Raw genomic sequence first — 57,671 nt, forward strand, 5'->3', positions numbered from 1 at the left:
ATCGGTGATAAACAATAACTGGCCATTGCGAGTGATCGCGGCACTTACAATAATACGTGCATTTGGCTGGATGTCGGCTGGGTTAAACGGCAAAGCAAAACTAAACGGAGCCTGTTTGCCCTCAGTACGAATTGCTTTCTGGGCGATAACCCGTGATGGTGCATCAGCCAGTGAGGCATCCGACAGCGTAACCGTAACTACGGCATCAGGTGGTAATGCAATGCGCTCGCGGATGTTCACTGTCCCCTGTACAGCAGGCTGTGCAATAGGTGCGGCAGCAGTGGTTACACCTGCCGGCGCGGGAACCGGAACATCAGCCCCTCGATGAGCACACCCAGCCAAACTTACCACTAATGCTGCCCCACCCGCTATCTGCCAGAATTTCATTGATTGCCAAGGTTTCATAGGTCGCACTCCTTCTTATTATTAAGATGCAAGCTATCTACACAACAGCCGGCGTTTAATAAGTGGCTTCAACCACCTAGCAAGCCAATTATAGCACAATATTCTACTTCCCGCCGACGCTTACCCCATTGAGGCATTTATCAGACTATTCCTTATCCGATATTCCTCAGTTGAACAGGCCTTTCACAGCAATATATTGACGAGCGCCCAACGGATTCAGCACACTGTGTATAAACTCAACCATCAGGGGCCACAACATGAGTCAAGCATTAGAAAAACTACTCGATCTGCTCTTCCTTGAGAAAATTGAAGAAGGTATCTTTCGTGGCCAAAGTGAAGATCTGGGCTTGCGCCAGGTATTTGGTGGTCAGGTAGTGGGTCAGGCTATCTATGCAGCAAAACAAACCGTACCGGCAGAGCGGGCAGTACATTCTTTCCACAGCTATTTTCTGCGCCCAGGGGACAGCAGCAAGCCCATTATCTATGACGTCGAAACACTACGTGATGGCAACAGCTTCAGCGCCCGCCGGGTCAGTGCGATTCAGAATGGTAAACCCATCTTCTATATGACGGCATCGTTCCAGAGTCAAGAAGAGGGGTTCGAACACCAAAATACCATGCCGGACGTTCCCCCACCGGAAGGGTTGATGTCAGAAACAGACATTGCCCGCCAGTTCGCACATATGATCCCCGAAAAAGTACGGGAAAAGTTTATCGGCCATCAGCCAATTGAAATGCGCCCGGTGAAATTCCACAACCCATTGCAAGGCTCGGTAGAAGAACCGAATCGCTATGTCTGGTTCCGCGCCAACGGTGCCATGCCAGATGACCTGAGGGTTCATCAGTATTTACTGGGTTATGCCTCTGATTTTAATTTCCTGCCAACGGCCTTGCAGCCACATGGGATTGGTTTCCTGGAGCCAGGAGTGCAGATTGCCACGATAGATCATTCTATGTGGTTCCATCGGCCATTCCGCCTGGACGATTGGCTGCTGTATGCAGTAGAAAGCACTTCTGCTTCCGGCGCGCGGGGCTTTGTCCGTGGCCAGATTTACAGCCGGGAAGGGATATTAGTGGCTTCTACCGTGCAGGAAGGCGTCATTCGTTTGCATCGATGATACCTCGATAGCCTTTGCCAAAAATAGAACAGGGGCGATATCATATCGCCCCTGCTGCTATCATCATTATTATTTATTTTACTGCTACTTCTAGCTTATTGGTTGTATGCATTTTCGCCGTGGCTGTTAACATCCAGACCTTCGCGTTCTTGTTCTTCTGGTACCCGCAGGCCAACCAACAGGTCAGCAATTTTAAAGGCAACGAAGGCAACAACACCAGACCAGACCAAACACACACCGACGCTGAACAGTTGCACACCTACCTGATGGCCCATAGTGACGCCAGCGGCGTAACCTGTACCGCCCAGTGAAGCCGAGGTGAAGACACCGGTCAGGATACAACCGACAATCCCACACACGCCGTGGACACCGAATACGTCGCAGGTATCATCTACCCGCAGCCATTTCTTCAGCAGAACCACACCCCACAGACCGGCAACACCCCCGACCAGACCGATAATCAATGCACCGCCAACCCCGACTGTACCTGCCGCTGGCGTAATCGCAACCAAACCTGCGATACAACCGGAACATGCCCCCAGCAGCGACGGTTTGCCGCGTAAAATCCACTCAGCAAAGACCCAAGACAAGATAGCACCCGCTGTTGCAACTACCGTATTCAAGAAGGCAAGTGCAGCAATTTCATTCGCGGCACTGGCTGAACCGGCATTGAAGCCAAACCAACCGATATACAGAATCGCAGTACCGGTAAACACCATAGGTAAGTTATGAGGTTTGAACGCTTCTTTACCAAAACCAGCACGTTTACCCAGTAAGTAAGCGCCCACCAAACCAGCAATCGCGGCGTTGATATGCACAACAGTACCACCGGCAAAGTCCAGTGCGCCATCCATTGCCAGGAAACCACCACCCCATACCATATGTGCCATCGGCAAATATGAGAAGGTGAACCACAGTGCTGCAAAAATTAATACCGCAGAGAAACGAATACGTTCGGCGAATGATCCCACCACCAGTGCGACCGTGATACAGGCAAATGAAGCCTGGAACACCACATGGATATATTGATAGAAAGTGCCACTCAGGCTGGTCAAACCAATACCTTTTAGCATCGCCATATCGAAACTACCAAAGAATGCATTGCCGGTGCCGAAAGCCAGACTATAGCCATAGAGCACCCACAGCACACAGATCAGAGCAAAGCTCACCATGACCTGAGTCATCATCGATAATACGTTCTTGGAACGCAGCAGACCGCCGTAGAACAGGGCAATACCGGGCACAGTCATAAACAGCACCAGCGCGGTGCAAATCATCATAAAAGCATTATCAGCTTTGTCAGCTACAGCCGGTGCTGCGGCCATTGCCAAAGAAGGCAGCATCGCTACCGAACTCAGGCCCAACATGGATAAAAGTTTTTTCATCATCAACCCATCCCTATTCACTAAATTTGAGCCTGCAAATTACAGTGCTGCTTCGTCGGTTTCGCCGGTACGGATGCGAATAACACGTTGCAATTCAGCAACGAAAATTTTGCCATCACCAATTTTGCCGGTATAGGCCGCCTTACTGATCACGTCAATCACTTCATCCAATTGATCATCAGCAATTGCGATATCAATTTTCACTTTAGGTAAGAAATTGACACTGTATTCAGCTCCCCGATAGAGCTCTGCGTGTCCCTTCTGGCGACCAAATCCTTTTACTTCGGTTACGGTCAGCCCCTGAATACCCACAGAGGATAAGGCTTCACGCACATCCTCCAGCTTAAATGGTTTTATAACCACGGTAACCAGCTTCATATTTGCCCCTTCTCGAATTAAGTCGAATTCATGTCTGCCACAAATGAAGTAAAGCAAAGGCTATGCCATAAGTAATGATAGATATAATTTAATGCGGAAATGGCGAAGCTAGGGCGGTTGAGATACATGAGTCAGCCGTGTAGCGGCTGAATTCATCGTGTTGAATAATTTTCGCGCACCAAAATAGTGCGAAGCGCGTCACAGAAGTGCACGACAGCATCGACGACCTATTGCATTGCAAGATTATGGTGCACGAAAGCTGCAAAATGGGCATTAACGGGGATATGCATTAACGATTTGACTTAGGAAAACACAGAAAATAGTGCGGGGCCGCTTAGCCCCACAACTTATTAATTAACTTACCGCCGTTTCTACCTGATCAATGGCGGCTAAATCTTCGCTAACCAATTGCAATTGATACATTTGATAATAACGCCCATGGGCGGCCAGCAGCTCTTGATGCTTACCCTGCTCCACTGCCACACCACGGTGCAACACCAAGATGGTATCAGCATCAACAATGGTTGAAAGGCGGTGAGCAATCACTACCAGCGTGGTATTTTTTCGGATTAGCTGCAATGCCCGCTGAATGGCCTGCTCAGTACCAGAGTCAATATTGGCAGTCGCCTCATCTAAAATCAGGATTTGCGGAGCCTGTACCAATACTCGCGCCATCGCCAGCAACTGTTTTTGCCCAACTGACAAGGTATTCCCCTGCTCACCAAGCAGACTGTGCAATCCATCGGGTAGCGCATGGACTAAAGGGGCCAGTTGCACCGTTTCCAGAGCTTCCCACACTTGCTGTTCAGAGATATCACGGCCTAAAGTCACATTGGCAAAAAAGGAATCAGCCAACACCACTGGATCCTGTTGCACCATGGCCACCCCTTGGCGCAAGGTCTGATGCGATAACGCGGATAAAGGACGAGCATCTAGCAGAATCTCACCATGTTGCACCGGGTAGTAGCCCATCAACAGGTTAGCCAACGTACTCTTTCCGCTGCCGGTATGCCCGACCAGAGCAACAAACCCGTGCGAAGGTACATCAAGGGAGATATTTTGCAGCACCATTTTATCGCTACGATAAGCAAAGCTGACATTATCCACCTGGATACGGCCACTGGTCAGTGGGCGATCATCAGTACCGTATCCTTGCTGGGCGCGGTCCATCAGATCAAAAATACGTTCCCCAGCCACCACAGCTTGCTGCATGACTGACTGCTGTGATGTGAGTTCAATTAAGGGTTCATTTAAGCGGCCCAGATAGTTAATGAAAGCATACAGCACACCCACCCCCACTGAGCCATCAGGACTGAAACCGAACAACAGTAACAAACCACACAGTACCAAGGCAGAAAACAGGCTCAGCAGCGGGCGCAATAAAAACCCTTCCAAGCGTAAAGTTTGCATGCGTGCCATATAGTGCGCACGGCTGGCAGACTCCATACGTTCGCCAAAACGAGCTTGCTGGCGAAACTGCTGAATCACGCCCATGCCGTTAATAATTTCATTAAAACCGTCGTTAATATCAGCCAAATAAGCCCGGACTCGCCGCACTACGGGTGTGCTGTAATGTTGATAAATGGCCATCACTACCAGCACTGCTGGAAAGATACAGATAGAAATTAGCGCCATACGCCAATCCAGACTGAACATCGCCACCAGCATCGCGCCAATTAATGCCGCGCTTTTTAATACGGTGGAGACCACCATCACATATAAATCTTTAATGACTTCGGTGTCATTTGTGACACGGGAAATCAATTGCCCGACCGGCTGGGTATCAAACGCACTGAGAGGTTGACGCAAAGCGGCATCCATCACTTCAATACGTAGGCGCTGAACCACACCTACGGCAGCACGGTTAAAAAGCAATGCCTGAAAATAATGCAATGCTGCTGCCAACAGTTGCAGCAACAGATAAGCCAATGCCAACCCACTGACTAAACCGAGGGGCAAAGTGCCTTTTGCGACCACATGGTCAATAAAATAACTTATCAAAAGCGGGCCGCTGACCTCGGCGGCAGCCGCAATCCATAACATCAATACCGCCAACCCTAACGGTTTACGATAAGGGGAGCCATAGGAGAGCAGGCGCTTAAGTGTCGGCCAAAGTTGCTGAACTTTACTCATCGGTTTTGGCCTCCGACTCACCATCATCTAATGCTGCCTCCAGTTGTTGATAACGGTACATCTCCCGATACCAGCCGGATTGACTGACTAATACGTTATGTGTCCCACGCTGCATCACGCCACCATGTTGCATCACTAAAATTTCGCTGGCTTCGGTCAACGCTGAAAGACGGTGCGCACTGATAATCACGGTACGATGCTCACCCCATTCACGCAGATTTTTTAGGATTTCATATTCGGTCTGACCATCAACTGCGGATAGCGCATCATCGAGAATCAGGATCTCAGTATCCAGCAACAGTGCGCGGGCGATGGAAATCCGCTGTTTCTGCCCGCCAGATAGCATCACACCGCGCTCACCCACTTCAGTGTCATAACCCTGAGGAAGGCGTAAAATATCTTCATGCACACTGGCTAAACGAGCGGCCCGCTCAATTTGAGCCTGCGTGGCATCAGGTTTACCCAATGCAATGTTGCCAGCAACCGTATCAGAAAAGAGGAATGGGGTTTGGCTGACCACAGATAAACGGCCACGCCAGTCATGCAACCTAATATCAGACAGCGCATGCCCTTGATAACAAATAGCACCATCATCCACATCAAACTGCCGCTGAATCAATGCCAGTAAGGTACTCTTACCCGACCCTGTAGGTCCGCATAGCCCCAACATCTGCCCCGGTGCTAATTTCAGCGCCACATCATGTAACGCAGGCTGTTCACTACCTGGGTAATAGAAATGGCGAATATTCACCGCGAGTGTGCCACGCCCATCGCTCAGCTCAATATCACCATCTTTAACCACCGGCGCTTCTTCCAGCAAACTGCGAATACGGCTATAGGCGGCACTGCCTCGTTCAACGATATTGAACATCCACGCCAAGGCAAGCATGGGCCAGATCATCAGCCCCAGATACATGATGAAACTGGTAAGTTGACCCAAAGTAATACTGTGATTAACCACCATCCAACTGCCGCCGCCAATCGCCAATAAATTCGCGATCCCGATGGCGATATAGATAGTTGGATCAAAACGGGCATCGATACGTGCGACATACATATTCTTGGCACCGGCTTCTGCCGCGACCTGAGCAAACTGCTGTGATTGATGATCTTCCAGGCCAAAAGCTTTAATCATGCGAATACTGGTCAGGCTTTCTTGCGCCTGGTTATTCAGCGTAGAAAATGCCCCTTGGGCCGATTTGAAACGTTGATGCAGTTGGTCACCGTAATATTTGATCACCACCGCCATTACCGGCATAGGTAACAATGATAACAGTGTTAATTGCCAGCTAATTTGGGTGCTCATTACAATCAGCACCGCGCATCCCATCACCAACGAATCCACCAGCGTCAGCACCCCCTCACCGGCAGCAAAGACCACGCGATCAACATCATTCGTCGCACGAGCCATTAAATCGCCGGTACGGTGACGTAAATAGAAACCAGGGGCCTGGCGGCTAAGTTGGCGATAAAAGTTTGACCGCAACTCCACAGCCAATTGATAAGAGGCACCAAATAATAAAACACGCCAGACATAACGCAGTAGGTAGACCACAATAGCGGTTATCAGCATCACACCAATCCATACCAGTAACATATTGGTAGACATCTGTTTTGTGCTGATACCATCCACAATTACTCCGACCAGTTTAGGCGGCAACAGTTGTAGGATAGCGATAATAATTAACAACAACACCGCGCCTACATAGCGGCGCCATTCACGGCGAAAATACCAGCCTAGTTGTGCAAACAATCTCACTCAGTTTTATTCCTGGTCTGACACCGAATACATCGGTATTTTCTCGCTACGCGCGATGAAGGGGGTAGCATAGCATCGGTAAAAGGGCTTTTAATCCAAATATTCACTCAGGAACAGGCAACATAGTTGTATATTTGATTTTTTCCATCGCAAAACTTGATGTCACATCAATCAGCCCCGGAACACCATTAACCATGCGTTTGTAAAAATTGTCGTAACTTTTCATATCGGCAACTTCGACCTGCATCAGATAGTCATATTCTCCGGCCATACGATAGAACGCCAACACTTCTGGCATTTGCTTAGTAAATTCAACAAATTCCTGATACCAGCCACTATTATGCTGCTGAGTTTTAATCAGCACAAATGCCGTAAGCCCCAACCCCAATTTTTCGCTGTCCAGCAGTGCCACGCGCCCACGGATAAATCCTTCATCCTCAAGGCGTTTTAACCGTTTCCAGCAGGGTGTGGAGGTAAGATTGACGGCTTCGGCCAGTACTTGCAGTGATTGAGTGCAATCTTCTTGCAACATACAGAGGAGTTTACGGTCAGTTTTATCTAACATAACGAGTAACCATAGAATAAATTTCTACCATTTGGCGATAAAGAAGGAAAAATGGCAACGTTTTTTTCTTTAATAACCGTTAATCTAGTCATCATTAGTTTACTACCTACATCGCAGGCCATGAAATGACCAACACTTGGGTAAAAAATGCTATCAGTGAAATAGAAGCTGACTTCCAACGCTCCGCTGATACTCACCTGATCCGCCTAAACCTGCCGGCTTTCCCCGGTATTTATCTCTATTTAAAAGATGAGAGCACCCATCCAACCGGTAGCCTAAAGCACCGTTTAGCTCGTTCACTGTTTCTTTATGGCTTATGTAATGGCTGGATTACAGAAGGAACAACGATAATCGAGGCTTCCTCAGGAAGCACGGCAGTGTCTGAAGCCTACTTTGCCCGGCTGATTGGCCTGCCCTTTATTGCAGTTATGCCAAGTTGCACTGCGCGGCGCAAAGTCGAGCAGATCACCTTCTATGGTGGTCGCTGTCATTTTGTTGAAAGCGCTGGGCAAATTTATGCAGCATCTGAACAACTGGCTCGTGACCTGAATGGCCACTATATGGATCAGTTCACTTATGCAGAGCGCGCTACCGACTGGCGTGGCAATAACAACATTGCCGATAGCATCTTCCGCCAAATGGCGCGTGAACCTTTCCCGGTACCTGACTATATCGTCATGAGTGCTGGCACTGGCGGCACATCGGCGACCTTAGGCCGCTATATCCGCTACCAAGGGCATGACACCCAATTGATGGTAGTCGACCCAGAGAACTCAGTATTTTATGACTGTTTCTGTAACCGCGACCGCACGGTTACCGGTAGTTGCGGCAGCCGTATTGAAGGGATCGGCCGCCCACGGGCTGAGCCTTCGTTTATTCCAGAAGTGATCGACAGTATGTTGCGCGTACCCGATGCTGCCAGTGTTGCAACCATTCATTGGTTGGAAGGTATTTTGGGACGCAAAGTGGGGGCATCCACCGGCACTAACGTCTGGGGCGCATTACAATTAGCCAAACAGATGCGTGAGCGAGGCAAAACCGGCGCTATTGTGACGTTGCTCTGCGACAGTGGCGAACGCTATCTGGATACCTATTACAATACCGAATGGGTCAGTAATAACATTGGTGATCTGACCCCATTTAGTAATGAATTAAATAACCTGTAATTAACCGATAAAATTCGGTTTTCCCCTCTTGGATGACCGAGGAAAACCGAATTTTGGCAGAAAAAAACCGGATGATTATCCGGCTGGCTAATAGCTATCCTCAAGTCATCAAAAGGTGCAGTTAGGCAGCAAGCGAGTGATCCGCTGAGCTGACACCATCAGTGATTCGGGTGAGTAAGCCCGTTAACACTGCTACAACTCTAAGTACCAAGGAGATAAACCTCAGAATTCGGGGGAATAGGTGAGGTGTGGTGAACTTAGCCAATGTTGCAAATAGTGAGCGACGCCTTGTTGTTCACAGCGCCCAATAACCTGTAACTGAGGTAACTCTTGCTTCAATTGCGGTAATGCGTTTCCCATCACTAAGCCAAGACCTACCCGCGATAGCATCTCTTTATCATTCATCGCATCACCAAAGGCCATACAATCGGCCAGTGTTAAATTGAGATGATGGCTTAATCGCTCTAAAGCCGCCCCTTTGTTGCATCCACGAGGCAACACTTCAAGGCAATCAACCGCTGAAAAACAAAAATCGGCTTCGCCGCCCATCTGCTGCTCAAGCTGGGTTTTAAGCTCGGTCAATTCCTGATGTGAGGCAATAAAGCAAATCTTATGATTACCAGTTAGAGGCAATGCGCTCAGTGCCGTGAGCTGGAACTGGAAGCCACTGGTTTTATGTGCAGTCAGCAGCGCAGGGTCATTACAATCAGTAAACCAACCATCATCACGGAAAATATGGATACTGGCACGGGTCTGCCACGGAGTTCGTAACACAAACTCCACCAGTTCTGCGGGCAAATCCATACCGTATAATGCTTCACCCTCTACATCACAGACTCGGGTCCCATTGCCAGTGATCAAATAACCATTTATGCCTGAGTGAGATAAAATCCCTTTCATATCAATATAATGTCGACCGGTAGCAAAGGTTAGGATCATCCCGTTGTCCACCAACTGGTGTAACGCATTCAATGTAGCGCCGCCAATTTTATGGTCGCGCATCAGTAAGGTTCCATCCATATCAAAAGCGGCTAAACGGTACATTTAAAACCTCGATAACAGCAAAACTGGTGGTATGAATAAAATTATGACGTACTATTTACGGAACTAATAGTGAACAATTAAATTAAACTATTCCTGATTTATAAGCAGCCCGAATAGGCGTAATGGATACTATCAGTTTGAACACGCACAGCACTGAGAGTGCCAGATCACGTTGTAACTCATCGCCACATGAGAATGAACCGTGCAGTTCCCTAAGTCATTTAAAAATAAAGGCATTTGATGAGTTCGTCCAAGAGCTAAAATAGCCTTAATAGGATAACATCTTAATTATGCGCATTATTCACCGACTAACCCAATATCAGCGCTTGTACCAAAAGTTCGGCGATCAACCGGCGGCTACCACCGTCAGTGAACTGGCAGGCCTACTATTTTGCAGTGAGCGACATGCCCGCACTCTGATTCAACAGCTACAAGCAAATGACTGGCTCAGTTGGCATTCACAAGTTGGCCGAGGAAAACGAGCACAACTGCAATGCCTGAAAAAACCTGATGCACTGCGTGCAACCTACCTGCAATTGTTCCTTGAGCAAGGTGACCATCAAGCTGCTCTCGCACTCGCCCAACTGGAACCTGAACGCCTTCAAGCGTTACTAAACCCTCACATGGGGGGACAATGGCAAGCCGATAGCCCAATACTGCGAATCCCTTATTATCGGGAGCTTGAACCGTTAAATCCAATGACCGTCAGTGGCCGGGCAGAGCAGCATCTGATTTATACTTTACATGCTGGCCTGACCCGATTTAACACCGGAGACCCACTGCCAAAACCGGATCTGGCCCATCACTGGCAAGTCAGCGATGATGGTTTAACCTGGCAATTCTTCTTACGCAGTCAATTACGTTGGCATAATGGGGAACATATCCGCAGCGAGCAGTTGTTGCAAACGCTGGCACTGCTGCGGGCAAATCCACGCAGCCAACCGAGTTTTGCCAATATTGCAACGATTACCCTGCCCCATGCTTTATGCCTGAAATTTACGCTGCTGCATCCTGATTACTGGCTGGCACATCGGCTGGCAGATTTACCGTGTAAACTGTTTCATCCCGACGCCTCACTTCTGGGGGCTGGCCCATTTAAGTTAGCGACCTTTAACCCACATCTGGTCCGGTTGGAGCAGCACGAATTTTACCATTTGCAACATCCTTATCTGGAATTCATTGAATACTGGATAACTCCAAGCCTTGTCGTACAGTCAGCGGATGGGAGTTGCCAACACCCGGTACGTATAACCATTGGACAGGAGGAGGATTTCCCTTTAGCCCGCCCTGTTCAGCGCAGTATGAGCCTTGGATTTTGCTATCTGGCCATCAATCGGCACCTCAATAATATTACTCCCCAGCAAATAGCCAAATTGCTGATGCTAGTGCAAACTTCCGGCATCTTAGAAGAGTTATCCATTCGGCGTGGTGTGATAACGCCTAGTCATGAAATGCTACCCGGCTGGCCTATCCCCCGGTTTAGCGCCGATGAAAACCCGCCATTGCCTGCCCATCTGATACTGACCTATCAACCTCCAATGGAACTTGAGAGTGTTGCCGAACAACTAAAAGCGGTATTGGCAACCCATGGTTGCACATTAGAAATCCGCGCCAGTCGTGATAAGCAGTGGAAAGATACTCATCAAATTGAAGAGGCAGACTTATTATTAGCGGACCACTTAGTTGGTGAATCTCCTGAAGCGGCGATGGAAAGCTGGCTCCAACTTGATCCGCTGTGGCGCGGTATACTCTCCCCTGCTCAATTAGAACTACAGCAACAAACACTGATACAGATTCAGCAAACTGAACTTGCGGCTGAGCGTTTCCGCCAATTGCGTGAATATTATAATGGTCTGATGCTGGCAGGGCTGATTCTCCCACTATTCAATTATCAGTATCAGGTCAATGCTCCGCCACGGATTAACGGTGTTACCCTAACCGCATATGGTTGGTTTGATTTCAATCAGGCATGGCTCCCACCGGCGACTACCTGATTGCCAAATGCAGGTTGCTACCCTTTCGTCCGTGAACTGAGTAACATACCGCCAATTCTTTATTTTGCTGTGGGTTGGCTCTTTCGAGGCTCACAGCCGTACGAGGTCACAGTATGAAACGCGCTGTCGTTGTATTTAGTGGTGGGCAAGATTCCACTACCTGTTTAATTCAAGCATTACAGCAATATGATGAAGTCCACTGCATTACATTCGATTACGGACAGCGCCACCGCGCAGAAATTGATGTTGCTCGCGCGCTTGCCACGCAGCTTGGTGCTAAAGCACACAAAGTGCTAGATGTTGGCATGCTCAATGAGTTAGCGGTGAGCAGTCTGACCCGAGACAGTATCCCTATCCCCTCTTTTGATGAAGAGGATGCCGATACGGTTCCCAGTACGTTTGTCCCTGGTCGCAATATTCTATTCCTGACCTTAGCCGCAATTTATGCTTATCAAGTGCAAGCTCCGACGGTTATCACCGGGGTTTGTGAGACTGACTTCTCCGGCTACCCTGATTGCCGGGATGAGTTCGTGAAGGCTCTCAACCATGCAATCGATTTGGGTATTGGCCGAGATATCGCTTTCATTACCCCTTTAATGTGGCTGGATAAAGCAGAAACCTGGGCACTAGCTGATTATTATCAGCAACTCGAGCTGGTCCGCCACGAGACACTTACTTGCTACAATGGGATTCAAGGCGATGGTTGCGGCCAATGTGCTGCCTGCCATTTACGAGCCAAAGGGCTGGCGTTCTATCTTGCTAATAAGCCAAAAGTATTATTGAGCTTGAAACAAAAAACCGGGCTAGCTTGATTATTGTTCACTCAGATAGCCACTGTAATCGACCCATTGCCTTGTTCTAATCGTGACCTCGCTCATCAGAGCGAGGTATATCGCGGCCATTGCACATTTAACCAGATATTCAGGGAAAATATCCCTCCCCGGCAACAAAGCCGAGTTATCCTGTAATACCTCGATTGACAAACTCGTCCAGTTTTTCCCTTAGTTCTCCCTCAATGGGCAATGCTCTCTGACTACGCAGATCGATACAGACAAACGTTAGTTCTGCATCTGCCACCGGAATAGATTCAGGCTCTAGCGTGACAGTCTGTTTCATCACACCACTTTTACCGTTTAGCTTTAATAACTGGCTATCGATTCGTAGCAGATCCCCCAATACTGCAGGCCGACGGTAGTTGATATTGATATTAACCACGATAAAAGCGATTTGGTTTTCAGCCATCCATTGCGCTGCTGGCTCCCCATCAAGCCATTCCCAACGCGCTTCTTCGAGAAACTCTAAGTAGCGGGCATTATTAACATGTTGGAAAACATCAATATGAAAACCCCAGACTTTAATATGAGTATGCATGACAGCGAGCTTCTCCAGACAGTGAATAAAAATTATGTACCTTCGGCAGTAAAATAGAGTTGGCAAGAGAATACCCGCACAACTGGTACGACCTCACAGCAAGATTAGCAGAGGGAAATCACTTCATCGCATGCTTACGATATAATCTAGAGCGAAATCACAGTTTCCCTCTGCTACTGCGACTTACATTATGAAAAGATGGGGATTATTTGTGGTGAAAATAGTCACTGATATCTGTCTGACCACAGCACATCCCCATCACCAACTAAAGTTACATTTTAAGCTTGGTATTGTTTCTCTCTAAAAACGAGGGGCCGATACCTGGAACTTCGAGTAACTGCTCAACATCAGTAAAAGGGCCGAACTGCTCGCGATAATTAACGATAGCCTCTGCCTTCTTCCTGCCAATTCCGCTCAGGAACTGGGCCAACTGTTCCGCATTAGCACTATTAATATTGATTTGGCTATATGCACTGTCCGTTGAGCTGCCAGCTGTGGTTGTTGCCGTTGCATTGGTCTTATCCGCCACTTTGGCAGGCGAAGAGCCTGCTTTTAGCTGGCTATTTATTGGAGTATGGCTTTGCGAATTGAGGTCTTTATTCTGAGTCGTACTCGTAGGGCTGACGGGAGCGGCAAAAACTACCTGCTGGATATTCAGACCTGCGAACAATGCGGTTATAACAAATAATTTTCCTATGAATTTCATGCTGTATCCTCCTTGTGTTTGACAGCATGACTACCTTGCCGCAACCTCCGATTCATCACAAAGGGTAGATTTCAGATATGCGAAAGGTCGCCAAAGCGACCTTTCTTTATTACATCGAGTTGCAGATGTATGCGAGACTCATGGCAATTATGGTTTTATTGCGGCTGCTGTTGCTCCGCTGGCCCCATCTTAATGGTTGCCTGTTTGTGCAGATTTGCCATCAATGCATCAAAAGTCACACCGCTTGACCCTTCTAGCATTTTAGCGCTAAAGGTCTTCATCTCGCCTTCCGGCAATTTACCCGGCGTTACTGATAGCAGTTCGATCAGTACGATGTTGTCTTGACGATCCTGGGATAAGCCATAAACCGACTGATCTTTTTGCGGATGAGGCAAGGCAAAAATAGTCTGCACTAATTGATCATCGTCTGGTGCACGTGACAAGGTTTTCTTCTCGCCAAAGCTGATACCAGCAGCTTTCATCGCCTCTTCGCCTTTACCTTGTTTCAGAGCAGTCAGGAGTTTCTCACCATCAACACGTGCCAATTGTTCTGCTTTCTGACGTTTCACCAACTCAGCAACCTGATCACGTACTTGATCAAATGGTTGAATACCTTCAGGTTTATGAGCATCAATGCGGATAACAAAAGCACGGTCGCCGTCAACAGTGATTACATCTGAATTACTACCTGGCGCACCATTTTCACCGACCAGGCCACCGTCAAAGATTGCCTGTACAACCGGTTTGAAGTTAACCTCAGCAGGTACTGCGTCGCGAGTAAACCAGCCAGTTTGCTTAGCTTTAGCACCTGCTGCTTCTTCCGCTGAGGCTAGAGATTCGTTATCACTGGTAGCGGCTTCACTGACCTTTTGCTGTAACGCGTAGTAAGCGTCAACAGCTTTTTCCTGCTTAACTTGTTTTGCCAGTGCATCATGCACTTCTGACAAAGGTTTAACCAGGGCAGGTTTGATGTCATTTAAGCGAACAACCAGATAACCCACCGAAGATTTAACCACATCAGACAGTTGGCCCTTCTCGGTCAAATTCGCTTGTTTCAGTTCATCAGCCGTAGTTTCTGGTTCCAACCACCCCAGTTCACCCCCATTTTTGCGGGAAATGATATCGGTAGATTTCTCTTTTGCCATCGCAGCAAAATCAGCACCTTTTTTCAGCTCCTCTAACGCCGCTTTGGCTTCAGCTTCAGTTTTAAACTGAATCACACTGTAGTTGCGTTGTTCCGGCTGGGTATAGCTGCTTTTATGCAGTTCATAATACGCCGCGATATCTTCCTCGGTGAGCGTGATTTTGTCCTGCATCGCGGCAGCATCCATCGTAATGAAACTGACTTTCATCTGTTCCGGTGCAATGAAGCTATTCTTGTTCTGGTCGTAGTAGGCTTGCAGCTCTTCATCAGTGACTTTCTGCTGTGCCTGAAGGGCTTTGAGATCAACTGTCGCCAGACGAACTTCACGTTGCTGCAAAATCAGCTCTGACATCGCCTGTGCTTCGATAGGCAGAACAAAGCCAGTATCACCAAACGCTTGCAGCAATTGTTGATTAATGAGCTGCTGACGCTGTAATTGCGCGAATTGATCAGGGGTGTAGCCCATCCGATTAACCAGTTCGAGATATTTGTTGTTATCGAACTTATTATCGGTCTGGAAATAAGGTGCCTGGCGGATGGCATCTTTAACTTGTTCGTCGCTAGCAGTCAGGCCCAGTTTTTTGGCGTACTGGTCAAGCAACATGTTGTTGACCAACTGCCCCAATACCTGCTGGCGTAATTGCAGCATGTAGCCTTCATTGGCGGCCAGTGCGGAGAATTGTTCACCTAATTGCTGCTGCAAGCGGCCACGCTCACTCTGTACAGCTTGTTCTAACTGAGCACGACTAATCTCTTGGCCATTAACTTTGGCTGCGAAGTCGTTGGAACCGCCAATCAGATAGCTGCCAACCCCGGTCAGGATAAAGGACAACATGATCAAGGCCAGAATGATTTTGAGCACGACGTTATTAGCAGCCGCGCGTAAATTGTCCATCATAATGTGACAATACTCCGCTGTAATATGGATTAAAACTGTTGCGCAGGTCTAAATAAACCCAGCATTCCTTGCGACAGCCCTTCGTGCTGCTGCGCGTTAAACTGCTTACTCTATTTGTTACTGCCTATTTTTGCTCTAAACGGGTCGCTGATATTCTCTCGTCAGACTAACATTTTACCCCCGTTTAGCGCTCAGCCAGTTCAACTGCCTAAGCGAAAAAAAAGCGCATCATTAACGATGCGCCTTGTATCTTACCTTACCAGCTCAACTGCGTCAGGTTATTGTTTAACACAAACAATATATACCCTTGGTACTTGAAGTTGCACAGGTGCCCGCTACTTTCACTAACCCGAATCGCTGACCTGAGCAGACTCATCGGTATTCGTTCGCTTACAACCTGGCTGCTACTTCATTTCCTTTGGGTATACGCGCAGATGAGAATTGACGCGGCAATCAGTTTACTGCGTCTTTCAAGCCTTTACCGGCACGGAAGCCTGGTACTTTAGCAGCAGGAATACTGATTTCTTTGCCTGTCTGAGGGTTGCGGCCAGTACGTGCAGAACGCTCACGTACTGCAAAAGTACCAAAACCAACCAGAGCTACATCATCCCCTTCTTTCAAAGATTCAGTAACAGAAGCAATAATTGCATCTAACGCGCGCCCAGCGGCTGCTTTGGAAATATCTGCACCTGCGGCAATTTTGTCGATCAGTTGTGACTTATTCACTCTTTCATCCCCTTTAGAATTCTATCGTCGCGCCGAAAATCCCTACGGACAACACGACAGCGCAGCTGTTATATCAATCCTATCCAACCTTGGCAAGCAGCCCAAAGGCATAAACTTTTGTCGGACAGACGAACTAACTTAGCGGCACAAAAAATAGCTGGCAAGTAGCATTTCACTTACCAGCATCAGTTTTATCAATACTTCTTGCGATCCGTCACTATTTTGACGCTACCGGCTGTGCCCCGAAGGCTGGATTTTGCAACGCGATGGCTAAAACATCATCAATTAGTTTAACCGGATGAATCTCCAGATCAGCGATAACATTGTCTGGGATCTCTTCCAAATCACGTTTGTTATCCTCGGGAATCAGCACAATTTTGATCCCGCCACGGTGAGCTGCCAGCAATTTCTCTTTCAAACCGCCGATTGGCAATACTAAACCACGCAAGGTGATTTCACCGGTCATCGCCACATCCGCGCGCACTGGGTTACCGGTCAGACAAGAAACCAGCGCGGTACACATAGCAATACCTGCACTCGGGCCATCTTTCGGCGTCGCACCTTCAGGCACATGCACATGGATATCGCGTTTTTCGTAGAAATCAGGGTTAATACCTAATTTATCTGCGCGCGCACGTACCACTGTCAGTGCCGCCTGAATTGATTCTTGCATCACTTCACCCAGCGAGCCGGTGTAAGTCAGCTTGCCTTTGCCCGGAACGCATGCAGTCTCAATAGTCAGTAAGTCACCACCCACTTCCGTCCATGCCAGCCCAGTCACTTGACCTACGCGATTCTCAGTATCAGCTCGGCCATAATCGACCTTCTGCACACCTAAGAAGTCTTTCAGGTTGTCACCGTTGATTTCAATGTGCTTAACCGTTTTATCCATCAGCAGATTTTTTACTGCTTTACGGCACAGTTTGGAGATTTCACGCTCCAGACTACGCACCCCAGCTTCACGGGTGTAATAACGGATAATGCTCATAATGGCACTGTCATCGATGGTCAGTTCGCCTTTCTTAATGGCGTTGCGCTCAAACTGTTTCGGCAACAGATGCTGCTTGGCAATATTGAGTTTCTCATCTTCGGTATAACCGGACAGGCGAATAACTTCCATACGATCCAGCAACGGCGCTGGAATATTCATGGAGTTGGAGGTGGCAACGAACATGACATCCGACAGATCATAATCCACTTCCAGATAGTGATCGTTGAATGCAACGTTTTGTTCTGGGTCCAAAACCTCCAGCAGTGCTGACGCAGGATCACCGCGCATATCGGACGCCATCTTATCAATCTCATCCAACAGGAAGAGTGGGTTCTTCACCCCAACTTTCGCCATCTTCTGGATCAATTTACCCGGCATAGAGCCGATATAGGTGCGGCGATGACCACGGATTTCCGCTTCATCACGCACCCCTCCCAGCGCCATACGGACATACTGGCGGCCAGTAGCACGAGCAATAGATTGCCCCAGAGAGGTTTTCCCCACCCCAGGAGGCCCTACCAGGCACAGGATTGGCCCTTTAATCTTGCTAACACGGCTCTGTACTGCGAGGTATTCTAAAATACGATCTTTAACTCGTTCCAAACCGTAGTGATCGGTATCCAGAACTTCCTGCGCTTTTACCAAGTCTTTTTTAACTTTACTGCGGCTGTTCCAAGGCACCTGCAACATCCAATCAATATAACCACGTACTACGGTTGCTTCCGCAGACATCGGTGACATCATTTTCAGTTTTTGCAGCTCAGCTTCGGTTTTTTCACGTGCATCTTTCGGCATTTTGGCCGCTTCGATTTTACGCTTCAGCGCTTCGTGCTCATCAGGCGTATCGTCCATCTCGCCCAGTTCTTTCTGAATGGCCTTCATTTGCTCGTTCAGATAGTACTCGCGCTGGCTCTTTTCCATCTGTTTTTTGACGCGATTACGAATCCGTTTTTCAACCTGTAACAGATCGATTTCTGATTCCATCATCGCCATCAGGTACTCCAGACGTTCGGTGACATCGAACATCTCCAGAACAGCCTGTTTATCATTTAACTTCAACGGCATATGTGCCGCGATAGTATCCGCAAGACGTGCTGCATCATCAATGCTGTGCAGTGAAGCCAGCACTTCTGGTGGGATCTTTTTATTCAGTTTGATATAGCCTTCAAACTGATTAATCGCCGTGCGAACCAATACTTCTTGTTCACGATCGTCCATCACTGGCGATTCAAGATATTCTGCCTGAGCAGCAAAATGCTCACCGCTGTCGGAAAGCGTGGTAATACGCGCACGCTGTAGCCCTTCAACCAGCACTTTGACCGTGCCATCAGGTAACTTCAGCATTTGTAAAATCGAGGCTACAGTGCCTACTGAAAACAGATCGTTGATACCAGGCTCATCAGTCGAAGCTTCTTTCTGCGCAACCAGCATGATTTTTTTATCATGGTCCATTGCCGCTTCCAGGCACCGAATCGACTTTTCCCGGCCAACAAACAGTGGGATCACCATATGCGGATAAACCACCACATCGCGCAGAGGCAATACGGGGATTTCTATGCGTTCGGAACGCTCAGGGTTCATAGAGCTCTCTCTTAGTTTAGCTTCCGCCAGATTACTGGGAATCTCGTGAAACACGAGTCATCACGAGTTTCACTAAATAGGTAATTGAGTATATGGGGACGAATGTCTTACATTCAACGATTACAATGCGAGGAAAAAGAAATGGGGGATAAAATCCCCCATTGTCATACTAACCATCTGGATTATTTGGCTAATTATTCGCCAGAAGCTTGGGCTTCCGGTTGGCCATAAATCAGCATCGGCGCAGATTGGCCAGCAATAACTGACTCATCTACCACCACTTTCTCCACACTGTCCATTGACGGTAAATCGTACATGGTATCTAGCAATGCGCCCTCTACGATAGAACGCAGGCCACGAGCACCTGTTTTACGCGCCATCGCTTTCTTGGCGATTGCGGTCAACGCCTCATCGCGGAACTCAAGCTCCACACCTTCGAGATTGAACAACGCCTGATACTGTTTGGTCAGTGCGTTTTTCGGTTCTTTCAGGATCTGAATCAGCGCGTCTTCACTCAATTCACTCAGTGTTGCAACTACCGGTAAACGGCCAATAAATTCAGGGATCAAGCCGAATTTAATTAAATCTTCTGGCTCAGCCTGACTCAACAACTCGCCTTCGGTTGCTTTTTCTGACTTGCCTTTTACCGTAGCCCCGAAACCGATACCCGTTCCGGTGTTAATGCGCTGCCCGATAACTTTGTCTAGGCCGGCGAAAGCACCACCACAGATAAACAGAATTTTAGAGGTATCAACCTGCAAAAACTCCTGCTGCGGATGCTTACGGCCACCTTGTGGTGGTACGGCAGCAATCGTCCCTTCAATCAATTTCAACAGGGCCTGCTGCACACCTTCACCCGAGACGTCACGCGTGATAGACGGGTTATCAGACTTACGTGAAATTTTATCAATTTCATCGATATAGACGATACCACGTTGCGCTTTCTGCACGTCGTAATCACATTTCTGCAATAACTTCTGAATGATGTTTTCAACATCTTCGCCCACGTAACCTGCTTCAGTTAGCGTGGTCGCATCTGCCATGGTAAACGGCACATCCAGGAAACGAGCCAATGTCTCTGCCAACAGTGTTTTACCACTACCGGTTGGGCCAATCAGTAGAATATTACTTTTGCCCAGTTCGATGCCATTACTGGTATCACCATTGCGCAAACGCTTATAGTGGTTGTATACCGCAACTGCCAACACTTTTTTCGCCGGTTCCTGACCGATGACATAATCATCCAGGTGATGGCGGATTTCGTGCGGCGTAGGCAGCGAACTGCGCTCCCGATGCGGGGCAACTTCTTTGATCTCTTCGCGAATAATGTCGTTACACAAATCGACACATTCATCGCAGATATACACTGACGGCCCGGCAATTAGCTTACGCACTTCATGCTGGCTTTTGCCGCAGAAAGAGCAATACAGCAGCTTTCCAGAACCGTCTTTGCGCTTATCTGTCATCAGTAAACCTCTTCTTCAGTATCTGCCACACCCGAAACTATGGTGGCAGGGAGACTATTCTCGCTATTGCTGGACGCCACGCTAACCTTCAGCGGACAGCCGATATATCGGGTAGTTAGTGAACAATGTGCAATACAACTGTTCGATTACACGATTTGTTCTATTTACATACACTATAGTATATCGGCTCACAGAAATAAGTCGTTAGTCACGACGGGTGAACACGGAATCAACTAATCCGTATCCTACAGCCTCTTCAGCCGACAAGAAACGGTCACGTTCAGTGTCTCTCTCTATTTCTTCAAGAGATTTTCCCGTGTGAAGTGCCATCAGTTCATTCATGCGCGATTTCACTTTTAAAATCTCTCTGGCATGAATTTCAATATCTGTCGCCTGCCCCTGGAAACCGCCCAACGGTTGGTGAATCATTACCCGTGAATTCGGCAAGCAGAAACGTTTACCCTTAGCACCCGCAGTCAACAGGAACGCACCCATTGAACATGCCTGGCCCATACAGATAGTGCTGACATCAGGTTTAATGAATTGCATGGTGTCATAAATTGACATCCCAGCAGTGATCACCCCGCCTGGTGAGTTGATATACAAAAAGATGTCTTTTTCTGGATTTTCTGCTTCTAGAAACAGCATCTGTGCCGTAATCAGGTTGGCCATATGGTCTTCAACCTGACCGGTCAGGAAAATAATGCGCTCTTTTAACAGACGGGAGAAGATATCGTAAGAACGCTCCCCACGTGAAGTCTGCTCAACCACCATTGGCACCAGAGCCATGTTAGGTGCAAATTGATCTCGTTCGCCACTGTATGACATTACCGTCTCCTAATAGAATTTACTTTGGCGCCATTCATAACCGATTCTACTTGAGATAAGTAATGATGACTATGTTCATGCATCAAGGTCGCGTGCAAGCCGTCTGGTTACCCAGACACATTCGACGGTGGTAATCAGCCAGTGTTTCATCAACATCTTATATGAACGTCTGTTAGGTTAATTGGGGGATTAATCGTCTTTTTCAAGCCCCTGAGCACTTTTTTTTAACCAAGCGGACGCTCATTATCTTTGCTGTAATCCTGACGCTCTATTGATTGTTCATCTGTTAAGTATTGCATTTCACTTTTCAAATATAGCGCAGATTAGGGCGAAACATGCCAGATTAATCATACTATTGAGTGATTATTGTTACAAAAAGAAAAGCCCGTAGCCAAAGGCTACGGGCTTAATCAATCAAAAAACCGGATATACCCTTCGTATCAGGAGTTGCAGAGTGCCAGCTACCGACACTAACCCGAATCACTTTACTGCTTTAGCTCATCGGTATTTGTTCAATTGCAACCTACCTGCAACGCCAATTTTTTGGCGATATATTACATCCAGCTTGATGCGCTAAAAAACATTACGCAGCAGTGGTCTGATTCATCAGTTCACTGAAGGTAGTTGGTTTTTCAGTTACTTTGGCTTTAGCCAGCAGAGTTTCTACTGCTTGTTCTTCCAGAGCAACGTTACGCATATTGTTCATCAGCTCTTTATTTTTGCTGTAGAACTCAATCACTTCTTGTGGATCTTCGTAAGCAGATGCCATTTCTTCGATCAGTGCTTTAACGCGATCTTCATCCGCTTTCAGCTCGTGCTGGCTGATAACTTCGCCCAGCAACAAACCAACAACTACGCGACGTTTAGCTTGTTCTTCGAACAATTCACGTGGCAGTTCAGCAGCTTGTTTCTCGTTACCACCAAAACGCTGTGCAGCCTGACGGCGCAGAACGTCGATTTCACCTTCAACCAGTGCCGCTGGAACGTCAATTTCGTTAGCGCTGACCAGACCGTCAATTGCCTGAGTTTTAACACGGTTGCGCACTGCGCCTTTCAGCTCACGCTCCATGTTTTTGCGCACTTCAGCACGCAGACCTGCTACTGAACCATCAGCAACGCCGAAACGCTTGATGAATTCTTCAGTCAGTTCTGGCAGCTCACGCACTTCAACTTTCTTCAACACGATGTCAAATTTAGCTGATTTACCTTTCAGGTTTTCTGCGTGGTAATCTTCTGGGAAGTTTACGTCGATGGTGAATTCTTCACCGGCTTTATGGCCGATAACACCTTCTTCGAAACCTGGGATCATACGACCCTGTCCCATTGCCAGTACGAAATCAGACGCTTTACCACCTTCAAACTCTTCACCGTCGATAGAGCCGGTGAAATCCAGAGTTGCGCGATCTTCTGCAGTCGCAGCAGCGTCAGTTTCTTTCCAGGTAGCTTGTTGCTTACGCAGAGTTTCCAGCATGGTATCAACGTCAGCGTCGTTTACTTCAACAACTGGCTTTTCTACTTCAATGCTTTCCAGATCTTTCAACTCAACTTCTGGGTACACTTCAAACTCAACGGAATAAGTAAAATCTTCGCCCTGCTTGAATTCACCAGGCACATAGTTTGGTGCACCAGCTGGGTTGATTTTTTCTTTAATGATCGCATCAACGAAATTACGTTGCATCAGGTCACCCAGAACATCCTGGCGAACAGATGCGCCGTAACGCTGTTCAACGATGTTCATCGGTACATGGCCTTTACGGAAACCGTCGATACGAACACTTTTAGCGGCTTTCACTAATTCGCTTTTTACTGCTTTCTCAATGCTGTCAGCAGCAACAGTAATTGTTACACGGCGGCCAAGGCCTTGAGTGGTTTCAACAGAAACTTGCATCTTGTTACCTCAAAAAAATCACAGTGCTCGGTCAACTCCAGAAGCTGCAAACAAAGCAACACCATTAAATGATGCTAACTCTGAAAACACCCTCTAAGAACCGGGACGGCCGCATTATACAGAACCGAGTATCCCAGATGTCAGAAGCGTCCCGAAACCATTCCGGAAAAATAAGACGCGACATTATAGCGGCGCACAGGTTATGAGTCGAGGAAAGCAAGCGAATGTTGTCGCGGTAAAATTCACGCGTGAATCGTTCCCTCAGCTAAAACTCCTGTGGCGCACTAAGGAAATAAAGGTGTCGCCTATACAGAAACACAAACGGCCCTGAGGCCGCTTGCTAAATTCTCACCTACTAATACCCTAAATCAGGCCGGAATTACTACTGTTATCCAGCCTGTTTTGGATTAATACTGTCACTTAAGCCAATGTACCTGCGCCACGACAAGATGGAGAAGTTGGTACCGTGTCTTGTAACCCCGCCCACTCTTTCAGCGTGTAGGTATGTAAAGCCAATGCATGAACAGTGCCGGCCAGCTCATCAGCCAACACACTATAAATCGCACGATGGCGACTGAGAAAGCGCTGATCTTGAAATTTATCGCTGACGATCACAATTTTAAAATGACTTTCAGAACCGGCTGGAACATTGTGGCGATAACTTTCATTAATCACCTCCAAATGATCCGGTTCAAATGCCACTTTTAGTTTTTCTTCAATTTGTTCCCGAATCAAAATCATCATAATCTCCTTACCGCTGAGGCAGAAAGCTGCCTACTACCTATCTATTCCAAACCCAATACCTATCTATTGCAAGCCCACTATCTACTGCAATATTAGTTGATTTTCGCTGTTTTATAACATTTCAGATACAAAATATCCCGAATATCTCCCTTCTGCTCATTTAAGGTATAAGGCTAATCTGATAGTCAGGGGAAAAGGTTACTTGTAAGGTCTTTAAGCGAAATGAAAGGTCACAGGGCGAAAAATCACTTTTTTTGCTGAATTTCTCTACATCAGGATCTTCCACCAGCCAATCTCAGTGCTATGATGGCGCGACTGCACATTCGCAAAATAACATGGCAGCTATCCCGCTCTGATTATTAAAGAATTCCATAACTATTGAGAAAGTGAACATGCTAAAGAAAATTCTTTTCCCGCTGTTGGCTGTTTTTATACTGGCGGGTTGTGCTGCCAGTAACAACACTCTGAATGTCACCCCGAAGGTGGTATTACCACCACAAGATCCAACTCTGATGGGGATTACTATCAGCATTAATGGTGCAGACCAGCGTCAAGATGCTGCACTGGCTAAAGTAAATCGTGAAGGCCAACTGGTGGTATTAACCCCATCCCGTGACCTGCGCTTCCTGTTACAGGAAGTGTTGGAAAAACAGATGACTGCTCGTGGCTATATGATTGGTACCGATGCTCCAGTTGATTTGCAGATTGTAGTAAACCAACTGTTTGCCGATGTACAGGAAGGTAACCTGCGCTACAACATCACCACTAAAGCGGATATTTCCATTACTGCGACCGCAAAAAATGGTAATAAACAGGTTAAAAACTACCGTGCCAGCTACAACGTTCAGGGCGCATTTACTGCAACTAACGAAAAAATCACCAATGCCGTTAATACGGTGTTGAGCGATGTTATTGCAGATATGGCGCAAGATACTAGCGTCAGCGGCTTTATCAAACAAAATGCCCGCTAATCGGTTGTTTGCTTAATATCATTATTACTGCTTAACAGAATGCTTTGCCCCGACCTTGGGGCAGAGCATGTAGGTCTCACATGCCCAATCGCTATTCAAACCTTTTTACCCAACGTAACTCCCTTATTCTTCTGTTGTTGGGGTTTGCTTCCGGCCTTCCCTTGGCCCTTACCGGTGGTACGCTGCAAGCATGGATGACGGTTGAGAACGTCGATCTGAAAACCATTGGTATCTTCTCTCTGGTTGGTCAGGCCTACGTCTTCAAGTTCCTCTGGTCCCCCTTGATGGACCGCTACACTCCCTCGTTTCTTGGCCGTCGGCGCGGTTGGTTGGTGATAAGCCAACTGTTATTAATCGCCGCGATTATTGCCATGGGCTTTATGGAGCCGGCGAAGCATTTATGGTGGTTGGCGGCAATCGCCGTGTTGGTCGCCTTCTGTTCGGCATCGCAAGATATTGTTTTTGATGCCTATAAAACCGACTTGCTCACCGCAGAAGAGCGCGGTACTGGTGCCGCAGTTTCTGTACTGGGTTATCGTCTCGCAATGCTGGTGTCTGGCGGGCTGGCGCTATGGATAGCGGATCGCTATCTTGGCTGGCAATCCACTTACTGGTTAATGGCCGGGTTAATGTTAATTGGGGTGTTTGCTACCTTATTAGCTCCTGAACCTGATATCCGTATCGCGCCACCAAAAACGTTGGAACAGGCGATCGTCGCCCCATTGCGTGATTTCTTTGGCCGCAACAATGCATGGCTGATTCTGCTGTTAATTGTGTTGTACAAAATGGGCGATGCCTTTGCCGCGAGTTTGAGTACCACTTTTCTGATCCGTGGCGTTGGGTTTGATGCCGGTGAAGTCGGGTTGGTGAATAAATCATTAGGACTGATTGCCACAATTATTGGCGCACTGTATGGCGGCCTGTTAATGCAACGCCTGAGCTTGTTCCGCGCGTTGATGATATTCGGTATTTTACAAGCTATCTCGAATGTCGGTTATTGGCTGTTATCCATCACTGACAAGAATATCTTCTCCATGGGCAGTGCCATCTTCCTGGAGAATCTGTGTGGTGGCATGGGAACTGCGGCCTTTGTCGCATTGCTGATGACATTGTGTAACAAGTCATTCTCCGCGACACAATTTGCCCTGTTATCGGCGCTGTCCGCCGTTGGGCGCGTTTATGTTGGCCCGATTGCTGGATGGTTTGTTGAAACACATGGCTGGCCATTGTTCTATCTATTCTCTATTGCGGCAGCCATTCCAGGCCTATTCCTACTGTATATTTGTCGCCAAACGCTGGAACACACCCAGAAAACTGATGAATTTATGCCTCGAACTGCTTTTAAAACCGCTTATCGCTGGGCGCTACGCTTGTTGACGGTTGGCTGCATATTGTTAGCTATATGGCTAATTTTACTGATAAGTAACGCATTGGATTGGACCGCCGCTCCACACGTAGCTGATATGTTGTTGTTACGCGGTATTCAGCTCAGCGTAGTCGGGATGCTTCTGGGTGGAATATTAGATTATCTGGCACTCAGGCGCGAAAAATTAGCCTAATAAACTGCATTAGATGACAAAGGCCGGTACTTATACCGGCCTTTTTTATGCCAGTAAAATAAGCCACCTGAATCCTTCCTTGCTCACTTATTGATATGAGTCACATATTTAAGTAACAGTTGCACATTGCTATTCGCAAAATGAGATCCGCATCACTTTCAACTATTTATCCTTTCGTGCTGTGGGACTATGATGAGCGCACTTTTTGTTAAGGACTGTGTCCTTTTGTTTCCCCTGACATCTTTCAACTACACAGAGGCATTTATGCGTAAAATTCTTATCGGTGCGCTCGCGCTGACAACAGTCACTTTGGCTCCAGTTGCACAAGCTGAATACCAGTGGGGTTTTGGTAATATCAGCATGAACTATCTTGACTGGACCCGAAGCACTACGCATAAATCAGGGGGTTCATCACATAAAGATGACTTCGCTTATATCGAGTTAGAAGGGGGTGCAGGTTATAGCTGGGGGGAGGTCTATGGTTTCTTTGATCTAGAAAACCCATTTAATTCAAAAACAGCACAACCCGGCGATAATCAGCGCTACACCTTTAAAACTACTGGCCGCTACTATTTAGGTGATACCGGTTTCAATCTGTACGGTCACGTCTATGGTACTTACTCGCTACCGAGTGCTGAAGGTAATGATTACAGTAACTTCCACGAAGTGAACACCCTGTACGGTATTGGCTATAACGCAACGCTAGCGGGCGTGTGGATGAAGCCTTTCGTGGCATTACATTATGTTGATCAAACCTATTATTCAGGTAATAACGGTTATGTGGTGGGTTGGGTTGCAGGTTATGACTTCACCGCGTTTGATGAAAAATTCAGTATTACCAACTGGAACGAGCTTGAATTCAACCGTGCAGAACGCTATGCAGCAGGCAATGGCGGCCGTAACGGTGTGAATGGTGCCATTTCACTGTGGTGGACACCGATTAAGCAATTTACCACCGGTATTCAGTACCGCTATGCTTATAACAAGTTGGGGGAAGACTTTTTACAAGATGCCATCATTTACTCTATTAAATATAATTTCTAGCTAAATGATTCCGAGGTGGCTATTTAGATCACCTCGGAATATATTTTAATTTACTTTTACACCACATATTATTTACATAAAATAAGTCTATCTACGAATTTAAAATCAGTATTTCCCATGAGTAAAAGGCTAATTACTGTTGTTTTTCCTTAACATCCGCAGTCTGGCAGCTATGTCCTACCGCCAACATATTGTTGCTATTAGTAAATTACCGCGCAAGGCAACATCTGTGACCCCCTTAACATAAAGTGTCAACAAGCCGCTGACACAATCTTAAGCATGTTTACAGTCTTGCAACCTTCCCGTAAAATGCCCGCACACATGAAACGACAATAGAGCCCTTTTGTAATTGAGGTCGTTAGATGAGACTTAAGAAATACATTAAAAATATGGGTATGTTGTCTTTATTTGCAGCCACTGTAATGCTCAGTGGTTGCGATATGGCATTGATGAACCCCAAAGGCGCAATCGGAGTCGAACAAAAAACACTGATACTTACTGCTATCGGTTTAATGTTGATCGTCGTGGTTCCGGTTATTTTTATGGCGTTTGCTTTTGCATGGAAGTTCCGCGCGTCCAACAAAAGTGCGACCTACACCCCAAACTGGTCCCATTCCAACAAAATTGAGCTTGTTGTCTGGGCTGTTCCAATCATTATCATCGCTATTTTGGCGACGATAACCTGGAAAACCTCCCACGAACTTGACCCGTTCAAACCTATCGTAGTGGCTGGTAAAGAACCGATCACTATTGAAGTGGTTTCCCTTGACTGGAAATGGCTGTTTATCTATCCAGAACAAGGTATTGCTACAGTTAATGAACTGGCCTTCCCTACTGACGTTCCGGTGAATTTCAAAATCACTTCTAACTCAGTAATGAACTCGTTCTTTATCCCTCAGTTAGGCGGGCAGATTTATGCGATGGCCGGGATGCAAACCAAACTGCATCTGATTGCTAACGAACCTGGTAAATATAATGGTATTTCCAGTAGCTTCAGTGGCAAAGGCTTCTCTGGTATGAAATTCACTGCAATCGCAACACCGACGCAGGAAGAGTTCAACCAGTGGGTCGCACAGGTGAAAAAATCGCCGAACACCCTGAATACCACTGACGATTTCAATAAACTGGCTGAACCGAGCGAAAATAACCCGGTTGAGTATTTCTCCAGTGTTAAACCGGAGCTGTTTAAAGGAATTATTGGCAAGTTTATGGGCGATATGAACATGCACCAGAAAGGCGATGATACCCATTCAGGTATGGATATGAGCCAGGGCATGGATATGGGCGAACACGCCGCTCACGCCGGAGCCGAGGAATAAAACGATGTTGGGAAAATTAACACTTGATGCGGTTCCGCTACACGAACCAATCATTATGGTTACCGTTGCTGCAATTGTCCTAGGTGGGCTGGCTCTTGTTGCTGCTCTGACCTATTTCGGCAAATGGAAATGGTTATGGAGCGAATGGCTGACTTCGGTTGACCATAAAAAAATCGGTATCATGTATATCCTGGTCGCCATGGTCATGCTGTTGCGTGGTTTTGCCGACGCTATCATGATGCGTAGCCAGCAAGCACTTGCTTCCGCTGGTGAGGCCGGCTTCCTGCCACCCCATCACTATGATCAGATCTTCACCGCTCACGGCGTTATCATGATTTTCTTCATGGCGATGCCTTTTGTTGTGGGTCTGATGAACGTGGTCGTACCGCTACAAATCGGTGCTCGTGACGTTGCCTTCCCGTTCCTGAACTCATTGAGCTTCTGGTTCTTTGTGGTCGGGGTGGTGTTAATTAACATCTCTCTGGGGGTCGGTGAATTCGCGGGAACCGGTTGGTTGGCCTATCCGCCACTATCAGGTAAAGAGTACAACCCAGGTGTCGGGGTAGATTACTGGATATGGAGTCTACAAATCTCCGGTCTGGGGACTTTGTTGACCGGTGTTAACTTCTTCGCCACTATTTTGAAAATGCGTGCACCTGGCATGTCGATGATGAAGATGCCTGTCTTCACATGGGCGGCACTTTGCACCAACATTTTGATTATCGTTTCCTTCCCGATCCTGACCGTAACTGTCGCGTTACTGACTCTGGACCGTTACCTTGGCACCCATTTCTTTACCAATGATATGGGTGGCAACATGATGATGTACATCAACTTGATTTGGGCCTGGGGCCATCCAGAAGTGTACATTTTGGTCCTGCCGGTGTTCGGGGTGTTCTCCGAGGTTACTGCGACCTTCTCTAAAAAACGTCTGTTTGGTTACACCTCTTTAGTTTGGGCAACCATCGCTATCACCGTATTGTCATTTATCGTTTGGCTACACCACTTCTTTACTATGGGATCCGGTGCCAACGTTAACGCCTTCTTCGGTATAGCTACGATGATCATTTCCATCCCAACCGGGGTGAAAATCTTCAACTGGTTGTTCACCATGTATCAGGGCCGTATTCAGTTTCACTCTGCAATGCTGTGGACCATTGGCTTCATCATCACCTTCTCTATCGGTGGGATGACCGGGGTTCTGCTGGCGGTTCCAGGTGCGAACTTCGTACTGCACAACAGCCTGTTCCTGATTGCCCACTTCCATAACGTAATTATCGGTGGTGTGGTGTTCGGTTGCTTTGCTGGCCTGACTTACTGGTGGCCTAAGTCCTTTGGCTTTACGCTTAATGAGAAATGGGGTATCCGTGCCTTCTGGTTCTGGATAATCGGTTTCTTCGTAGCCTTTATGCCGCTGTATGTTCTGGGCTTTATGGGTATGACCCGTCGTCTGAGCCAAGATATCAATCCAGAATTCCACGCGATGTTGATGGTGGCTGCTGGTGGTGCAGTACTGATTGCCTGCGGTATTTTGTGTCAGGTTATTCAGGTCTTCGTCAGTATCCGTGACCGCGAACAAAATCGTGACTTGACTGGTGACCCATGGGGTGGCCGTACGCTGGAGTGGTCTACCTCTTCCCCACCGCCGTTCTATAACTTCGCCGTAGTGCCTAACGTCGTCGACCGTGACGAGTTCTGGGATATGAAAGAGAAAGGCGAAGCGTACAAACGTCCGGCGAAATACGAAGAAATCCACATGCCGAAGAATACCGGTGCAGGTGTGATTATTGCTGGCTTCAGCTTGATCTTCGGCTTTGCCATGATCTGGTACATCTGGTGGCTGGCCATTATTGGCTTCGTCGGCATGATTGTTACCTGGATTGTGAAGAGCTTCGACGAGGATGTTGATTACTATGTGCCAGTTGCAGAAGTTGAGCGCATTGAGGATCTTCATCATGAACAAATCAGCAAAGCAGGCGTGAATCATGTCAACTGAAACTCTGACTAACCACAACGTCGCCCATGCAGAGCATGGGCATCACGATGCGGGAGCGACGAAAGTCTTCGGCTTCTGGATCTACCTGATGAGCGACTGTATTTTGTTTGCGACATTGTTCGCAACCTATGCAGTGCTGGTAAACGGGACCGCTGGCGGTCCTTCAGGGCGGGATATCTTCGATTTGAACTTTGTTCTGGTCGAAACCTTCCTGTTGTTGTTCAGTAGTATTACTTACGGCATTGCGATGCTGGGCATGAACAAAGGCCATAAAAACCAGGTCAACACCTGGTTGGGTCTGACCTTCTTGTTCGGTCTGGGCTTTGTGGCAATGGAAATCTATGAATTCCATCACCTGATTGCTGAAGGCTATGGCCCGGATCGCAGTGCGTTCCTGTCTAGCTTCTTCGCACTGGTTGCCACCCACGGTATTCACGTTACCGCAGGTCTGGTCTGGATCATCATTATGATGATTCAAGTAGCAAAACGCGGATTGAATGAAACCAACCGCACCCGTCTGATGTGTCTGAGCTTGTTCTGGCACTTCCTGGATGTGGTGTGGATCTGCGTATTCACCGTTGTCTATCTGTTAGGAGTCATGTAATGAGTCATCCAACATCTAGTCACCCAACAACGACTCACGGTGGAGCCAGCCACGGTAGCTTGAAGTCATATCTTATTGGCTTCATTCTATCGGTGATTCTGACAGTTATTCCATTCGCTATGGTGATGAGCGGTACCGCCGCTCATACAACTATTCTGGCCACAGTGGTCGGTTTAGCTGTGGTGCAGATTATTGTGCATCTGGTGTACTTCCTGCATATGAATGGATCGTCTGAAGAACGTTGGAATCTGGTGGCGTTCCTGTTCACCGCTATGATTATCGCAATCGTTGTAGTGGGCTCACTCTGGATTATGTACAACCTCAACATCAATATGATGGTTGACTGAAGAGCTGCATGTGATGATTAAGCAATACCTGCAAGTAACTAAACCAGGAATTATTTTCGGCAATTTAATTTCTGTCGTTGGGGGATTTCTCCTCGCTTCCAAAGGCGTGATTGATTACCCCCTTTTTCTCGCCACCCTGATCGGTGTCTCGTTAGTTGTTGCCTCCGGGTGCGTATTTAACAACTATATCGACCGTGATATCGATAGCATCATGGAGAGAACGAAGAATCGTGTCCTGGTCAAAGGGCTTATCGATCCGAAAGTGAGCCTGATTTATGCGTCCGTACTGGGTATTGTTGGCATGCTGTTGCTCTACGTGGCCGCCAATCTATTAGCAATGATGCTGGCGATTATCGGTTTCGTTATCTATGTCGGGGTTTATAGCCTCTACATGAAACGCAAGTCAGTCTACGGGACATTGATCGGCAGCTTGTCAGGAGCCGCACCACCAGTAATTGGTTACTGTGCGGTCACCGGCCAGTTCGATATGGGTGCATTGATTTTGCTGCTGATTTTCAGTCTGTGGCAGATGCCGCACTCCTATGCCATAGCAATTTTCCGCTTTAAGGATTATCAGGCTGCCAACATTCCGGTTCTGCCGGTAATAAAAGGCATATCGGTCACCAAAAACCATATTACCCTGTATATTCTGGCGTTTATGGTTGCGACCCTGATGCTGACATTAAGTGGTTATGCCGGTTATAAGTATCTGGTTGTCGCAGCGGCGGTCAGTGTCTGGTGGCTGGGTATGGCATTACGTGGCTACAAAGCGACCAATGACAGCGTATGGGCGAGAAAACTTTTTGTCTTCTCAATCATTGCTATTACGTCATTGAGCGTCATGATGTCAGTCGATTTCAATGTCCCTTCCTCGGTTGGATTACTGACTTACGTCGGGTAACACCTACCACATTGATAGACACAAATAGAGTGGCTGATGGGCCTGTTCCTGCCAGCCACTTTCTCTTTCTGCCCTACCCTGCTTTCACCTAAAATCTCGCCTGTAATACATTCTAAACATCAATAGATTTACCGGCCCCTATTAACATCATTACAATACACCCTATAGATTTCAAAGTGCGGCCAACACACCGGCACCTTGAAAGATGACGATATCGTGCAGAATGTTTTTTGAGGTGTAATGAACGACAATAAAATGACTCCGCTTGAGCTTCGGGCAACCTGGGGGCTGGGCAGCGTTTTCTCACTGCGCATGCTGGGCATGTTTATGGTTTTGCCGGTTCTCACCACCTATGGTATGGCACTGTCTGGCGCCAGCGAAGCGCTAATCGGCATAGCCATTGGCATCTACGGACTGGCTCAAGCTATTTTTCAGATCCCCTTTGGATTAGTTTCCGATCGTATTGGCCGCAAACCGCTGATCGTGGGCGGCCTGTTAATTTTTGCCCTTGGTAGTGTGATTGCTGCCATGAGTGACTCTATTTGGGGCATTATTCTGGGCCGCGCGCTACAAGGCTCCGGTGCCATTGCCGCTGCCGTCATGGCGCTGCTATCTGATTTGACCCGTGAACAAAATCGTACCAAAGCCATGGCATTTATCGGTGTCAGTTTTGGTATTACCTTTGCGATTGCCATGGTGCTCGGGCCTATCGTCACCCATGCCTTTGGCCTGCATGCCCTGTTCTGGGCTATCGCCATACTGGCGCTATTAGGTATTGTCATTACATTAGCTGTGGTGCCGGATGCTGATAACCATGTACTTAACCGCGAGTCCAGTATTGTTAAAGGTAGCGTCAGTAAGGTGTTAAGTAACAGCCGGTTGCTTAAGCTCAATTTTGGCATTATGTGCCTGCATATTTTGCTGATGTCGAGCTTTGTTGCATTACCGCAGATTATGGCCAGCGCAGGTTTAGTCCCGGCTCAACACTGGAAAGTGTATCTGGTGACAATGCTGATTTCATTCGCAGCGGTGGTGCCGTTCATTATTTATGCTGAAGTCAAACGCCGCATGAAACAGGTCTTTATGGGCTGCGTTGCGGTGCTGTTTGCCGCCGAAGTAGTGCTGTGGTCTGCCGGTCACAACCTCTGGGTGATTATTGCTGGAGTGCAATTATTCTTCATTGCGTTCAATGTGATGGAGGCTATTTTACCCTCGTTGATCAGTAAAGAGTCACCAGCCGGGTATAAAGGCACGGCAATGGGGATCTATTCCACCAGTCAATTTATTGGCGTGGCTATTGGCGGCAGCTTGGGGGGATGGCTATTTGGCATGGAAGGGGCAAGTATGGTGTTTGCTGGCGGTGCGGTGATTGCGCTAGTGTGGTTTGCAGTCAGTGCAACTATGCAAGAACCCCCCTATGTCAGTAGCCTGCGCATTACCTTATCTGAATTGGCGGTGAAAGACTCAGCATTGGAACAGCGGCTCAAGGCTCAACCAGGGGTGACAGAAGCGGTTGTAGTGATGGCCGAACGCAGTGCATATATCAAAGTTGATACCAAACAGACTAATCGCAACCAGTTAGAGCAGTTAGTTAACGCGGTATAAGAGAGCGCTAAGGTACAAAGGCTATCAACACCTTTGTACCTGGCTCGTTAACTCAATATCAGTCGCGGAAGTTATTGAACTGGAACGGCTGCCCCAGATCAGCACCACGAATCAAGGCCATGACACTCTGTAAATCATCACGTGCCTTACCTGTTACCCGGACTTGTTCGCCCTGAATTTGTGCCTGAACTTTCAGCTTGCTGTCTTTAATCAGCTTAACCAGCTTCTTAGCCTGGACACTTTCGATCCCTTGTTTCAGCTTGGCGTCCACACTGTAGGTTTTCCCACTGCGCTCCATCTCTTCCGGGATTTCTAATACAGCACCTTCAATACCACGCTTGCTCAATTGAGCACGTAAGATATCCAACAACTGCTCAACCTGAAAATCAGATTCACTGACGACTTTGATACTTTCGTTCTTTTCATTTAGCTCAAAACTCGCCGGAACATTACGAAAATCCCAACGGTTCGCCAGATCACGGGTGGCGTTTTCAACTGCGTTACGCACTTCCTGCATATCAATTTCAGATACGATGTCGAAAGATGGCATATTCCCTCCTCCTGATAAGATGACTGGCAAGCATAATAACCGCTTTATCTACGCAGACAAAGCCATGCCGCAGACAATTACTCAACGAAGCCGCCATTATTAGCGGACCCGATTTGTTGCTAGCCCTGCGTTTAATGACTAAAAAGTCTATATCCCCGTCATACTTCAAGCTGCATGTACGTTGGCCGCGCTCAATCACCGCAGTCACTTACTTATGTAAGCTCTTGGGGGTTCACTCGCTTACCGCCTTCCTGCAACTCGAATTATTTAGGGTATAATCAAAGCATAACATTTAGAACGATGCAGTGTGCTTTCCGCTTACACCAAGGGGGTTTCAATGAAAATTACTGTGCTTGGTTGCGGAGCTCTCGGGCAGTTATGGCTATCAGCGCTGTATCAGCAAGGCCATGATGTACAAGGCTGGCTCCGTGTGCCACAGCCCTTTTGTTCAGTCAATGTTATTACGTTAAGCAATGAGGCGTTCAACCAGAACCTGCCGACTAATGATCCAGAGCACTTGTCGAAAAGTGAATTATTACTGGTGTGCTTAAAGGCGTGGCAAGTATCCAGCGCTGTCATCGCCCTATTACCCAAGCTTAACCCTGAGTGTAAAATTTTACTGCTGCATAATGGTATGGGCACAGAGGACGAACTGCCGCGCCATGAGTATACCTTCCTGCATGGTGTAACCACTCATGCAGCCCGGCATGACGGCAACACGATAGTCCATGTTGCCAGTGGGATTACACATATTGGCCCAACCTCGCCAACGGCAATAGATATCAGCCATCTGGCCGATGTACTACATCAGGCACTGCCGGATGTCGCTTGGCATAACGATATATCAGCAGCTTGTTGGCAAAAACTGGCGGTAAACTGTGTAATTAACCCGCTCACAGGGCTGTATAACTGCCGCAATGGTGACTTGCAGCGCTACCCGGAGCTGATTAGCAGTTTATGTGCCGAGGTAGCCAGTGTGATGGAGATGGAGGGCTACCACACCTCAACCAGCAGCCTGTTAAGTTATGTTAACGATGTTATCCAGAGTACCGCAGATAATACCTCGTCGTTATTGCAGGATTTACGCTGCCAGCGGCATACCGAGATAGATTACATTACTGGTTATTTACTGCGGCGTGCGCGCAACCACGGTATGACGTTGCCGGAAAATGCCCACTTATATGATTTAATAAAACGTAAGGAAAATGAGTATGAGCGTATCGGCGCTGGTTTGCCTGGCTCCTGGTAGCGAAGAGACCGAGGCGGTCACCACTATTGATGTTCTGGTGCGCGCCGGTATCGAGGTAACAACCGCCAGTGTCGCCAGTGATGGAGCATTGGAAATTGTCTGTTCACGCGGTGTCCGCTTGCTGGCAGATACCCGTTTAGTGGATGTGGCGGATCAGAAATTTGATGTGGTGGTCCTGCCTGGTGGCATAAAAGGTGCGGAATGTTTTCGCGATAGCCCACTGCTGGTTGCTACTGTGCGTCAAACCCATAATGAAGGACGACTGGTGGCCGCCATTTGCGCTGCTCCCGCCTTGGTACTTGAGCATCACAATTTGTTCCCTGTTGGCAATATGACCGGCTTCCCAGCACTGAAAGATAAAATCGATGCCACTAAATGGATGGATCAGCGGGTAGTTTATGATCGGCGGGTGAATTTGGTCACCAGCCAAGGGCCGGGTACTTCCCTCGATTTCGCACTGAAGATCGTATTTTTGCTGCTCGGCAGGGAAAAGGCCGAAGAAATCGCCTGGCAGTTGGTACTACCGCCAGGTATTTATAACTATACCCTTCGGACTTGAAGCCGCAGGGTTGTTAGCTACGCGCACTACTCAGAATCACTTACCGTCGTGCGCTCATCGGGATGAGTTTGCTGGCTGCCTACCTGCAACTCCAATTACTTTGGGTATATAGTGAATATGAACATAGCAACCACTGCGCAAGCTCAAAATCCACACACGCAGTAGCCGTTAACTATCCCCAACGAGGCGTAGCGAGCAAAGTCAGTCTGGGTGCGCCCAGCGCACAGCCAACGGAGCGTACACGTAGTACGTGACGGCGGCGAGCACTGCGCAAGCCCAGAATGGCAAAGCGCAGTAGCCGTTAACTATCCCCAACGAGGCGTAGCGAGCAAAGTCAGTCTGGATGCGCCCAGCGCACAGCCAACGGAGCGTACACGTAGTACGTGACGGTGGCGAGCACTGCGCAAGTCCAGAATGGCAAAGCGCAGTAGCCGTTAAATATAATAATTTAAGGGCGGTACACTTTTACGTTTGTATACCCCTGCTCACGCAAGTAAAGCGCCTGCAAACGACTCATCACCCCGCGATCGCAATACAGCAGATAAGTCTTGCTCTGATCCAGACTGGCGAATTGCGAACTCAGTTTATAGAACGGTAATGCGTGAACTTCTACACTGCCCACGTTAAGCGGCTTTTCGTCCTGCTCATCCGGTGCGCGAATATCCAGCAACACATCGGTATCGGCCAGTTCAGCAACAGTTTCAACCTCAACAACCTGCTCACGGCTTTGCTCGGCAATTTCACGAATATCAACGTTTTTGGCTTCGCTGACGACCCGGTCCAGAATAGAGAAATCAAAGTGGGACTCCTCTTCTTCAATCTTGGCTTTAACCGCTTTCACCGTCGGGCTTTTCGAAATCACGCCGCAATATTCCGGCATGGTTTTTGCGAAATCTTCAGTGCCTATTTGCCGCGCCAGATTAATGATGTGCTCTTTATCATGGGAAATCAGTGGGCGCAAAATCAGGGTGTCTGAAGCATTATCAATTAACCGCAGATTGGTTAATGTTTGGCTGGAAACTTGCCCCAGAGCTTCACCGGTAACCAGTGCCTGCACACCATAACGTTCTGCAACCTGCGATGCCGCACGCACCATCATGCGCTTGAGTACCACGCCCATCTGACCATCTTCGACTTTTTCGAGGATTTCGCCGACAACCGGTTCAAAATCAATGGCAACAAAACGCACCCGATGGGAGCTGCCAAAACGGTTCCACAGATAATGAGCTACTTGCTTGACACCAATTTCATGGGCCGAGCCGCCGAGATTGAAGAAGCAATAATGCACGCGGCAACCACGACGCATCAGCATATAGCTGGACACACCCGAGTCAAAACCGCCTGAAATCAGCGATAACACATCTTCTTGTGTGCCGATCGGGAAGCCACTCAACCCTTCATGACGCGCCTTGATCAGTGTCAGTTTGTCCTGATCAATTTCTAAATGAACCGTAACCTGAGGATGGGTCAGTTTAACTTTTGCACTTTCAATATGCTGATTCAGACCGCCGCCAACATAGCGTTCAACATCACCTGACGAAAATTCATGCTTACCGCGGCGCTTCACCCGCACACAGAAAGTTTTCCCGATCAGTGTCTCGCGATAGGCTTCCAGCGTCTGCTCAAAAATATTGTGCATATCGGTGTAGCTGCGATCTTCTACTTCGAGAATATGGTGAATCCCCGGCACGCGGGTCAACGCATCACAGATAACCGGGCCAAGATTGTCATCTTTGGTACGAATTTCAATATGATCCCAATGACGGACTACCGCGAGGGTATCGTCCTCAAGGTTTTTCAGTACATTGCGGATATTCGTAGTGAGGATCTTAATGAAGCGCAATCGCACAGATTGACTCTTGATGGTGATTTCTGGGAACAATTTAATGATAAACTTCATGGCAGTCTTTAGTTGTCTGGTTATGGAGTGATGGCGCTGCTATTGATAGCAACAGTCAAAGGCTTTAGCGAAAACATGCAAGCCGAGGAGTATATCACTATTAGACGTGCCACTGCGTACTAAAAACCCGACTTAAACGTCACGATTTCCCCTTCATTATCCGCTAGAATAGCCGGTAATAATTTTTTGGCCCGAATGTAATTGGTATGGTGAGTTACTCTCAGAAAAAACCTCATTAGCAGGAATGCGTTACGCACCATTAATGTTACGTTTCATAAAAATATCGAGTCGAATAGAGCTATGGCGAAAAAACCCGCAACACCAGAAACCAAAGTGACCAGTTTTGAGACATCTCTCAGTGAACTGGAACAGATTGTGACCCGCCTGGAGTCCGGTGAATTAGCGCTGGAAGAAGCGTTAAACGAATTCGAACGGGGTGTGCAACTGGCCCGCCAGGGGCAGCAAACCTTGTTACAAGCGGAACAGCGAGTGCAAGTTCTTCTCAGTGATGATGTAGATGCACCCTTGGCACCTTTCACCCCGGATACTGAATAGCCTTATGTCTATCGCCCACTCATCTGCTGATTTTCATCATCAACTTGCAGCTCATCAGCAACGGGTCAATCAGGCGCTGCTTGATTTTATTGCTCCGCTACCCTTTGGCGACAGCGACTTAGTCGCCGCTATGCGTTATGGTGCCGTGCTCGGCGGTAAGCGGCTGCGCCCTTATCTGGTTTACGCCACCGGCCAAATGTTTGGTCTGTCGCTGACTAATTTAGATGCTCCTGCGGCGGCAATTGAATGTATCCATGCCTATTCATTGATTCATGATGATTTACCGGCGATGGATGACGATGATTTACGTCGTGGGCAGCCGACTTGCCATGTGAAATTTGGTGAGGCCAATGCCATTCTGGCGGGGGACGCACTGCAAACGCTCGCGTTCTCTATTCTGGCTGAAGCGCAGATGCCCGATGTGGCAGATAAAGATCGCTTATCGATGATTGCCGAATTAGCTAAGGCCAGCGGTGTCGCGGGGATGTGTGGGGGTCAGGCATTGGATCTGGAAGCCGAAGCGCGCCAGATTTCACTGGAAGAGCTTGAACGCATCCACCGCCACAAAACCGGCGCATTGATCCGTGCCGCGGTTCGCCTCGGTGCATTGGCTGCGGGCACACCAGGGCGCGAAGCGTTACCGTTACTTGACAGGTACAGTGAGGCCATTGGTCTGGCCTTCCAGGTTCAGGACGATATCTTAGACGTTATTGGCGATACAGCTACAATTGGTAAACGTCAGGGTTCAGATCAACAACTCGGCAAAAGCACTTATCCAGCACTGCTGGGGTTAGATTGCGCTAAAGCTAAAGCGATGGATCTGTATCAGGAAGCGCTCAGCGCCCTGAATACCTTGTCAGAACAATCCTATAACATAGCGCCGTTGCAGGCGTTAGCCTGTTTTATTATTGAGCGTGATAATTAGAAATATACTGACCGTTAATAAACGCTGTTATACCCCAAGAACTTAGCGTTGCAGTCAGGTAAAGCGAACCCTCCTGCTGCAACAGATTCTAAGGGTATGCACCCACTTTTGATATGAGCATCGAATGAGCCTTGATATAGCCAAATACCCGACATTGGCACTTGCAGAAAATCCTGAAGAACTGCGCATGTTGCCCAAAGAAAGCCTGCCGAAGTTATGTGATGAACTACGCCAGTATTTGCTCGCGTCCGTCAGTCGCTCCAGTGGGCACTTTGCTTCCGGGCTGGGCGTAGTCGAGCTAACTGTCGCGTTGCATTACGTCTACAACACACCTTTCGACCATCTGGTGTGGGACGTAGGCCATCAAGCTTATCCTCACAAAATATTAACCGGTCGTCGCGAACAGATCGGTACTATTCGCCAGAAAGATGGTTTACATCCTTTCCCTTGGCGTGGTGAAAGTGAATATGATGTGCTCTCGGTTGGCCATTCCTCAACCTCAATCAGTGCAGGCCTGGGGATGGCTGTCGCAGCTGAACGGGAAGGTAAAGGGCGGCGGACTGTTTGTGTTATCGGTGACGGTGCTATTACGGCGGGTATGGCTTTCGAAGCAATGAATCATGCCGGTGATATTCACTCAGACATGCTGGTTATCCTCAACGATAACGAAATGTCTATCTCAGAAAATGTCGGTGGTTTGAACAATCATCTGGCTCAGTTATTATCGGGTAAGCTCTATGCCAGCCTGCGTGAAGGTGGCAAAAAGGCATTTTCTGGCTTACCACCGATTAAAGACCTGTTGAAACGGACTGAAGAGCACCTAAAAGGGATGGTGGTGCCAAGTACCTTATTCGAAGAGTTAGGCTTTAATTATATTGGCCCGGTTGATGGGCACGATGTACAAGCATTGGCACAAACGTTGAAAAACATGCGTGACCTGAAAGGCCCGCAGCTGCTGCACATCATGACTAAAAAGGGCAAAGGCTACGCACCGGCTGAGAAAGATCCGATTGGCTGGCATGCTGTGCCGAAGTTTGATCCCGCCTCCGGTACTTTGCCGAAAAGCCAGGGTAGCCTGCCGACTTACTCCAAGATTTTTGGTGAGTGGTTATGTGAAACCGCCGCCAAAGACAGCCAGTTAATGGCCGTCACCCCTGCTATGCGCGAAGGCTCTGGGATGGTGCGTTTCTCTCGTGAATACCCCCAGCAATATTTCGATGTGGCTATCGCTGAGCAACATGCAGTGACCTTTGCCGCAGGGTTAGCCATTGGGGGCTACAAACCGATTGTGGCTATCTACTCCACCTTCCTGCAACGAGCATATGACCAACTGATTCACGATGTTGCCATCCAAAACCTGCCCGTTCTATTTGCTATTGACCGTGGTGGCCTGGTGGGCGCGGATGGCCAAACCCATCAGGGTGCGTTTGACCTCTCATTCATGCGCTGCATTCCAAATATGATCATCATGACCCCAAGCGATGAAAACGAGTGCCGTCAGATGCTTCACACCGGTTATCACCACAACGGCCCTGCGGCGGTACGTTACCCACGCGGCAACGGCACCGGTACCGACCTGAAACCGTTAGAGATCATGCCGATAGGTAAAGGTATTGTGCGTCGTGAAGGTGAAAAGATTGCCATATTGTGCTTTGGTACTTTACTGGCTCAGACACAGCTCGTGGCCGATAACCTCAATGCCACCTTGGTGGATATGCGTTTTGTAAAGCCATTGGATGAGGCGTTGGTACTGGAAATGGCTGCCAGCCATGAGGTATTAGTCACCGTGGAAGAGAACGCCATCATGGGTGGTGCGGGTAGTGGTGTGAATGAATTGCTGATGGCGAAACGGCAATTAGTGTCGGTACTGAATCTCGGTTTATCGGACAGCTTTGTGCCACAAGGTGAACAAGAGGAAATGCGCGCTGAGTTTGGGTTAGATGCTGCGGGTATACAACGCCAGATTGAAACGTGGCTGGCGTGATAACAACTTAATTTACGCAGATTGAGCCAAGGCCGACCACTCCTACAGCCGCTCCGGTGGCTCGCGCCACTACGACCCGAACGGAGTGTTTCCCTTGGTTCGAATTTCACCTGCAACTTGAAAGATGACCACACATATACCCTATAGATTTCAAGGTGCAGGAAGGCGGCAAGTAAGTGCATCCCGATGAGCTGACATGAGTCAGTGATTCGGGTAAGCGAATGCAGCCAACACACCTGCAACTTGAAAGATGACGGGTATCAGTAGAACAGATCTGCTGGCCAGTAATGCCCCACGACAAAAATAATAGCAGCCGCAATCACCCCGGCAATAATGTCATCGATCATGATCCCCATGCCACCATGGACATTGCGATCAAACCAGCGAATCGGCCAAGGCTTCCAGATATCAAAAACTCGGAACGCGACAAAACCCGCAGCGACCCATTGCCAATGATTGACGGGCAATGCCATCAGGGTTATCCACATGCCGACAAATTCATCCCAAACGATACTGCCATGGTCATGAACCTGCATATCTTTGGCGGTACGATGACAAATGTAGACACCAATGCAGATGCTGAACATCACAGCCAAAGAATAAAGCTGCCATGGGAGCTGGATCAATAGCAGCCAGAATGGGATTGCCGCAATTGACCCCATGGTACCGGGTGCCCATGGTGATAAACCACTACCAAAGCCGGTGGCCAGCAAATGCCAAGGATTGGTTAACCGCAAACGGCGTTTGGCTTCATCCATGGGATTTACCTGTTGAGAAGTGATCAAAACCACGAAAATCCAGTTGTACTGCCTTACCTTCACGGAAGAATTTAACACCTTCCGATTGCGGGCCTACCTGCCCAATACAAGTATAGCCTGCGCCGGTATTACTGAGCGCGACATCCAGTGCACCACGGTTTATCTCAGGTATGGTAAAGCACAACTCATAATCTTCACCACCACTCAACGCCCAGCGTAGAGCCTGTTCAGCGTCAACCTGACGTGTTAGCGCATCAGAGTAAGGCAATGCATCCAACTCAATACGCGCCCCACAATTGCTCGCTTTCAGGATATGTTGCAGATCAGAAATCAGCCCATCAGAGATATCAATGGCAGAGCTGGCAAGGTCGCGCAATGCCTGCCCTTGCAGCACGCGTGGCTGTGGCCGCAAATGACGATGAATTAATGCAGACCTATCGGCTTCGTTATCAACTCGCAACGCATTTTGCAAAATCGCCAGTCCTGCGGCACTGTCACCCAACGTACCGGTAACATAAATCCAGTCACCAATTCGCGCACCAGCTCGGGTCAATGCCCGCCCTTCCGGTACCAACCCTTGAATGGTCAGCGTTAGACTCAATGGCCCACGAGTAGTATCACCACCAATCAGTTGCATACCGTAATAGTTAAGCTGATCAAATAAGCTATCACTGAATGCCTGCAACCAGTCTTCATTTACATTGGGTAGGGTTAGAGCAAGAGATAACCAGGCAGGATCGGCACCCATTGCAGCTAAATCGCTAAGGTTTACCGCTAAAGATTTGTAACCAAGATCGGCCGGATCGATATCCGGTAGGAAATGAACGCCCGACACCAGTGTATCCGTACTGATGGCCAACAGCTGTTTTTCTGCCACTGTGAGAAGTGCGCAGTCGTCTCCAATACCCAGCTCTACATCCCGGCGATTACTTCTAAACCGGTCAAAGTAGCGGGCAATGAGGTCAAATTCGCCACATGCCATAATACAATTCCAGGAGTGTTTACCGATATATGATTAAGGCCGGTTCCCGGCCTTAATCATATCCCTCTTCACTTGACGCGGTGTTAGCGCTGCCAATGACTTTGGGTATATTATTTCTTTTTACGTACTGTCGGAGCTACTTTATCCAGCACGCCATTTACGAACTTGTGACTATCTTCCGCACCGAAAGTTTTGGCCAGTTCGATAGCTTCATTGATTGCCACTTTATAAGGGACATCATTACGTTTGCTCAGTTCAAACAGTGCAATACGCAGAATAGCTCTTTCAACCTGACCTAATTCCTCGAGCTGGCGGGAAAGAAAAGGTGTCATTAACGCATCCAAAGATGTGGCATTAACTGCGACCCCTGACAGCAATTCGCGAAAATAGGAGATGTCTACATCTTTGACATCCTGCTCCGACAGGAACTGTAATTCAACATCAGCGATGTCGTTTTTAGACAACTGCCAAGAGTAAAGCGCTTGAACAGCGCACTCACGAGCGCGGCGACGAGCAGCAGGTTTCACGGAATTCCCCTTAACTAAATTCAGCCTTTAATAGCTTTGATTACATTAATCATTTCAAGTGCGGTCAGGGCAGCTTCTGCACCTTTATTACCCGCTTTAGTACCAGCACGCTCAATTGCCTGCTCAATACTTTCTGTGGTCAGCACACCGAAAGCGACTGGAATATCGCTATTCATGGCGACACTTGCCAAGCCAGAACTCGCTTCACCAGCAACATATTCAAAGTGCGCAGTTCCCCCACGGATAACCGTACCCAGCGCAATTACCGCATCGTAACGATTTGTTTTTGCTAATACATTGGCAACCAGCGGCAACTCATAGGCACCCGGTACCCAAACAACAGTAATGTTGTCATCAGCTACCTGACCAATGCGCTTCAGGGCATCAATTGCACCTTCCAGCAGACTGCCGTTGATAAAGTTGTTAAAACGCGCAATTGCAATCGCCACGCGGGCATTAGGAGTAGCAACAACACCTTCGATAACGTTCATAGCTTTCCTCAATATGGGTTCATACCCCGCAGGGGGGCGGATTCTATCATATTCTTTCACGCCCCGCCCCTGCGCATTTACAAAACGCTTGGCAAGACGATGATTGAGCTTCGGGAAACTCTGCCGGAAAATTCAATTAATACTTCGGTTTCAAACGCAAACGTAAGTCTGGCCCCACCTGACGTACATCACTGAAGACAAATTCAGGGGCTTGTGCTAAATGCGTTAATCCAGCCAACTGGCACAATCCGCGGGCATCGCTACCCAACAGTTTTGGCGCGATATACAGAATTAACTCATCAACCACACCGGCCTGTAATAGTGCGCCTGCCAGTTGTGGCCCGGCTTCAACCCACACTGAGTTAATTTGCCGCTTGCCAAGTTGCATCATCAATAATACCAAATCCACACCATTACCATGGCGAGGTAACAATAACTGCTCGACATTATCTGGCCATGGCTGCTGATCCGCCTCAACGCGCGCCAGCCAGCATGGGCCATTTTGTTGTGTCACTTGGTGTTCAGGCGTTACACGGTTATGGCTATCCAATATAATCCGAACCGGTGGGCGCAGCGAATCTTGGGGATACAAGGCTTGCGTTTGGGCATCTAACTCCGACCAGCGCACCGTGAGCGAAGGGTCATCCGCTATTACGGTGGCACTGGTACTGAGAATCGCCGAACTCTCAGCTCGAAAACGCTGCACATCCTGGCGTGCCTGTGGCGACGTAATCCACTGGCTTTCACCCGAGGCCATCGCGGTACGTCCATCTAATGATGCCGCCATTTTCAATTGCAAATAAGGAAAACCGGTACGCATCCGCTTTAGGAAACCAAGATTCACGGCTTCAGCTTCCGCCAACATCAAACCGTGGTCGACTGCAACCCCGGCCTGTTTCAATTTATATAACCCGCGCCCGGCAACTTGCGGATTGGGGTCCTGCATTGCCGCCACGACTCGGGTTACACCAGCGGCCACCAGTGCATCCGCACAAGGCGGCGTGCGCCCGTGGTGACTACAAGGCTCAAGGGTGACATAAGCCGTTGCACCGCGCGCTTTTTCACCCGCCATGTGTAATGCATGTACTTCGGCGTGTGGCTCTCCGGCACGCAGATGATACCCTTCGCCGACAATTTCACCATCACGCACCAACACACACCCAACATTTGGGTTTGGCGAGGTAGTAAACCGCCCTAACCGCGCGAGTTCAAAAGCGCGGGCCATATAGAACTCATCAGTCTGCATGGCTTTCCTTACGTTTATTGCGCCGCTTTATGGCTGCGCGACCCTCGCTAAATAACCATTTGGCGCGAATTAATCCTGCAAACGGGCAATTTCTTCACCGAATTCACGAATATCTTCAAAGCTACGATAGACCGAGGCGAAGCGAATATAGGCCACTTTATCGAGCCGTTTGAGGGCTTCCATCACCAGGTTACCCACCATTTTCGTCGGAACTTCCCGCTCGCCCGTGGCGCGCAATTGGGATTTGATATGACTTATTGCTGTTTCGACATCATCAGAGCTAACCGGACGCTTTTCTAATGCTTTCAGCATGCCACGCCGTAATTTATCTTCGTTGAAGGGTTCGCGCACATCATCACTTTTAACCACGCGCGGTAGCACCAGTTCTGCCACTTCAAAAGTGGTAAAACGTTCATTACAATCTAAACACTGGCGGCGACGGCGCACTTGCGAACCATCGCTCACCAGACGGGAGTCAATGACTTTAGTATCCACAGCGGCACAAAACGGGCAATGCATAGTGCTTCCTGATGAGTGAGCCAAAACTTAGCCCCAGTTTACCGCGAACTGCCACGACAACAAAGTGCGGAAACGGCAGTTTATCTTTATTCAACTATTGAGCGGGTTCTGGTTTGGTGGCTTTAGCGGCTCTAGCCATTCCTTTTGCAGTGCTAACCAAACTTTACGATCTGGGGATAATATATTGAGAGGGTCGAAAGGGTATTGCGCAGGTATGCATTGTTTTAATAACTGAAGGGCCAAGTGATAAATACAGGGGGCTTTGTCTATATTTTGCTCTGCATCTTGCACTTCTTTTTTTGCACCCAATAGTAACAAATAAAAATCTTCAAGTTCACTTTTAGACTTAATCATTTTCTCATTTACTTCCTTAGATAGTGAAGGAAATAAATGAGCAACAATAAAATCAATTAATCGCCCCCATAATCCCTTTGAAGGGGGGTATGCTTTATCCATTACCACTTTAATCATATCGGATATACTTGGGATTATTCTATTTTTAAGATAAATTAAATCATTCTCTAAAGCTTGCGGTAATGTAGTATTAGTTATTGTTAACGTATAATATTCATTCCAAAATTTACATCCTTTTCCAGAGTTTTCCGATTTGATTGAATTATAATTTTCATTCCATTCACTATTACTCAACCCACCTCTTCCATGAGTAATTATAACATCCTTCCACTTAGGGAAATTTGCACTGCATATATCTACTATTTCATCACCCTGACAATATTCAAACCCCACATTTTCATTTTTTAAAGACTTTACGTTTATTACCTGCTCACTTGGAGTTCCAACTGATATATTTAGGTAAGAAATAAAATCATTATAACCGGCACTTTTAACCACGGAGGTTGGTGACTCTTTTTTTATTAAATAATAACGACCGTTATGATTTAAAGTAAGTTCATATTTTTTACTAAGTGTTGATTGATTAAAATTCAAGTTAATACTTTTAATAAAATTATAATGAATACCATTTACTCTACTCGTAAGCTTATTCTCACTCCCCATATAATTATTAATGAGTGTTACAAGATCAATTTCATTATCACTTTTACCCAAATTGATCTCAAATTCATTAAACTTTGACTTTTGATTAAAATCATATTTAATCTTAAATGATTCAAAAATATCATTAAGCTCACGTTTAACACCACACACAAAATCACAATCATCGCTTCCTTGTAGAATATCATCAAAACACTTATATATCATATCATTAGCTATGTAAACTCCGTTAAAATTCACATCACTCATATATTCTCCGATAATTTACTCACATCATCCAACTACATTAAGCATATAAATCAAGTTAGAATAATAAATAATATTAAAATAATTAACTATCGAATTACTTATATAGTTTTTATAAAAATAAAATTAATGATTTTTTACTCTTACTCAATTAAACCATGGATAAAAATTAAATAAATATTCATAGAGAAAACAAATTACTCAATAAAATAAAGATAACGCGATAATATTTACACTGCAAATAAATGGGGTGGAAGCATTAGGTTAATACACGAATAAAAAAGCCCTGATACTAATTGTATCAGGGCTTTCTTTTCGTACTACCACTTACAACTTAAGGCAGGATTGAAGGTTGGTCTGCGCCTTCTTTCTCAACTTTCTGCTGCAACATGTGTTCACGTTTCATACCCAGTTTCAACGCCAGCGCGGACGCAACGTAGATGGATGAAACGGTACCGATGGAAACACCGATCAACATCGTCAGTGAGAAGCCTTGCAGCATCGCACCACCGAAGATGAACAGCATCAATACCACCATCAGCGTAGTTGCAGAGGTCATAATAGTACGACTTAAGGTCTGGGTCAGAGACACGTTCATGATTTCATAAGGCGTACCGCGACGGATTTTGCGGAAGTTCTCACGAATACGGTCCGATACCACGATACTGTCGTTTAGTGAGTAACCAATAACCGACATCAATGAAGCAATGATGGTCAGATCGATCTCAATCTGGAATAACGACAAGATCCCCATGGTAATGACCACGTCATGGGCCAAAGCGATAACCGCCCCCAGCGCCAGACGCCATTCAAAACGGAAACCAACATAAACTAGAATACACAGTAACGCGACTATCAACGCCATGCCGCCTGCCTGGGCTAAATCGCTGCCCACACTTGGCCCGACGAATTCGATACGTTTTACCGAAGCATTCTTATCAACTGACTCATTAATAACAGAGATGACTTTGTTGCCCAATTCCTGCCCGGCAGTTCCGGTGGCGGGTGGCATACGTACCATCACATCACGGGTGCTACCAAAGTTTTGCAGAATTGGCGATTCAAAGCCCGCTTTTTCCAACGTGTCACGCAGTTGATCCAGATCCGCAGGTTTTTCCAGGTTAATTTCAATCACCGTACCACCGGTGAAATCCAGACCCCAGTTGAACCCTTTAGTGGACATCACCACAATCGATGCCACCAACAGCAACAACGAGACGCCGAAAGCGACGTAATCCCAGCGCATAAAGTCATAGACTTTACGGCCATAGTTCAGTTGTTCAACAGTATAATCCTGTGCCACAACGTACTCCTCAAATAGACAGCTTGTTAATGCGCTTGCCGCCGTAAAGCAGGTTGACGATGGCACGAGTACCGACTATAGCGGTGAACATTGACGTTATAACACCGATTGCCGTTGTAATGGCAAAGCCTTTAATCGAACCGGTACCCACAGCATAAAGAATAATTGCCGTGATAAGCGTCGTTACGTTCGCATCGACGATACTTGAGAAGGCACCTTTGTACCCTTCATGAATCGCTTGCTGGATCGTCCGCCCGTTCCTGAACTCTTCTTTTATTCGCTCATTAATCAGTACGTTAGCATCAACTGCTACCGCCAATGTCAATACGATCCCGGCAATACCCGGCATGGTTAATGTCGCCCCCGGTAACAAGGACATCACACCCACGATCAACACCAGGTTAGCCAATAGCGCCGTACTGGCAATCACACCAAATTTACGGTAGTAAATCACCATAAACAGGATAGATACCGCCAAGCCCCACAAGCAAGCTTCCAGACCTTGGGTGATGTTCTGTGACCCCAAAGTTGGCCCGATAGTACGCTCTTCCACAATCTGGATAGGTGCAATCAGAGCACCAGCACGCAGCAACAGGGAAAGCTGACGAGCTTCAGCCGGGTTATCAATGCCAGTAATACGGAAGCTGTTACCCAAGCGTGACTGAATAGTCGCTACGTTGATAACTTCTTCCTGCTTAACCAGAATCGCTCGGCCATTAGCATCTTTTTTGCCGCTGTCTTTATATTCTACGAACAAAGTCGCCATCGGCTTGCCGATGTTGTCTTTGGTAAAATTAGACATCAGAGAACCACCGGCGCTATCGAGCGAGATATTAACCTGAGCTTGGTTATATTCGTCGGTGCTGGAGGTTGAGTCAGTAATATGGTCACCGGTCAGGATAACGCGCTTGTACAAGACAACCGGGCGACCTTCACGGGTATTTTTGACTTCTGAATCACCCGGTACCCGACCGGAGGCAGCAACAGAGGCATCAACATTGCTATTTACCAGACGGAATTCAAGTGTTGCCGTCGCACCAAGAATCTCTTTGGCACGCGCGGTATCCTGAATACCCGGTAATTCAACCACAATACGATCCGATCCCTGGCGCTGAACCAACGGCTCGGCTACACCTAACTGGTTAACCCGGTTACGCAGGATAGTAATGTTTTGTTGAACTGCATATTCACGCGCTTCCCGCAGACGGTCATCAGTCATCACTGCCTTTAAGGTATTGCTACCATTGGAGCCAATGACCAGATCACGGTGGCGAGAAGAGAGGTAGCTGACGGCATCATCGCGGGTTTTATCGTCGCGAAAACGCACTTCAACACCATAGTTATCAAGCTTACGCACCGTGGCATACGGGATATTTTTCTCACGCAGATCTGTGCGCAAGGTATCCATCGTTTGCTCTTGCAGTTTGCCCAGCGCAGTATCCATATCCACTTCCATCAGGAAGTGCACACCGCCGCGCAGGTCAAGACCCAGCTTCATCGGCTCTGCACCTAACTTGGCAAGCCAAGAGGGTGTTGCCGGAGCCAGATTCAGCGCGATAACGTATTTGTCACCCATCGCAGCCATCAATGCCTCACGGGCACGCAACTGGACGTCAGGATCTCTAAAGCGAGCCAGGATTGCACCGTTCTCCAGCGCAATAGACTTGCTCGCTATGTTGTCTTTTTCTAAAACGTCACGGACTTGGACCAGCGTTGTTTCACTGGCGGCGATTCCTCGCGCACCAGTGATTTGAACAGCCGGATCCTCACCATAAAGGTTGGGAAGTGCGTATAGCAGACCGATGAAGATCACAACGATCAGCATCAGATACTTCCACAAAGGATAACGGTTTAACACGGCAATTCCCTTCGGGAAAATCGAAAATTACAGAGCCTTCATTGTACCTTTCGGTAAAACGGCAGCAACGAAGTCACGTTTGATCATCACTTCAGTGGTGTCGTTCAGTGCGATTACGATATAACCCGTTTCCGCAACTTTAGTTACACGACCAAGTAAACCACCCGTGGTTAGCACTTCATCACCTTTACCAATAGAATCCATCAGTTTTTTGTGTTCTTTGGCACGTTTTTGCTGTGGACGCAGGATCATGAAGTAGAAAATAAGACCAAATACCACCAGCATAATCACCAGGGAGTACGGGCTGCTTTGAGCCGGAGCCCCAGCGGATGCGACAGCATCGGAAATGAAAAGACTCATTAAAATTCCCTCATTGTTATCAATATCAGTAATGTGAAATCAGTGCGATAAAACAGAAACGGTAAATCGTAACTGTTAGATCTACAAATACAAAGGCAATAATTTTAAAATCAGGCATTTAATGGCGGAACAGGTTTCCCAATCCGGCCATAGAAATCTTCAACGAAGACCTCTAATTTACCCTCTTCAATAGCCTGACGTAAACCCGCCATTAAGCGTTGGTAGTAACGCAGGTTATGAATAGTATTCAGTCGCGCACCCAGTATTTCGTTGCAACGGTCAAGATGATGCAAGTAGGCACGACTATAATTGCGACAAGTGTAGCAATCACAATGTTCATCCAACGTTGCAACATCATTCTTATGCTTGGCATTACGGATTTTTACCACACCGTCCGTCACGAACAAATGGCCGTTACGGGCATTACGCGTAGGCATCACACAGTCAAACATGTCGATACCACGGCGCACACCTTCTACCAGATCCTCTGGTTTCCCCACGCCCATCAGATAACGTGGTTTATCCGCCGGAATCTGCGGGCAAACATGCTCCAAAATACGATGCATATCTTCTTTTGGCTCACCCACCGCCAAACCGCCCACAGCGTAACCATCAAAACCGATATCTACCAGCCCTTTTACTGACACATCACGTAAATCTTCGTAAACGCCACCCTGAATAATACCAAACAATGCATTTTTATTGTTCAGTTCATCAAAGCGTTGGCGACTACGGGCAGCCCAGCGCAATGACATCTCCATCGAACGCTTGGCATAATCCCAGTCCGCGGGATAGGGGGTGCATTCATCAAAAATCATCACGATATCGGAGCCGAGATCGTACTGAATTTCCATTGATTTTTCTGGGCTAAGGAACACTTTATCGCCGTTGATCGGGTTTTGGAACGTCACCCCTTCTTCTTTGATTTTGCGCATCGCACCCAAGCTGAATACCTGGAAGCCGCCGGAGTCAGTCAGAATCGGGCCATGCCACTGCATGAAATCATGTAAGTCACCATGCAACTTCATGATTTCCTGACCTGGACGCAACCACAGGTGAAAAGTGTTACCCAGCAAAATCTGCGCACCGGTCTCTTTTACTTCTTCCGGTGTCATCCCTTTAACTGTGCCATAGGTGCCAACAGGCATAAATGCCGGGGTTTCTACCACGCCACGTTCAAAGATTAGACGACCACGACGGGCGCGCCCATCAGTTGTTTGTAATTCGTACTTCACATAACCTCCAGCATTAGAGAAACAGTCTAATGTTGTTATTGCCGGATCACACAATATGTGTGACCTAAAATTTACGGGTTAACCGTCTCTTGCGGTGCCCGTGGATTACGGCTGATAAACATCGCATCGCCGTAACTGAAAAAGCGGTATTGTTCCGCCACCGCTTGCTGGTATGCATTCATGGTATTTTTATACCCAGCGAAAGCAGACACCAACATTATTAATGTTGATTCAGGTAAATGGAAGTTGGTCACTAAAGCATCCACAACCTGGTAGTGATAACCCGGGTAGATAAAGATACGGGTGTCACCAAAGAACGGAGCAATCAGGCTGTTCTCTGCCGCCTTAGCGGCACTTTCCAATGAGCGTACCGAGGTGGTCCCAACCGCCACGACACGATTGCCACGCGCCTTACAAGCCAAAACAGCATCTACCACATCTTGAGGTACCTCTGCATACTCGGAATGCATGATGTGCTCTTCAATGGTGTCTACACGCACGGGTTGGAACGTCCCCGCGCCGACATGTAGCGTAACGAAAGCCATCTCAATGCCTTTCTCGCGCAGTGCGGCCAGCATTGGCTCATCAAAATGTAAACCGGCCGTTGGTGCGGCGACTGCCCCAGGGCGCTCACTGTAGACTGTTTGGTACAATTCACGGTCAGCATCTTCATCAGGGCGGTCAATATAAGGAGGCAAAGGCATATGGCCGACGGCATTTAGGATAGTAAAAACATCCCGCTCATCGTCAAAACGCAACTCGAACAAGGTGTCATGGCGTGCCAACATCGTGGCTCGAATACTTTCGTCATCGCCCAACAGCAGTTCAGCGCCCGGTTTAGGTGCTTTGGAGGCTTTTACATGGGCCAGTACACGATGATCGTCCAAAACACGTTCTACTAACACTTCAAGCTTACCGCCACTGGCTTTACGGCCAAACAAGCGCGCTGGAATAACGCGGGTATTGTTAAATACCAGCAGATCGCCGGGCGTCAGTTTATCCAGCAAATCGGTGAAAATGCCGTGCGTTAACGTTCCCGTCGGGCCATCCAGTGACAGTAAGCGGCAACCGCTACGCTGGGGCTGGGGGTAATGGGCAATCAGAGATTCCGGCAGCTCAAAAGAAAAATCGGCAACACGCATAGCTTTCCACTTGATATCAGAACAGACCCAGCTCACGAGTATGATTGGAGCCGGTTCACAAAAACAGGCCGCTAGTCTAGAGCCCTCAAGGGCTGGCTGCAAGAAATAAGGACAATTGGTGGTCATTTGCTATAGCCAAAATAATTGTCGTCGCAGCCAGGCAGTAAATGAACGCATCTCGATAAGCTGGCTCCCACCAGTGATTCAGTTGGCAAATCTGCCAGATGCGGATTTGAGCACGGCTTACAGTAGCTTCGCAGAGGTGGGCCAGGAAATTGACCGCGTAATGACGGCAGCTAACACCGCTGCAACTTCAAGTAAGAAGGGATATACTTTGCAGATGAATTTTCTCGCTCACCTCCATTTAGCCACACTGGCTGACAGTTCCCTACTGGGCAATCTGCTGGCAGATTTCGTCCGTGGTAATCCACAAGATGAATATGCCCCTGAGATTGTGGCTGGGATTATGATGCATCGCCGCGTTGATGTCATGACCGACGCGCAGCCGCTGGTCAAAGAAGCCCGTCGCTATTTTAGTGCTGATTACCGCCGAGTTGCCCCTATCACTCTGGATGTGCTGTGGGATCATTTTCTGGCACGTAATTGGGATAAACTGGTGCCGGACTACACGCTGCCCGGGTTTATCCAGCATGCGCAAAACCAGATTGTGCCCCATTTACCACAGACACCCGCGCGCTTTCAGCACCTTAATGCCTATCTGTGGCAGGAGCGTTGGCTGGAACGCTATGCTGAACTACCCTTTATAGCTGATGTGTTACAAGGTATGGCTAATCGGCGGCCCAAACTGGCAGCACTTGCTGGCTCTTTTCAGGATATAGAACAACACTATCAGCCGTTAGAACAACTGTTTTGGGCGTTTTATCCTGCCATGATGTTGCAGGCACAACGCCAACAAATCTAGCTTAAAACATCTTTATTTGTATGGTTATTACTACTAAGTCACTTGCGCTTTCTGCCAGAATGGGTATCTTAGCAAGACTACGAAACTAAAAACGTCGTAACGATAGGTAAAAGCTATCACAGCGATTGGTATTTATCCCTTTATTCATTGCGCTTAAATACCTATGCTGTGCCGATACTTTTAAGACAACTGGTTAATCCATCCCTATTAACAGGAGTAATTTATGGTTCTGGTAACTCGTCAAGCCCCTGATTTTACAGCAGCTGCTGTTCTTGGTAGCGGCGAAATCGTTGAAAACTTCAACCTGAAAAAACACCTGAACGGCCGCCCTGCCGTCCTGTTCTTCTGGCCAATGGACTTCACTTTCGTTTGTCCTTCAGAGTTGATCGCTTTCGACCACCGTTACGAAGAATTCCAGAAACGTGGCGTTGAAGTTGTTGGTGTTTCTTTTGACTCTGAGTTTGTGCACAACGCATGGCGTAAAACCCCAGTTGATAAAGGCGGCATTGGTGAAGTTAAATACCCAATGGTTGCTGATATCAAACGTGAAATTCAGAAAGCCTACGGCATTGAACACCCAGAAGCTGGCGTTGCACTGCGCGGTTCATTCCTGATCGACAAAAATGGTATCGTTCGCAGCCAAATCGTTAACGACCTGCCAATCGGCCGTAACATCGACGAAATGATCCGTACTGTTGATGCACTGCAATTCCACGAAGAACACGGCGAAGTTTGCCCTGCTCAGTGGGAGAAAGGTAAAGCAGGTATGGGCGCATCACCAGATGGCGTAGCTAAATACCTGTCTGAAAACGCCTCTAAACTGTAATAACAGTTTATGCCGCCCCTGATTTACTCGGGGGTATCAAGCCAGTCAGTTCACCCTGACTGGCTTTTTTTATACTGATATAAAACCAAACGACGACATACCAACAATACTGATATATCCCCAAAGTAATTGGAGTTGCAGCTAGGCGGCAAACGAGTAAATCCCGATGAGCTTACATAAGTAAGTGATTCGGGTAAACGAGAGCAGCTAACAACGCTGTAACTTCAAGTAAGAAGGGGATATTTTTGTGGCATATTCAGCCTCCTTGCCTTTCAGCAGGTAAGAAGCTACCGTAATGTTGCTAGGCATTAGGGAGCCTCGTATTGATTAACCTCAGTACGGGGCTTTTTCCTATCTGCTTTATGACAACAACTGTTTTTACCAAGGCACTTACAGCACTGGTTCAAACGATGCCCAAAGCAGACAGCTTCAAGCACCCGCCGCAGAGTCTATATAATAATCTTTTCCATTCCCAGCGTATCAAACCCGTAAATACTTATTTATTTTCAATAAGTTATTTTTATTTATCTTGGCGCCTTTCAAGCATAAATCAACCTATCTGCCAGGCAACAACTGACAAACTCTCCTTTCGCCGCCAATTAATTAGCAGCCATAAACATTAATTCTGCTATTAATTATTACTGGTGTGTTTTTTGCGCACACCATAAGCAGCGCTTTTAAGCTGCCAGACAAAAATGATCAGGTCATCCCTGGCGGGCAGGAACTAACAGGAGTCAGAATGTTGTTAAAAAAATGGAACAAACCCTTGGCTGTATTGGCTTTACTGGTCAGTGGTACACTGCATGCGGCCTCTACACCGGCGGTGGAAGCAAAACATGGCATGGTGGTGACCTCGCAATATCTCGCTTCACAAGTGGGGACTGATATTTTAAAAATGGGTGGCAATGCCGTTGATGCCGCAGTGGCGGTGGGATATGCACAGGCTGTCGTAAACCCATGCTGTGGCAATATCGGTGGGGGTGGTTTTATGACCATTCACCTTGCCGATGGAACTGACACATTTATAAACTTCCGTGAAACTGCACCAGCGGCTGCCAGCGCCGATATGTATTTAGATAAAGAGGGAAAAGTCACTAAAGATGCCAGCTTGTATGGTTATCTGGCAGCCGGCGTCCCTGGCACGGTATTGGGAATGGATAGCGCGCAGAAGAAATACGGTAAATTGACGCGCCAGCAAGTGATGGCTCCAGCAATCAAACTGGCCCGTGAGGGCTTTGTACTGACGCGTGCCGATACTGACATTCTGGACACTACCGTCAAACGTTTCCGTCAAGACCCTGAATCCGCGCGTATTTTCTTGCGCAAAGATGGTGAAGCACTGCAACCGGGAGATCGTTTAGTTCAGGCTGATCTGGCTGAAACCCTGAGCGCAATCTCGGAGCAAGGGCCGGATGCTTTCTATCAAGGTAAAATACCTCAAGCGGTAGAAGCCGCGGCCAAAAAAGGCGGAGGTATCCTCACTGCCGCTGATTTCGCCAACTATAAAATCACTGAAACTGCCCCTATTACTTGTAGTTATCGCGGTTATAAATTTGTTTCCTCACCACCACCCAGTTCCGGTGGAGTGACATTATGTGAAACCTTGAATGTGCTTGAAGGCTATGACTTAAAAAGCATGAGTTTTAATTCGGCTGCTTACATTCATACCCTGACAGAAGCCATGCGCCATGCCTATATGGACCGCAATACTTTCCTCGGTGACCCCGAGTTTGTTAAGAATCCGATTGATCGCCTGTTGAGCAAAAGCTACGCCGCCGATATCCGCAAGCAAATTGTTGCCAACAAAGCGACACCTTCGGTAGAAGTACAACCGGGGATGCAACCTCATGAAAAACCAGAAACTACCCACTACTCTATCGTCGA

General features: G+C 47.7%; 51 protein-coding genes (2 of these 51 running past the window's edge). 21 read left to right on the plus strand and 30 right to left on the minus strand.

Translation table 11 applies throughout. The features are described from left to right. A protein-coding gene (locus tag V1953_RS15900; RefSeq protein ID WP_372568771.1) for a YbaY family lipoprotein crosses the window boundary here: on the minus strand, window positions 1-405 show its 5' portion. Its footprint begins 150 nt before the window's first position; the window shows 405 of its 555 coding nt (coding positions 1-405); the start codon lies at window positions 403-405; its stop codon lies beyond the left edge, outside the window. Window positions 406-662: 257 nt separating this feature from the next. On the opposite strand from V1953_RS15900, the gene tesB reads away from it, so the two are divergent. Further along, window positions 663-1,523, plus strand: coding sequence for an acyl-CoA thioesterase II (gene tesB / locus V1953_RS15905; RefSeq protein WP_083160001.1), 861 nt, complete (start codon window positions 663-665; stop codon window positions 1,521-1,523). 95 nt (window positions 1,524-1,618) lie between these two features. On the opposite strand, the gene amtB is transcribed toward tesB, so the two are convergent. The 5 genes from amtB to V1953_RS15930 form a co-directional block, all read right to left on the minus strand. After that, complete coding sequence (gene amtB / locus V1953_RS15910; RefSeq protein ID WP_083163833.1) at window positions 1,619-2,908, minus strand: ammonium transporter AmtB; 1,290 nt, start codon at window positions 2,906-2,908, stop codon at window positions 1,619-1,621. Between the two features lie 39 nt (window positions 2,909-2,947). Next, complete coding sequence (gene glnK / locus V1953_RS15915; RefSeq protein ID WP_002208627.1) at window positions 2,948-3,286, minus strand: P-II family nitrogen regulator; 339 nt, start codon at window positions 3,284-3,286, stop codon at window positions 2,948-2,950. Between the two features lie 354 nt (window positions 3,287-3,640). Then, window positions 3,641-5,419 (minus strand): SmdB family multidrug efflux ABC transporter permease/ATP-binding protein, encoded by a 1,779-nt coding sequence (locus V1953_RS15920; RefSeq protein WP_083160003.1) that lies wholly within the window; start codon window positions 5,417-5,419, stop codon window positions 3,641-3,643. Beyond that, complete coding sequence (locus V1953_RS15925; RefSeq protein ID WP_083160005.1) at window positions 5,412-7,178, minus strand: SmdA family multidrug ABC transporter permease/ATP-binding protein; 1,767 nt, start codon at window positions 7,176-7,178, stop codon at window positions 5,412-5,414. The genes V1953_RS15920 and V1953_RS15925 overlap by 8 nt, the downstream gene beginning before the upstream one ends. A gap of 103 nt (window positions 7,179-7,281) precedes the next feature. Continuing rightward, window positions 7,282-7,743: an Lrp/AsnC family transcriptional regulator gene (locus tag V1953_RS15930; protein WP_083160007.1), complete on the minus strand. Its 462-nt coding sequence runs from the start codon at window positions 7,741-7,743 to the stop codon at window positions 7,282-7,284. 125 nt (window positions 7,744-7,868) lie between these two features. Here V1953_RS15930 and V1953_RS15935 point away from each other — a divergent pair, with 125 nt between their 5' ends. Continuing rightward, window positions 7,869-8,909: a PLP-dependent cysteine synthase family protein gene (locus V1953_RS15935; RefSeq protein WP_083160009.1), complete on the plus strand. Its 1,041-nt coding sequence runs from the start codon at window positions 7,869-7,871 to the stop codon at window positions 8,907-8,909. Between the two features lie 222 nt (window positions 8,910-9,131). On the opposite strand, the gene cof is transcribed toward V1953_RS15935, so the two are convergent. After that, window positions 9,132-9,953, minus strand: coding sequence for an HMP-PP phosphatase (cof, locus tag V1953_RS15940; RefSeq protein ID WP_372568768.1), 822 nt, complete (start codon window positions 9,951-9,953; stop codon window positions 9,132-9,134). 290 nt (window positions 9,954-10,243) lie between these two features. Here cof and V1953_RS15945 point away from each other — a divergent pair, with 290 nt between their 5' ends. Beyond that, a complete protein-coding gene (locus V1953_RS15945; RefSeq protein ID WP_083160013.1) occupies window positions 10,244-11,947 on the plus strand; it encodes an SgrR family transcriptional regulator in 1,704 nt (567 codons plus the stop codon). A 113-nt stretch (window positions 11,948-12,060) separates the two neighbouring features. Next, entirely contained in the window at window positions 12,061-12,759 is a 699-nt protein-coding gene (gene queC, locus V1953_RS15950) for a 7-cyano-7-deazaguanine synthase QueC (protein WP_083160015.1), read from the plus strand. Window positions 12,760-12,904: 145 nt separating this feature from the next. On the opposite strand, the gene V1953_RS15955 is transcribed toward queC, so the two are convergent. From V1953_RS15955 to bolA, 9 genes are all read right to left on the minus strand, one after another. Further along, window positions 12,905-13,318, minus strand: a complete 414-nt coding sequence (locus tag V1953_RS15955) for an acyl-CoA thioesterase (protein WP_442851117.1) — start codon at window positions 13,316-13,318, stop codon at window positions 12,905-12,907. Between the two features lie 271 nt (window positions 13,319-13,589). Continuing rightward, window positions 13,590-14,024 carry a ComEA family DNA-binding protein gene (locus V1953_RS15960; RefSeq protein WP_372568766.1) on the minus strand — a complete coding sequence of 145 codons (435 nt, stop codon included), beginning with the start codon at window positions 14,022-14,024 and terminating at the stop codon, window positions 13,590-13,592. Between the two features lie 155 nt (window positions 14,025-14,179). Continuing rightward, window positions 14,180-16,066 (minus strand): peptidylprolyl isomerase, encoded by a 1,887-nt coding sequence (gene ppiD / locus V1953_RS15965; RefSeq protein ID WP_083160021.1) that lies wholly within the window; start codon window positions 16,064-16,066, stop codon window positions 14,180-14,182. Between the two features lie 453 nt (window positions 16,067-16,519). After that, complete coding sequence (hupB, locus tag V1953_RS15970; RefSeq protein WP_004392663.1) at window positions 16,520-16,792, minus strand: nucleoid-associated protein HU-beta; 273 nt, start codon at window positions 16,790-16,792, stop codon at window positions 16,520-16,522. A gap of 217 nt (window positions 16,793-17,009) precedes the next feature. After that, window positions 17,010-19,364 (minus strand): endopeptidase La, encoded by a 2,355-nt coding sequence (gene lon / locus V1953_RS15975; RefSeq protein WP_005182204.1) that lies wholly within the window; start codon window positions 19,362-19,364, stop codon window positions 17,010-17,012. A gap of 194 nt (window positions 19,365-19,558) precedes the next feature. Then, a complete protein-coding gene (gene clpX, locus V1953_RS15980) occupies window positions 19,559-20,830 on the minus strand; it encodes an ATP-dependent protease ATP-binding subunit ClpX (RefSeq protein WP_004703362.1) in 1,272 nt (423 codons plus the stop codon). Window positions 20,831-21,034: 204 nt separating this feature from the next. Then, window positions 21,035-21,658: an ATP-dependent Clp endopeptidase proteolytic subunit ClpP gene (clpP, locus tag V1953_RS15985; protein WP_005272733.1), complete on the minus strand. Its 624-nt coding sequence runs from the start codon at window positions 21,656-21,658 to the stop codon at window positions 21,035-21,037. A gap of 583 nt (window positions 21,659-22,241) precedes the next feature. Then, window positions 22,242-23,546 carry a trigger factor gene (tig, locus tag V1953_RS15990; RefSeq protein ID WP_083160023.1) on the minus strand — a complete coding sequence of 435 codons (1,305 nt, stop codon included), beginning with the start codon at window positions 23,544-23,546 and terminating at the stop codon, window positions 22,242-22,244. Between the two features lie 420 nt (window positions 23,547-23,966). Then, complete coding sequence (gene bolA, locus V1953_RS15995; RefSeq protein ID WP_083160025.1) at window positions 23,967-24,287, minus strand: transcriptional regulator BolA; 321 nt, start codon at window positions 24,285-24,287, stop codon at window positions 23,967-23,969. Between the two features lie 395 nt (window positions 24,288-24,682). Between bolA and V1953_RS16000 the strand changes: the two genes are divergently transcribed. The 9 genes from V1953_RS16000 to V1953_RS16040 all read left to right on the plus strand — a co-directional run bounded on the left by V1953_RS16000 (window position 24,683) and on the right by V1953_RS16040 (window position 34,636). Further along, window positions 24,683-25,261 (plus strand): lipoprotein, encoded by a 579-nt coding sequence (locus V1953_RS16000; RefSeq protein ID WP_083160027.1) that lies wholly within the window; start codon window positions 24,683-24,685, stop codon window positions 25,259-25,261. An 80-nt stretch (window positions 25,262-25,341) separates the two neighbouring features. After that, the gene (gene ampG, locus V1953_RS16005) at window positions 25,342-26,820 is read left to right on the plus strand and encodes a muropeptide MFS transporter AmpG (protein WP_083160029.1); all 1,479 of its coding nucleotides are present in this window, start codon (window positions 25,342-25,344) and stop codon (window positions 26,818-26,820) included. Between the two features lie 264 nt (window positions 26,821-27,084). Further along, on the plus strand, window positions 27,085-27,864 hold the full coding sequence (locus V1953_RS16010; protein WP_083160031.1) for a nucleoside-specific channel-forming Tsx family protein: 780 nt from the start codon (window positions 27,085-27,087) through the stop codon (window positions 27,862-27,864). Window positions 27,865-28,226: 362 nt separating this feature from the next. Beyond that, window positions 28,227-29,183 carry a cytochrome o ubiquinol oxidase subunit II gene (gene cyoA / locus V1953_RS16015; RefSeq protein WP_083160033.1) on the plus strand — a complete coding sequence of 319 codons (957 nt, stop codon included), beginning with the start codon at window positions 28,227-28,229 and terminating at the stop codon, window positions 29,181-29,183. A gap of 4 nt (window positions 29,184-29,187) precedes the next feature. Further along, window positions 29,188-31,179, plus strand: coding sequence for a cytochrome o ubiquinol oxidase subunit I (gene cyoB / locus V1953_RS16020; protein ID WP_083160035.1), 1,992 nt, complete (start codon window positions 29,188-29,190; stop codon window positions 31,177-31,179). Next, window positions 31,169-31,783, plus strand: coding sequence for a cytochrome o ubiquinol oxidase subunit III (locus V1953_RS16025; protein ID WP_083160037.1), 615 nt, complete (start codon window positions 31,169-31,171; stop codon window positions 31,781-31,783). Before cyoB ends, V1953_RS16025 begins: the two co-directional genes overlap by 11 nt. Continuing rightward, window positions 31,783-32,130: a cytochrome o ubiquinol oxidase subunit IV gene (locus V1953_RS16030; protein WP_442848078.1), complete on the plus strand. Its 348-nt coding sequence runs from the start codon at window positions 31,783-31,785 to the stop codon at window positions 32,128-32,130. Before V1953_RS16025 ends, V1953_RS16030 begins: the two co-directional genes overlap by 1 nt. A gap of 13 nt (window positions 32,131-32,143) precedes the next feature. After that, complete coding sequence (cyoE, locus tag V1953_RS16035) at window positions 32,144-33,031, plus strand: heme o synthase (protein WP_083160039.1); 888 nt, start codon at window positions 32,144-32,146, stop codon at window positions 33,029-33,031. 240 nt (window positions 33,032-33,271) lie between these two features. Beyond that, the gene (locus tag V1953_RS16040) at window positions 33,272-34,636 is read left to right on the plus strand and encodes an MFS transporter (RefSeq protein WP_102970458.1); all 1,365 of its coding nucleotides are present in this window, start codon (window positions 33,272-33,274) and stop codon (window positions 34,634-34,636) included. 58 nt (window positions 34,637-34,694) lie between these two features. Here the strand turns inward: V1953_RS16040 and V1953_RS16045 are convergent, their stop codons facing one another. Next, on the minus strand, window positions 34,695-35,186 hold the full coding sequence (locus V1953_RS16045; protein ID WP_442851118.1) for a YajQ family cyclic di-GMP-binding protein: 492 nt from the start codon (window positions 35,184-35,186) through the stop codon (window positions 34,695-34,697). Between the two features lie 337 nt (window positions 35,187-35,523). On the opposite strand from V1953_RS16045, the gene panE reads away from it, so the two are divergent. Then, a complete protein-coding gene (panE, locus tag V1953_RS16050) occupies window positions 35,524-36,435 on the plus strand; it encodes a 2-dehydropantoate 2-reductase (RefSeq protein WP_083160045.1) in 912 nt (303 codons plus the stop codon). Beyond that, window positions 36,398-36,994 carry a protein deglycase YajL gene (yajL, locus tag V1953_RS16055; protein WP_083160047.1) on the plus strand — a complete coding sequence of 199 codons (597 nt, stop codon included), beginning with the start codon at window positions 36,398-36,400 and terminating at the stop codon, window positions 36,992-36,994. The genes panE and yajL overlap by 38 nt, the downstream gene beginning before the upstream one ends. 448 nt (window positions 36,995-37,442) lie before the next feature. Here the strand turns inward: yajL and thiI are convergent, their stop codons facing one another. Further along, window positions 37,443-38,894, minus strand: coding sequence for a tRNA uracil 4-sulfurtransferase ThiI (gene thiI, locus V1953_RS16060; RefSeq protein ID WP_083160049.1), 1,452 nt, complete (start codon window positions 38,892-38,894; stop codon window positions 37,443-37,445). 300 nt (window positions 38,895-39,194) lie between these two features. Here thiI and xseB point away from each other — a divergent pair, with 300 nt between their 5' ends. The 3 genes from xseB (at window position 39,195) to dxs (ending at window position 42,358) form a co-directional block, all read left to right on the plus strand. Then, window positions 39,195-39,449, plus strand: coding sequence for an exodeoxyribonuclease VII small subunit (gene xseB / locus V1953_RS16065; protein ID WP_083160051.1), 255 nt, complete (start codon window positions 39,195-39,197; stop codon window positions 39,447-39,449). A 4-nt stretch (window positions 39,450-39,453) separates the two neighbouring features. Then, window positions 39,454-40,374, plus strand: a complete 921-nt coding sequence (ispA, locus tag V1953_RS16070) for a (2E,6E)-farnesyl diphosphate synthase (protein ID WP_083160053.1) — start codon at window positions 39,454-39,456, stop codon at window positions 40,372-40,374. A 124-nt stretch (window positions 40,375-40,498) separates the two neighbouring features. After that, a complete protein-coding gene (gene dxs, locus V1953_RS16075) occupies window positions 40,499-42,358 on the plus strand; it encodes a 1-deoxy-D-xylulose-5-phosphate synthase (protein WP_083160055.1) in 1,860 nt (619 codons plus the stop codon). 260 nt (window positions 42,359-42,618) lie between these two features. Here dxs and pgpA read toward each other — a convergent pair whose 3' ends face one another. From pgpA to queA, 12 genes are all read right to left on the minus strand, one after another. Continuing rightward, the gene (gene pgpA / locus V1953_RS16080) at window positions 42,619-43,116 is read right to left on the minus strand and encodes a phosphatidylglycerophosphatase A (RefSeq protein ID WP_032905591.1); all 498 of its coding nucleotides are present in this window, start codon (window positions 43,114-43,116) and stop codon (window positions 42,619-42,621) included. Further along, complete coding sequence (thiL, locus tag V1953_RS16085) at window positions 43,109-44,098, minus strand: thiamine-phosphate kinase (protein ID WP_442851119.1); 990 nt, start codon at window positions 44,096-44,098, stop codon at window positions 43,109-43,111. The genes pgpA and thiL overlap by 8 nt, the downstream gene beginning before the upstream one ends. Window positions 44,099-44,208: 110 nt before the next feature. Then, entirely contained in the window at window positions 44,209-44,625 is a 417-nt protein-coding gene (nusB, locus tag V1953_RS16090; RefSeq protein ID WP_083160059.1) for a transcription antitermination factor NusB, read from the minus strand. Window positions 44,626-44,645: 20 nt separating this feature from the next. Next, a complete protein-coding gene (gene ribH / locus V1953_RS16095) occupies window positions 44,646-45,116 on the minus strand; it encodes a 6,7-dimethyl-8-ribityllumazine synthase (RefSeq protein ID WP_442821173.1) in 471 nt (156 codons plus the stop codon). Window positions 45,117-45,252: 136 nt separating this feature from the next. Next, window positions 45,253-46,362, minus strand: coding sequence for a bifunctional diaminohydroxyphosphoribosylaminopyrimidine deaminase/5-amino-6-(5-phosphoribosylamino)uracil reductase RibD (ribD, locus tag V1953_RS16100; RefSeq protein ID WP_083160061.1), 1,110 nt, complete (start codon window positions 46,360-46,362; stop codon window positions 45,253-45,255). Window positions 46,363-46,431: 69 nt separating this feature from the next. After that, the gene (gene nrdR / locus V1953_RS16105) at window positions 46,432-46,881 is read right to left on the minus strand and encodes a transcriptional regulator NrdR (RefSeq protein WP_005182112.1); all 450 of its coding nucleotides are present in this window, start codon (window positions 46,879-46,881) and stop codon (window positions 46,432-46,434) included. 90 nt (window positions 46,882-46,971) lie between these two features. Then, window positions 46,972-48,144, minus strand: a complete 1,173-nt coding sequence (locus V1953_RS16110; RefSeq protein WP_442851120.1) for a hypothetical protein — start codon at window positions 48,142-48,144, stop codon at window positions 46,972-46,974. A gap of 331 nt (window positions 48,145-48,475) precedes the next feature. Further along, the gene (gene secF, locus V1953_RS16115) at window positions 48,476-49,444 is read right to left on the minus strand and encodes a protein translocase subunit SecF (protein WP_083160065.1); all 969 of its coding nucleotides are present in this window, start codon (window positions 49,442-49,444) and stop codon (window positions 48,476-48,478) included. A 10-nt stretch (window positions 49,445-49,454) separates the two neighbouring features. Then, a complete protein-coding gene (gene secD / locus V1953_RS16120) occupies window positions 49,455-51,302 on the minus strand; it encodes a protein translocase subunit SecD (RefSeq protein ID WP_083160067.1) in 1,848 nt (615 codons plus the stop codon). Window positions 51,303-51,329: 27 nt separating this feature from the next. Beyond that, window positions 51,330-51,662 (minus strand): preprotein translocase subunit YajC, encoded by a 333-nt coding sequence (gene yajC / locus V1953_RS16125; protein ID WP_005166605.1) that lies wholly within the window; start codon window positions 51,660-51,662, stop codon window positions 51,330-51,332. Window positions 51,663-51,772: 110 nt separating this feature from the next. Next, complete coding sequence (gene tgt, locus V1953_RS16130) at window positions 51,773-52,897, minus strand: tRNA guanosine(34) transglycosylase Tgt (protein ID WP_083160069.1); 1,125 nt, start codon at window positions 52,895-52,897, stop codon at window positions 51,773-51,775. Window positions 52,898-52,968: 71 nt separating this feature from the next. After that, window positions 52,969-54,039 carry a tRNA preQ1(34) S-adenosylmethionine ribosyltransferase-isomerase QueA gene (gene queA / locus V1953_RS16135; protein WP_442821212.1) on the minus strand — a complete coding sequence of 357 codons (1,071 nt, stop codon included), beginning with the start codon at window positions 54,037-54,039 and terminating at the stop codon, window positions 52,969-52,971. Window positions 54,040-54,379: 340 nt separating this feature from the next. On the opposite strand from queA, the gene V1953_RS16140 reads away from it, so the two are divergent. The 3 genes from V1953_RS16140 to ggt form a co-directional block, all read left to right on the plus strand. After that, complete coding sequence (locus V1953_RS16140) at window positions 54,380-54,961, plus strand: acyl carrier protein phosphodiesterase (RefSeq protein ID WP_083163835.1); 582 nt, start codon at window positions 54,380-54,382, stop codon at window positions 54,959-54,961. Window positions 54,962-55,184: 223 nt separating this feature from the next. Next, complete coding sequence (locus V1953_RS16145; protein ID WP_004393160.1) at window positions 55,185-55,787, plus strand: peroxiredoxin C; 603 nt, start codon at window positions 55,185-55,187, stop codon at window positions 55,785-55,787. Between the two features lie 739 nt (window positions 55,788-56,526). Further along, window positions 56,527-57,671: the 5' portion of a gamma-glutamyltransferase gene (ggt, locus tag V1953_RS16150; RefSeq protein ID WP_442851121.1), read on the plus strand. The gene runs 619 nt beyond the window's last position; the window shows 1,145 of its 1,764 coding nt (coding positions 1-1,145); it begins with the start codon at window positions 56,527-56,529; the stop codon falls past the right edge of the window.

The organism is Yersinia sp. 2541 StPb PI (genome assembly GCF_052217145.1).
Taxonomy (GTDB): Bacteria; Pseudomonadota; Gammaproteobacteria; order Enterobacterales; family Enterobacteriaceae; genus Yersinia; species Yersinia enterocolitica_E.

Excerpts from the sequence above, each read along its gene's own strand:
- queC (WP_083160015.1), top strand. The coding sequence starts at position 12,061 with ATGAAACGCGCTGTCGTTGTATTTAGTGGTGGGCAAGATTCCACTACC.
- V1953_RS15945 (WP_083160013.1), top strand. The coding sequence starts at position 10,244 with ATGCGCATTATTCACCGACTAACCCAATATCAGCGCTTGTACCAAAAG.
- V1953_RS16045 (WP_442851118.1), bottom strand. The coding sequence starts at position 35,186 with ATGCCATCTTTCGACATCGTATCTGAAATTGATATGCAGGAAGTGCGT.
- tesB (WP_083160001.1), top strand. The coding sequence starts at position 663 with ATGAGTCAAGCATTAGAAAAACTACTCGATCTGCTCTTCCTTGAGAAA.
- cyoA (WP_083160033.1), top strand. The coding sequence starts at position 28,227 with ATGAGACTTAAGAAATACATTAAAAATATGGGTATGTTGTCTTTATTT.
- V1953_RS16140 (WP_083163835.1), top strand. The coding sequence starts at position 54,380 with ATGAATTTTCTCGCTCACCTCCATTTAGCCACACTGGCTGACAGTTCC.
- yajL (WP_083160047.1), top strand. The coding sequence starts at position 36,398 with ATGAGCGTATCGGCGCTGGTTTGCCTGGCTCCTGGTAGCGAAGAGACC.
- V1953_RS16010 (WP_083160031.1), top strand. The coding sequence starts at position 27,085 with ATGCGTAAAATTCTTATCGGTGCGCTCGCGCTGACAACAGTCACTTTG.
- V1953_RS15955 (WP_442851117.1), bottom strand. The coding sequence starts at position 13,318 with ATGCATACTCATATTAAAGTCTGGGGTTTTCATATTGATGTTTTCCAA.
- lon (WP_005182204.1), bottom strand. The coding sequence starts at position 19,364 with ATGAACCCTGAGCGTTCCGAACGCATAGAAATCCCCGTATTGCCTCTG.
- V1953_RS15935 (WP_083160009.1), top strand. The coding sequence starts at position 7,869 with ATGACCAACACTTGGGTAAAAAATGCTATCAGTGAAATAGAAGCTGAC.
- thiI (WP_083160049.1), bottom strand. The coding sequence starts at position 38,894 with ATGAAGTTTATCATTAAATTGTTCCCAGAAATCACCATCAAGAGTCAA.
- ribD (WP_083160061.1), bottom strand. The coding sequence starts at position 46,362 with ATGCAGACTGATGAGTTCTATATGGCCCGCGCTTTTGAACTCGCGCGG.
- V1953_RS15960 (WP_372568766.1), bottom strand. The coding sequence starts at position 14,024 with ATGAAATTCATAGGAAAATTATTTGTTATAACCGCATTGTTCGCAGGT.
- cyoE (WP_083160039.1), top strand. The coding sequence starts at position 32,144 with ATGATTAAGCAATACCTGCAAGTAACTAAACCAGGAATTATTTTCGGC.
- V1953_RS16145 (WP_004393160.1), top strand. The coding sequence starts at position 55,185 with ATGGTTCTGGTAACTCGTCAAGCCCCTGATTTTACAGCAGCTGCTGTT.
- bolA (WP_083160025.1), bottom strand. The coding sequence starts at position 24,287 with ATGATTTTGATTCGGGAACAAATTGAAGAAAAACTAAAAGTGGCATTT.
- thiL (WP_442851119.1), bottom strand. The coding sequence starts at position 44,098 with ATGGCATGTGGCGAATTTGACCTCATTGCCCGCTACTTTGACCGGTTT.
- V1953_RS16040 (WP_102970458.1), top strand. The coding sequence starts at position 33,272 with ATGAACGACAATAAAATGACTCCGCTTGAGCTTCGGGCAACCTGGGGG.
- V1953_RS16000 (WP_083160027.1), top strand. The coding sequence starts at position 24,683 with ATGCTAAAGAAAATTCTTTTCCCGCTGTTGGCTGTTTTTATACTGGCG.
- panE (WP_083160045.1), top strand. The coding sequence starts at position 35,524 with ATGAAAATTACTGTGCTTGGTTGCGGAGCTCTCGGGCAGTTATGGCTA.
- clpX (WP_004703362.1), bottom strand. The coding sequence starts at position 20,830 with ATGACAGATAAGCGCAAAGACGGTTCTGGAAAGCTGCTGTATTGCTCT.
- V1953_RS15930 (WP_083160007.1), bottom strand. The coding sequence starts at position 7,743 with ATGTTAGATAAAACTGACCGTAAACTCCTCTGTATGTTGCAAGAAGAT.
- ampG (WP_083160029.1), top strand. The coding sequence starts at position 25,342 with ATGCCCAATCGCTATTCAAACCTTTTTACCCAACGTAACTCCCTTATT.
- V1953_RS16110 (WP_442851120.1), bottom strand. The coding sequence starts at position 48,144 with ATGAGTGATGTGAATTTTAACGGAGTTTACATAGCTAATGATATGATA.
- dxs (WP_083160055.1), top strand. The coding sequence starts at position 40,499 with ATGAGCCTTGATATAGCCAAATACCCGACATTGGCACTTGCAGAAAAT.
- V1953_RS15920 (WP_083160003.1), bottom strand. The coding sequence starts at position 5,419 with ATGAGTAAAGTTCAGCAACTTTGGCCGACACTTAAGCGCCTGCTCTCC.
- V1953_RS16030 (WP_442848078.1), top strand. The coding sequence starts at position 31,783 with ATGAGTCATCCAACATCTAGTCACCCAACAACGACTCACGGTGGAGCC.
- cof (WP_372568768.1), bottom strand. The coding sequence starts at position 9,953 with ATGTACCGTTTAGCCGCTTTTGATATGGATGGAACCTTACTGATGCGC.
- glnK (WP_002208627.1), bottom strand. The coding sequence starts at position 3,286 with ATGAAGCTGGTTACCGTGGTTATAAAACCATTTAAGCTGGAGGATGTG.
- ispA (WP_083160053.1), top strand. The coding sequence starts at position 39,454 with ATGTCTATCGCCCACTCATCTGCTGATTTTCATCATCAACTTGCAGCT.
- ribH (WP_442821173.1), bottom strand. The coding sequence starts at position 45,116 with ATGAACGTTATCGAAGGTGTTGTTGCTACTCCTAATGCCCGCGTGGCG.
- amtB (WP_083163833.1), bottom strand. The coding sequence starts at position 2,908 with ATGAAAAAACTTTTATCCATGTTGGGCCTGAGTTCGGTAGCGATGCTG.
- V1953_RS16025 (WP_083160037.1), top strand. The coding sequence starts at position 31,169 with ATGTCAACTGAAACTCTGACTAACCACAACGTCGCCCATGCAGAGCAT.
- queA (WP_442821212.1), bottom strand. The coding sequence starts at position 54,039 with ATGCGTGTTGCCGATTTTTCTTTTGAGCTGCCGGAATCTCTGATTGCC.
- tig (WP_083160023.1), bottom strand. The coding sequence starts at position 23,546 with ATGCAAGTTTCTGTTGAAACCACTCAAGGCCTTGGCCGCCGTGTAACA.
- pgpA (WP_032905591.1), bottom strand. The coding sequence starts at position 43,116 with ATGGATGAAGCCAAACGCCGTTTGCGGTTAACCAATCCTTGGCATTTG.
- ppiD (WP_083160021.1), bottom strand. The coding sequence starts at position 16,066 with ATGATGGACAATTTACGCGCGGCTGCTAATAACGTCGTGCTCAAAATC.
- xseB (WP_083160051.1), top strand. The coding sequence starts at position 39,195 with ATGGCGAAAAAACCCGCAACACCAGAAACCAAAGTGACCAGTTTTGAG.
- nrdR (WP_005182112.1), bottom strand. The coding sequence starts at position 46,881 with ATGCATTGCCCGTTTTGTGCCGCTGTGGATACTAAAGTCATTGACTCC.
- cyoB (WP_083160035.1), top strand. The coding sequence starts at position 29,188 with ATGTTGGGAAAATTAACACTTGATGCGGTTCCGCTACACGAACCAATC.
- clpP (WP_005272733.1), bottom strand. The coding sequence starts at position 21,658 with ATGTCATACAGTGGCGAACGAGATCAATTTGCACCTAACATGGCTCTG.
- yajC (WP_005166605.1), bottom strand. The coding sequence starts at position 51,662 with ATGAGTCTTTTCATTTCCGATGCTGTCGCATCCGCTGGGGCTCCGGCT.